Annotated in this window: 44 protein-coding genes; 28 read left to right on the plus strand and 16 right to left on the minus strand. The window is 65.8% G+C overall.

Features of this window, described 5'->3' with window-relative positions; genetic code table 11:
* Window positions 1-2475: glycerol-3-phosphate 1-O-acyltransferase PlsB (gene plsB / locus V7787_RS32245; protein WP_336091422.1), on the plus strand; the 2475-nt coding region annotated here is incomplete at its 5' end.
* 100 nt (window positions 2476-2575) lie between these two features.
* Here plsB and V7787_RS32250 read toward each other — a convergent pair.
* Window positions 2576-3691 carry a hypothetical protein gene (locus V7787_RS32250; protein WP_336091423.1) on the minus strand — a complete coding sequence of 372 codons (1116 nt, stop codon included), beginning with the start codon at window positions 3689-3691 and terminating at the stop codon, window positions 2576-2578.
* Window positions 3692-4109: 418 nt separating this feature from the next.
* Between V7787_RS32250 and V7787_RS32255 the strand changes: the two genes are divergently transcribed.
* Window positions 4110-5399 carry a hypothetical protein gene (locus V7787_RS32255; protein WP_336091424.1) on the plus strand — a complete coding sequence of 430 codons (1290 nt, stop codon included), beginning with the start codon at window positions 4110-4112 and terminating at the stop codon, window positions 5397-5399.
* 477 nt (window positions 5400-5876) lie between these two features.
* Here V7787_RS32255 and V7787_RS32260 read toward each other — a convergent pair whose 3' ends face one another.
* The 4 genes from V7787_RS32260 to V7787_RS32275 all read right to left on the minus strand — a co-directional run bounded on the left by V7787_RS32260 (window position 5877) and on the right by V7787_RS32275 (window position 8118).
* Window positions 5877-6524, minus strand: coding sequence for a hypothetical protein (locus V7787_RS32260; protein ID WP_336091425.1), 648 nt, complete (start codon window positions 6522-6524; stop codon window positions 5877-5879).
* The gene (locus tag V7787_RS32265; protein ID WP_336091426.1) at window positions 6521-7159 is read right to left on the minus strand and encodes a hypothetical protein; all 639 of its coding nucleotides are present in this window, start codon (window positions 7157-7159) and stop codon (window positions 6521-6523) included. The genes V7787_RS32260 and V7787_RS32265 overlap by 4 nt, the downstream gene beginning before the upstream one ends.
* Window positions 7156-7779 (minus strand): hypothetical protein, encoded by a 624-nt coding sequence (locus V7787_RS32270; protein WP_336091428.1) that lies wholly within the window; start codon window positions 7777-7779, stop codon window positions 7156-7158. The genes V7787_RS32265 and V7787_RS32270 overlap by 4 nt, the downstream gene beginning before the upstream one ends.
* Before the next feature lie 132 nt (window positions 7780-7911).
* Window positions 7912-8118 carry a YdcH family protein gene (locus V7787_RS32275; protein WP_336091429.1) on the minus strand — a complete coding sequence of 69 codons (207 nt, stop codon included), beginning with the start codon at window positions 8116-8118 and terminating at the stop codon, window positions 7912-7914.
* Window positions 8119-8361: 243 nt separating this feature from the next.
* On the opposite strand from V7787_RS32275, the gene V7787_RS32280 reads away from it, so the two are divergent.
* From V7787_RS32280 to V7787_RS32295, 4 genes are all read left to right on the plus strand, one after another.
* The gene (locus V7787_RS32280) at window positions 8362-8664 is read left to right on the plus strand and encodes a hypothetical protein (protein WP_336091430.1); all 303 of its coding nucleotides are present in this window, start codon (window positions 8362-8364) and stop codon (window positions 8662-8664) included.
* A gap of 175 nt (window positions 8665-8839) precedes the next feature.
* Window positions 8840-9754, plus strand: coding sequence for a tRNA 2-thiocytidine(32) synthetase TtcA (gene ttcA, locus V7787_RS32285; protein WP_336091431.1), 915 nt, complete (start codon window positions 8840-8842; stop codon window positions 9752-9754).
* A gap of 153 nt (window positions 9755-9907) precedes the next feature.
* Entirely contained in the window at window positions 9908-10819 is a 912-nt protein-coding gene (locus tag V7787_RS32290) for a recombination-associated protein RdgC (RefSeq protein ID WP_336091433.1), read from the plus strand.
* Between the two features lie 215 nt (window positions 10820-11034).
* Window positions 11035-11835, plus strand: a complete 801-nt coding sequence (locus tag V7787_RS32295) for a M48 family metallopeptidase (RefSeq protein ID WP_336091434.1) — start codon at window positions 11035-11037, stop codon at window positions 11833-11835.
* A 30-nt stretch (window positions 11836-11865) separates the two neighbouring features.
* On the opposite strand, the gene V7787_RS32300 is transcribed toward V7787_RS32295, so the two are convergent.
* Window positions 11866-12726, minus strand: coding sequence for an alpha/beta fold hydrolase (locus V7787_RS32300; RefSeq protein ID WP_336091436.1), 861 nt, complete (start codon window positions 12724-12726; stop codon window positions 11866-11868).
* A gap of 26 nt (window positions 12727-12752) precedes the next feature.
* Window positions 12753-13745 (minus strand): ferrochelatase, encoded by a 993-nt coding sequence (gene hemH, locus V7787_RS32305; RefSeq protein ID WP_336091437.1) that lies wholly within the window; start codon window positions 13743-13745, stop codon window positions 12753-12755.
* A 306-nt stretch (window positions 13746-14051) separates the two neighbouring features.
* Here hemH and V7787_RS32310 point away from each other — a divergent pair, with 306 nt between their 5' ends.
* The 5 genes from V7787_RS32310 to V7787_RS32330 all read left to right on the plus strand — a co-directional run bounded on the left by V7787_RS32310 (window position 14052) and on the right by V7787_RS32330 (window position 17503).
* A complete protein-coding gene (locus V7787_RS32310; protein WP_336091438.1) occupies window positions 14052-14981 on the plus strand; it encodes a lipid-binding SYLF domain-containing protein in 930 nt (309 codons plus the stop codon).
* A gap of 266 nt (window positions 14982-15247) precedes the next feature.
* Window positions 15248-15478, plus strand: coding sequence for a Sec-independent protein translocase subunit TatA (gene tatA, locus V7787_RS32315; protein WP_336091440.1), 231 nt, complete (start codon window positions 15248-15250; stop codon window positions 15476-15478).
* Window positions 15479-15517: 39 nt separating this feature from the next.
* On the plus strand, window positions 15518-15991 hold the full coding sequence (gene tatB, locus V7787_RS32320; RefSeq protein WP_336091441.1) for a Sec-independent protein translocase protein TatB: 474 nt from the start codon (window positions 15518-15520) through the stop codon (window positions 15989-15991).
* The gene (gene tatC / locus V7787_RS32325) at window positions 15978-16778 is read left to right on the plus strand and encodes a twin-arginine translocase subunit TatC (protein WP_336091442.1); all 801 of its coding nucleotides are present in this window, start codon (window positions 15978-15980) and stop codon (window positions 16776-16778) included. The genes tatB and tatC overlap by 14 nt, the downstream gene beginning before the upstream one ends.
* Window positions 16775-17503, plus strand: coding sequence for an RDD family protein (locus V7787_RS32330; RefSeq protein ID WP_336091443.1), 729 nt, complete (start codon window positions 16775-16777; stop codon window positions 17501-17503). The genes tatC and V7787_RS32330 overlap by 4 nt, the downstream gene beginning before the upstream one ends.
* A gap of 24 nt (window positions 17504-17527) precedes the next feature.
* Here the strand turns inward: V7787_RS32330 and V7787_RS32335 are convergent, their stop codons facing one another.
* Together V7787_RS32335 and V7787_RS32340 are read right to left on the minus strand one after the other, a co-directional pair.
* Window positions 17528-18448, minus strand: a complete 921-nt coding sequence (locus V7787_RS32335; RefSeq protein ID WP_336091444.1) for a hypothetical protein — start codon at window positions 18446-18448, stop codon at window positions 17528-17530.
* A gap of 105 nt (window positions 18449-18553) precedes the next feature.
* The gene (locus V7787_RS32340) at window positions 18554-19279 is read right to left on the minus strand and encodes a glutamine amidotransferase (RefSeq protein WP_336091445.1); all 726 of its coding nucleotides are present in this window, start codon (window positions 19277-19279) and stop codon (window positions 18554-18556) included.
* A gap of 104 nt (window positions 19280-19383) precedes the next feature.
* On the opposite strand from V7787_RS32340, the gene glyQ reads away from it, so the two are divergent.
* Together glyQ and glyS are read left to right on the plus strand one after the other, a co-directional pair.
* Window positions 19384-20316, plus strand: a complete 933-nt coding sequence (glyQ, locus tag V7787_RS32345) for a glycine--tRNA ligase subunit alpha (protein WP_336091446.1) — start codon at window positions 19384-19386, stop codon at window positions 20314-20316.
* 134 nt (window positions 20317-20450) lie between these two features.
* Window positions 20451-22619 carry a glycine--tRNA ligase subunit beta gene (glyS, locus tag V7787_RS32350; RefSeq protein ID WP_336091448.1) on the plus strand — a complete coding sequence of 723 codons (2169 nt, stop codon included), beginning with the start codon at window positions 20451-20453 and terminating at the stop codon, window positions 22617-22619.
* A 136-nt stretch (window positions 22620-22755) separates the two neighbouring features.
* Here the strand turns inward: glyS and V7787_RS32355 are convergent, their stop codons facing one another.
* Entirely contained in the window at window positions 22756-23496 is a 741-nt protein-coding gene (locus V7787_RS32355) for an ABC transporter ATP-binding protein (RefSeq protein WP_336091449.1), read from the minus strand.
* Window positions 23497-23547: 51 nt separating this feature from the next.
* A complete protein-coding gene (locus tag V7787_RS32360) occupies window positions 23548-24798 on the minus strand; it encodes an efflux RND transporter periplasmic adaptor subunit (RefSeq protein WP_336091451.1) in 1251 nt (416 codons plus the stop codon).
* Window positions 24799-25114: 316 nt separating this feature from the next.
* Between V7787_RS32360 and V7787_RS32365 the strand changes: the two genes are divergently transcribed.
* The 10 genes from V7787_RS32365 (at window position 25115) to V7787_RS32410 (ending at window position 37736) form a co-directional block, all read left to right on the plus strand.
* Window positions 25115-27562 carry an ABC transporter permease gene (locus V7787_RS32365; protein WP_336091453.1) on the plus strand — a complete coding sequence of 816 codons (2448 nt, stop codon included), beginning with the start codon at window positions 25115-25117 and terminating at the stop codon, window positions 27560-27562.
* A gap of 198 nt (window positions 27563-27760) precedes the next feature.
* Entirely contained in the window at window positions 27761-28618 is an 858-nt protein-coding gene (locus V7787_RS32370) for a prolyl hydroxylase family protein (protein WP_336091455.1), read from the plus strand.
* A gap of 1 nt (window position 28619) precedes the next feature.
* Window positions 28620-29759 (plus strand): aKG-HExxH-type peptide beta-hydroxylase, encoded by a 1140-nt coding sequence (locus V7787_RS32375; protein ID WP_336091457.1) that lies wholly within the window; start codon window positions 28620-28622, stop codon window positions 29757-29759.
* A 165-nt stretch (window positions 29760-29924) separates the two neighbouring features.
* Complete coding sequence (locus V7787_RS32380; protein ID WP_336091459.1) at window positions 29925-30089, plus strand: hypothetical protein; 165 nt, start codon at window positions 29925-29927, stop codon at window positions 30087-30089.
* Between the two features lie 95 nt (window positions 30090-30184).
* On the plus strand, window positions 30185-31354 hold the full coding sequence (locus tag V7787_RS32385) for a radical SAM protein (RefSeq protein WP_336091460.1): 1170 nt from the start codon (window positions 30185-30187) through the stop codon (window positions 31352-31354).
* Window positions 31351-31908, plus strand: a complete 558-nt coding sequence (locus tag V7787_RS32390) for a hypothetical protein (protein WP_336091461.1) — start codon at window positions 31351-31353, stop codon at window positions 31906-31908. Before V7787_RS32385 ends, V7787_RS32390 begins: the two co-directional genes overlap by 4 nt.
* Window positions 31905-34061, plus strand: coding sequence for a peptidase domain-containing ABC transporter (locus V7787_RS32395; protein WP_336091479.1), 2157 nt, complete (start codon window positions 31905-31907; stop codon window positions 34059-34061). Before V7787_RS32390 ends, V7787_RS32395 begins: the two co-directional genes overlap by 4 nt.
* A 116-nt stretch (window positions 34062-34177) precedes the next feature.
* Window positions 34178-34792 carry a 2OG-Fe(II) oxygenase gene (locus tag V7787_RS32400; RefSeq protein ID WP_336091463.1) on the plus strand — a complete coding sequence of 205 codons (615 nt, stop codon included), beginning with the start codon at window positions 34178-34180 and terminating at the stop codon, window positions 34790-34792.
* Between the two features lie 69 nt (window positions 34793-34861).
* Window positions 34862-36034 carry a DUF6817 domain-containing protein gene (locus tag V7787_RS32405; RefSeq protein ID WP_336091464.1) on the plus strand — a complete coding sequence of 391 codons (1173 nt, stop codon included), beginning with the start codon at window positions 34862-34864 and terminating at the stop codon, window positions 36032-36034.
* 88 nt (window positions 36035-36122) lie between these two features.
* On the plus strand, window positions 36123-37736 hold the full coding sequence (locus tag V7787_RS32410) for a M61 family metallopeptidase (protein ID WP_336091466.1): 1614 nt from the start codon (window positions 36123-36125) through the stop codon (window positions 37734-37736).
* A gap of 156 nt (window positions 37737-37892) precedes the next feature.
* Here V7787_RS32410 and V7787_RS32415 read toward each other — a convergent pair whose 3' ends face one another.
* Both V7787_RS32415 and V7787_RS32420 read right to left on the minus strand, forming a co-directional pair.
* Window positions 37893-40775 carry a TonB-dependent receptor domain-containing protein gene (locus V7787_RS32415; protein ID WP_336091467.1) on the minus strand — a complete coding sequence of 961 codons (2883 nt, stop codon included), beginning with the start codon at window positions 40773-40775 and terminating at the stop codon, window positions 37893-37895.
* Between the two features lie 459 nt (window positions 40776-41234).
* A complete protein-coding gene (locus V7787_RS32420; protein ID WP_336091469.1) occupies window positions 41235-44147 on the minus strand; it encodes a TonB-dependent receptor domain-containing protein in 2913 nt (970 codons plus the stop codon).
* A gap of 268 nt (window positions 44148-44415) precedes the next feature.
* Here V7787_RS32420 and V7787_RS32425 point away from each other — a divergent pair, with 268 nt between their 5' ends.
* The 4 genes from V7787_RS32425 (at window position 44416) to V7787_RS32440 (ending at window position 51464) form a co-directional block, all read left to right on the plus strand.
* A complete protein-coding gene (locus V7787_RS32425; protein ID WP_336091470.1) occupies window positions 44416-46374 on the plus strand; it encodes an autotransporter assembly complex protein TamA in 1959 nt (652 codons plus the stop codon).
* Window positions 46375-46401: 27 nt separating this feature from the next.
* Complete coding sequence (locus V7787_RS32430) at window positions 46402-50295, plus strand: translocation/assembly module TamB domain-containing protein (RefSeq protein WP_336091472.1); 3894 nt, start codon at window positions 46402-46404, stop codon at window positions 50293-50295.
* 133 nt (window positions 50296-50428) lie between these two features.
* Window positions 50429-50830: a hypothetical protein gene (locus tag V7787_RS32435; RefSeq protein WP_336091473.1), complete on the plus strand. Its 402-nt coding sequence runs from the start codon at window positions 50429-50431 to the stop codon at window positions 50828-50830.
* Window positions 50831-51020: 190 nt separating this feature from the next.
* Entirely contained in the window at window positions 51021-51464 is a 444-nt protein-coding gene (locus V7787_RS32440) for a hypothetical protein (protein WP_336091474.1), read from the plus strand.
* Between the two features lie 40 nt (window positions 51465-51504).
* Here the strand turns inward: V7787_RS32440 and V7787_RS32445 are convergent, their stop codons facing one another.
* From V7787_RS32445 to mutM, 3 genes are all read right to left on the minus strand, one after another.
* Window positions 51505-54336 (minus strand): serine/threonine-protein kinase, encoded by a 2832-nt coding sequence (locus tag V7787_RS32445; RefSeq protein WP_336091475.1) that lies wholly within the window; start codon window positions 54334-54336, stop codon window positions 51505-51507.
* 127 nt (window positions 54337-54463) lie between these two features.
* Window positions 54464-55036, minus strand: a complete 573-nt coding sequence (locus V7787_RS32450) for an ECF-type sigma factor (RefSeq protein WP_336091476.1) — start codon at window positions 55034-55036, stop codon at window positions 54464-54466.
* 233 nt (window positions 55037-55269) lie between these two features.
* Window positions 55270-56082: a bifunctional DNA-formamidopyrimidine glycosylase/DNA-(apurinic or apyrimidinic site) lyase gene (gene mutM, locus V7787_RS32455; protein WP_336091477.1), complete on the minus strand. Its 813-nt coding sequence runs from the start codon at window positions 56080-56082 to the stop codon at window positions 55270-55272.
* Between the two features lie 66 nt (window positions 56083-56148).
* On the opposite strand from mutM, the gene V7787_RS32460 reads away from it, so the two are divergent.
* The coding region (locus V7787_RS32460) for a CHAD domain-containing protein (RefSeq protein ID WP_336091478.1) at window positions 56149-56605 on the plus strand (457 nt) is incomplete at its 3' end.

Raw genomic sequence — 56605 nt, forward strand, 5'->3', positions numbered from 1 at the left:
GTGACCCTGAGCATCGAGCCCAAGAGCCCGAAAGAACACATCGCCGAGGAATGGCACGGCCGCCCGGTCTGCTACGTGCTCGAGGATTACGGCCTGTCCAACGCCCTGATCCTGGAGCGCGCCTGCCTGGAAAGCGGCCTGCCTTCGCCGCTGCAGCCGCTGCCCGGCGACCCGCTCGGGCGCAAGCGCGCCTACGTGGCGCTGTCGCGGCGCAACGCCGGTTCGCTGGCGCCGTCGGGCCCGCCTTCGGCCAAGACCCACTCCGGCTCGCTCGCTCGCCTGCTCGACGCGCACCGCGCCGATCCGGAGCTGGACGTGCAACTGGTGCCGGTGTCGATCTTCGTCGGCCGCGCGCCGGACCGCAGCAGCGGCTGGTTCTCGGTGCTGTTCTCGGAAAACTGGACCCTGGTCGGGCGGTTCCGCCGCTTGCTGGCGATCGCGCTCAACGGCCGCCACACCATGGTGCGGTTCTCCCCGCCCGTGTCGCTGCGCGGCATCGTCAGCGAAGGCCAGAGCGAAGGCCTGCCGCCCGAACGCACCGTGCGCAAACTCTCGCGGGTGCTGCGCACCCACTTCCGCCGCATCCGCGCGGCGGTGATCGGGCCCGACCTGTCGACCCGGCGCATGCTGATCGACCGCGTGCTCGCCGCCGAACCGGTCAAGGAAGCCATCGCCGACCAGGCCCGCCGCGACAACGGCAACGCCGCCGAAGCGTGGAAGAAGGCCCACGCGATGGCTTACGAAATCGCCGCCGACTATTCGCATCCGGTGGTGCGTTCGGCCAGCTTCCTGCTCACGCCGGTGTGGAACCGGATCTACCGCGGCGTGCTGGTCCATCACCTGGACAAGCTCAAGCAGGACGCGCCCGGTTACGAAGTGGTGTACGTGCCCTGCCACCGCAGCCATCTGGATTACCTGCTGCTGAGCTACCTGCTCTACACCAAGGGCATCGTGCCGCCGCACATCGCCGCCGGCGCCAACCTCAACCTGCCGGTGGTCGGCACCATCCTGCGCAAGGGCGGCGCGTTCTTCCTGCGCCGCAGCATCCGCGGCAGCGCGCTGTATTCGGCGGTGTTCTCCGAATACGTGGCGCAACTGGTCGCGGGCGGCTACTCGATCGAATACTTCATCGAAGGCGGGCGTTCGCGCACCGGCCGGCTGTTGCCGCCCAAGGGCGGCATGCTGGTGATGACCGTGCGCGGCTTCCTGCGCCAGCCGACCCGTCCGGTGCTGTTCCAGCCGGTCTACATCGGCTACGAAAAGCTGATGGAGGGCAACAGCTACCTCGACGAGCTGTCGGGCAAGCCGAAACAGAAAGAATCGATCTGGCAGTTGCTGTGGGGCATCCCCAAGGTGCTGCGTTCCAACTACGGCCAGGTGGTGGTGAATTTCGGCGAGCCGATCAAGCTGGGCGACATGCTCGCCGAGCACGCGCCGGAATGGGACGGCCGCCCGGTCGATGAAGACGACAAGCCGCAATGGCTGTCCAACACCGTCGACGCGCTGGCCGAACAGATCCAGATCAACGTCAACCGCGCCGCCGACGTCAACCCGATCAACCTGCTCGCGCTGGCGCTGCTGTCCACGCCCAAGCACGCGATGGGCGAGGCCGATCTGCTCGCCCAGATCGCCCTGAGCAAGACCTTGCTGGCCGAGCTGCCGTACTCCGACCGGGTCACCGTGACCCCGCACACGCCGCGCGAAATCGTCGCCCACGGCGAAGAAATCAACGTGCTCGAACGCGTCGCCCATCCGCTCGGCGACGTGCTCGGCGTGGACGGCGAAGACAAGGCGGTGTTGCTGAGCTACTTCCGCAACAACGTGCTGCATTTGTTCACCGCCGCCTCGTGGATCGCCTGCTGCTTCCAGCACAACCGGCGCATGAGCCTGGCCGGGGTGCTGCGCCTGGGCCGCAGCGTGTATCCGTTCCTGCAATCCGAATTGTTCCTGCCCTGGAGCGAAGACGAATTCGCCGAACGGCTGGCGCGCACGGTCGACGTGTTCGTGCGCGAAGGCCTGCTGGAACGGGTCAGCGACGACGACGGCGGCATCCTGGCGCGCAACGCCGGCCAGACCGACGAAGTGTTCCGCCTGCGCGCGATCGGCCACTCGCTGCAACAGGCCTTCGAGCGCTATTACATCGCCATCAGCGTGTTGGTGAAGAACGGCCCGGGCACGATGTCGGCCGGCGAACTGGAAAGCCTGTGCCAGCTCGCCGCCCAGCGCCTGTCGCTGCTGTACGCGCCGGCGGCGCCGGAGTTCTTCGACAAGACCCTGTTCCGCGGCTTCATCCAGAAGCTGCGCGAGCTCAAGCTGGTGTGGCCCGACAGCGAAGGCAAGCTGGCCTTCGACGCGCGCCTGGACGCCTGGGCCAAGGACGCCAAGGTCATTCTCGGCCGCGAACTGCGCCATACCATCGAGAAGATCAGCCCGGAGATGGCCAAGCCCGTGCGCGAAGACACCGGCGGCGGTTGAGCCTCGCCGCATCGCCCGTAGGCATGGTCAGACCGGCCGGCGATGCGAGCGGAAAAGGCCCACGCACGGTGGAGTGCGCGGGCCTTCGCCGATACGCAGGCTATTTCACGCCCTTGCACGCGTCTGCGAGTTTGGCCTGAACGTCCTGCGGCATCCGCCCTATCTCTTTCTGCAGAGCAAGCAACGCGTCTATCTTCGTCGTGTTGTTGCCCTGGCTTAAGGCCTTGGCATACTCGTAGCTCACCTGAAAACCTGGATAGGATGCCTCCGCAGATTTGAAGAGCGCCAGAGCCTCGTCGAATTTGCAATCACCCAATGCTTCGAAAGCGTCATCCTGGTCGGCCGCGGCTTGGAGCGCTTTACTGCCGGCCGGTCGCTCGTTGTTGATCTTTGCGGCCCCGGATTTATCCACCTCCACCAGCCCGACACCGGCGGCGACGGACTGATTCACCAACGTCTTGATGCCGTTGAAGCTGCAAGTGCCGGCGTACTGAATCAGTCGGTTTTCGACCTCGCTGTAGGTCGGCCGGGTCAGATTACGGTTCTTCTCCGCCTGTTCGGCCATCGCGCCGCGCACCAGCGCCTCCGCCGCCGCCAGATCCACGGCCGCTACGTAGTGTCTGTCGCGACTTTGATAATCCGCGTCGATGCCGCCGAACAGCGCGCTGACCGTTCCGGTGGCCAGATTGCTGGACTTGGTCAGGTTCAGCAGCGCGCTCAGCCCGGTATTGATATTGCTGGCGAAATCGCGATCGTAGTTGCGCTCTTGGCGTTGATGGGTGATTTCCGCGAGAAAATCGGCGCAAAGAAGATTGGTGAGCGCCATGCCGTGGTCCAGAAACTGCACCGCCAGAACATGGTCTTGCGGGACCGCGCGCGAGTTCTCCGCGCTGGTCTGAAAGCTGTCCAATACGTTGCGCAAATAAGGAGGCAACGCCTCTACTTTGCCGCGCCGCATCTTGGCGGTCTTGGTGGTCGCGGCGGATGAGCTGCTGCCGTTTTCTCGATCCTGCGCCAGTTGGTAGTAGGTATCGGGTTGTATTTTTTGCTTTGGAAACATTTGAGTAGCGCATCCGGTCAGCGCGAGCGCTGATGCCGCGGTCAAAGTCAAAAGCCTCACGTTGATTGGATATCGGCGCCGCTTATGGCCGTTATTGGGCGCCTTCGGGTTTGTCTGGCCAAGCCGGCATGCCGGTTCATTCGCATGGTGTTGCATGGTGTTGCTCCGTTCCCCTGGTGACTGGGAGAACGGCAAGACAATCCATGAACGGCCTTTGTTTTGTAGGGCGATGTGTACTGGGTGGAAAAAATGTTTCTGCATATCAGCTGCTCAATCGAATGGCTACGTTTTAAGTGCCTGCTGGCATGAGAATTAAATCTTCATGCGCTTGTTCGTCGATGCCGCTGCCTTGCCGGTTGTCGTCCGACCCGGTCGATGTTTATCCCCTGACGCACCGTGTTTGGTGGCAAGCCTCGGTGTTCGGCCAGTGAGTTGAAGCCGCCGGTCTCGCGCTTTCGGCGCCGCCGGCGAAGGCCGCCGATCGGTGACGGATATCGCCAGCCCTGATACTCGTCACTGCAAGCCCGGCGCGGGCGCGGGTTACCATCGCGCGACTCCGTCCCGCCTGCCGCCGATGTCCTCCAACACGACGACCGCTTCCCTGCCCACGCCCGATCCGTCCGCCGGCGCGTCCGCGCGCGAGGACGCCCCCGGCGCCTGGCACGAAATCCCGATGCTCACCGCGCGCCTGCTGTGGCGGCACTGGCCGGCGCTGACGTTCTGGTTCTTCGCCCAGCGCGTGGCCTACAACCTGCTGATGGACCTGGCGATCAAGCTCGGCGAGCGTTCGGTGCTGATGTCCTTCGCCGCGTTGTCGGTGCTGATCGTGACCCAGCTGGCCGGCACCATCTTGATGTTCCAGTCGCTGCGGCCGTCGCTGCCGATGCTGGCCGGCGGGGCGACCACGCCCGACACCGCCGCGGTGCGCAAGCAATGGATCACCGCGCTGGCGATCGCGATGCTGCCGTTCTTCGCCTATTACGCCGGTTGGGGATTGCTGGAAGACCTGCGCCGGCAGTTCCGCACCGAGTACGTGTTCAGCGTGTGGGAGAAGGAAAACCTCAACCGGGTGCTGCAGCTCAAGGGCTTGTGGATCGCGCTGGCGGTGGCCTGGGCGGTGCGCTGGTTCAGCAAGCGCCGCGCGGCCGCGACCGGGCATGCGGTGTGGAACGTGATCGCGACCAGCTGCGAAGCGTATTGGGTCTTCGTCGGCGTGGCGGCGATCGCGCAGGTGATGAAGACCGGCAAGGACTGGTGGCACGAACGCGTGGTCTACGTCGCCGCGACCGATTGGTGGGAAAGCCCGACCGCGTTGTTCAAGACCTTGGCGCCGACCAAGAAGGCGTTGGCGCCGCTGTGGGATTTCGTTTCCACCGCCGCCGGCGCGGTGGCGTTGCCGCTGATCTGGTTGGCGATCGCCGCGATCATCTACGGCATCGACCTGCGCCGCGCGCAGCGGATCGACGCGGCCGACGAGCGTCTGGGCAAGGCGGTGGAACGCTTCAAGGCCATGCACTTCACCTTGCGCATGCTCGCCGACAAGGCCAGCGCCGGTTGGAGCAGCAAGGGCGTGCCGGTGGTCAACAGCCTGCGCCTGGTGCTGCGCGCGGGATTGCCGGCGCTGCTGACCTTGTGCGTTTGCTGGCAGCTGCTGGCTTATATCGATTCGTGGTCGTGGCGGCTGATGCAGCAGTGGGTCGGCCCGCAGGATCCGGATTGGCAGCGGGTCAGCGGGCAGATTTACGCGGTGTTCCTCAACACGCCGCTGTCGTTCCGCACGTCGCTGCTGACCGATGTGCTGCGGGTGGTGTTGTTGGCGGCGACCTTCGATCGCGCGATCGCGCGGTTGCCGCGTAGCGCGTAAGCGGCGGGTTCGAGCGTAAGCGCGCGTCGCCACCCAACCGGCATCGTTCGCGCGAACGCGAGAATCCGGAAACTTCCACGCCGTCATTCCGGCGAAAGCCGGAACCCATTTTGACGTTGCTGTTGCTGCTGCTTGAAGGATCGAGCAACAGCAAGATCAACATGGATTCCGGCTTTCGCCGGAATGACGGTGGAATGAGGATTCCGGCGCAGTCTTGCGGCAATCCGATGCCGTGTAGCGCGTAATCGGAGAATTCGAGAGGGGCCGTCGTCCACTCTGGCCATCATTCTCTCGCCCGTCATTCTCTCACCCGTCATTCCGGCGAAAGCCGGAACCCATTTTGACGTTGCTGTTGCTGCTGCTTGAAGGATCGAGCAACAGCAAGATCAAAATGGATTCCGGCTTTCGCCGGAATGACGGTGGAATGGGAGTTCGTCGCAGCCTGGCGGTTATCGCCGCGCGCGCCGGAGATTTCGCCTACAACTCGAAATCCAGATACCGCCCCTTGGCGCTCTGCGAATGCGGGAACTCGATCCGCGCATGCAGGCCGTCCTGCTGCAGCTCGCGCGGCAGCACGAACGCGTGCTGGAACGCGAACGGCCGCCCGGGCACGGCCAGAATCTGCTTGTACTGCGCGTCGGTGCCGCTGCCGCAAGTGTTGGGGAGCTTGGCGGTCTTGCTCAAGCGCGGCAGGCCGACCGGATCGGCTTCCCAGCGCCGGCCGCGCGCATCGACGATCGCGCCGCGGCATGCGTCCAGGGCGCGGGTCTGCGTACCCGAATCGGCGATCACCTCATAGCGCACCAGCATCACGCCGGCATCCTTGCGCAGCGGGCCCTGCAAGCGCGGATCGCGCGGCGCCAAGACTTCGGCGCCGAGCAAGCGCCAGCGCGCGCCTTCGAACGCGGTCCATTCGCCCTTGCCGGCGCGTACCGGGGTGCTGGGACGGCGTTCCTGATAGCTGTTCAGCGCTTCGCGATACGGCGCGTAGATCGCCCAGCCGCCGAGCACCGCGGTGCCGAGCAGCCACCAGACATTGCTCCGCCACCAGCCGATGCGGCGCGGCGCGGCGGCGGTGGAGGCCGGTTCGGAAGACGGAGTGGCATTCATCGGTGCGGCGCTCACATGCGCAGGTCCAGGACCGGTTTGGCTTCGCTGGCGAGCTTGCGCGCGCCGGCCTTGTCGATGCCCAGATCGACATCGATCAGGCTGTCGCCGCCGACCGGCAGCAAGGTGCCCCAGTACAACTGCAGGTGCGCGCCTTCGAGTTTGTCGGCGGGCACTTCGAAGAACCACGCGCCTTCCTCGACCAGGCCCGGCGCCAGCGCGCGGTCGCTCAGGTTGATCCCGCGCAGCTTGGGCCGCTCGGTGTCGGCGGCGACATACACCAGGCCGTCGCGGGTTCGCACTTGCGCGCCGACATAACCGGGCCGCTCGCTGGCTTCGACCTTGGCCAGCACCGACAGCCACAGGCCGGGCGTGCGCAGCACGTAGTCGCCGCGGCGCGAATAGTCGCCCTTGAGCATGTACGCGTGGGCGGCCTTGACCCGGCCGACCTCGACCGCGAAGTTGCGCCCGACCACGCGCCCGGGCGCCTTGGCCGCCTGCACCAAGGGCGCATCGCGCTCTTCGTAGCTCGACTCGCCCTTGCGCAGCGCCACCACCGCGACCAACGCCAGCACGATCCACAGCGCGTCGCGCCAGCGCCAACGCGGCAGGCGCCAGCGGCCGGCGGCGGCCGGTGCGTCGGCCGCGCTCACGGCGCCACCATCCGGTTGCGCAAGTCTTGCACCGGGATCTTGAACTTGGCCGCCGGGTTGCCCTGCATCCACGCGCCCTCGTCGTTGAGATAAGCCTTGGCTTTGTAGTCGCGCGCGAACACGCCGAAGGTCGCCTGCGGCGAATGCGCGTAGTCCTTGGGCAAGGGCCAGACCAAGTCCACGCGTTGCTTCAGGCGCGGATGCAGATCGCTGGCGATGGTGTGATCGTCGGCGATCAGCACGGTGTCGGCCAGCACCGGCTCGCCGCCCTTGCTCACCAGGATCAGGTCTTTGATCGGATAGGTCAGCCCGCCGAAGCTGCGCGGGGTGAGGTTCTCGATGTCGGCCTGCAGCACCAGGTACTGCTTGTCCGGATTGAAGCTGTCGATCTGGCCGCCGGGCTTGTAGCGCGCGACCCAGGCGCGCAGCGGCGTCACCGCCATCGCGCCGCCTTGGAAACGGTGGCCGGCCGGGTATTGCGGCAGCGGTTTGGTGACGCTCTTGGCCTGCTTGAAACCGCCCAGGGCGAAGGTCAGCACCAGCGCGATCGCGGCCACGGCCGCGGCTGCCTGCCACCAGGGATTGCGTGCCGCTTTGACCAGTTCGTCCTTGTTCGCCATGCCGTTGCCACGCCGTCGAGTGGCGGCACCCTAGCACAGCGAATGTGCCCGGCAGCAGCTGGGTTTCGCACTAGATGACTATGACGGCGCGGTGTGCTCGCCGACGCGCGCGGCGAACTCCGGCGCCGGCGCTCAGGCCGGTTCGTCCGGGATCAGCGCGCTCTCCAGCCGCGCGATGCAGTCTTTCAGCCACAGCTTGCGCTTCTTCAGGCGTTTGACCGTGAGCTCGTCGGCGTCGGTGTCCAGCGACAGCCGATCGATGGCGAGGTCCAGATCGCGGTGTTCCAGCCGCAGATGGGCCAGTTGCTGGGTGATTGCGGCGGGGTCCGTCTCGGTCATCCGAAGAGCTTAACGTGCGGCGATGTCGATTCCATACCCCCACGCTGGCTGGCCCATGCGTGGGTCGACGGGCCGCATCGAGGCGGTCGCTCGGCTGCGCCGGCGGCCGGCGCTGAACGGTCGCGAAAGCCCCTCGGCCGACGTGTTTCGCGCGCGCAACAAGTAAAAAATTCATTCATATTTAGTTATTAATTCGTTTGCATAAGCTTTGCCCGCGGATACCCCGCACAAGGAGGACGTGCAATGAATCGGTTCGTACTGATCCTGGTGTCGTTCGTGTTGGCCGGCGCTTCGCCGCTGGCCCTGGCCAAGGAAGGCGTGATCGTGCAGGGCGAGAACGGCACCAAGTGGTGCTGCCCCAAGGGCGAGAAGGGCCCGGATTGCGAGAAGGGCGCGTCCACCATCCCGGTCGGCGCCCGCTGCAACTTCGCCTCGCTGCTGGTGCCGGTGGATCCGGCCACGCCGGTCAAGCCGGTCAGGCCGGTGGTGCGCGGCGAAGCCAAGGCGGCCGCGCCCAGGGCCGCGGCGGCGGTCGAGGGCAAGTAAGCGCGGCAAGGGTTCGGGCGGATGAAGCGCCCATCGGTGCGATCGGCGACGGCGCGGAGCTCCGCGCCGTCGCCGTGTTTCGGCGCTGCGATCGTGTCTCATCGCGCCTTGCGGCGCGTCCGGCGACCCGGGTTTCGCTCTGGCATGCGTGCGGCCCGGTAGAATCGACGGTCTTATGAGCACCGTCCTGCCCCTCGCCGAACCCATCCGTCGCGCCCGCGCCGATCTCGCCCCGGCCGCCGCCGTCGACAGCGAGCGCCTGGCGACCCGCCTGCGCCATCAAGTCGGCCGCGCCATCGCCGACTTCGGCATGATCGAAGACGGCGACAAGGTCATGGTCTGCCTGTCCGGCGGCAAGGACAGCTACACCATGCTCGACGTCCTGCTGCAGTTGCAGAAGAAGGCGCCGGTGAAGTTTGAGCTGGTCGCGGTGAACCTGGACCAGAAGCAGCCCGATTTCCCCGAGCACGTGTTACCGGCGTATCTGGAATCGATCGGGGTGGCGTACAAGATCCTGGAGCAGGACACCTACTCGGTGGTCACCCGGGTGGTGCCGGAAGGCAAGACCATGTGCTCGCTGTGTTCGCGGCTGCGGCGCGGCGCGCTGTACACCTACGCGGCCGAGCAGGGCTTCACCAAGATCGCGCTCGGCCACCATCGCGACGATCTGGTCGCCACGTTCTTCCTCAATCTGTTCTTCCACGCCAAGCTCAGCGGCATGCCGCCGAAGCTGTTGTCGGACGACGGCAAGCACGTGGTGATCCGGCCGCTGGCCTACGTGCGCGAGGACGACATCGTCGACTACGCCGCGATCAAGAATTTTCCGATCATTCCGTGCAACCTGTGCGGCTCGCAGGAGAATCTGCAGCGCAAGCAGGTCAAGCGGATGATGGACGCGTGGGAGCGCGAAACGCCCGGCCGCATCGAAACCATTTCGCGCGCGCTCGGCGATATCCGGCCCTCGCAGTTGAGCGATCCGAAGCTGTTCGATTTCCTCGGCCTGGGCCAGGCCGGCGCGGCGCCGCTGGCGGATGCGCCGGTGTGGCTGGACGAATCGGCGATTGACAGCAACGACGCGCGCGTTGGATAACCGCGTACCTCTCAGGCTGTCATTCCCGCGAAGGCGGGAATCCAGTGCCTTTCGTGCGAGAACGCTTGAAGTCTCTGGATTCCCGCCTTCGCGGGAATGACGAGCAACTGCGGCGCGGCCCGTTCCCTATTCCTCTTTTTCGGTCTCTATTAGATGTTCTTCCGCAACCTGACGTTCTTCCGCTTCCCCACCACCCACAAACTCGACGATCTCGACAAAGGCCTGGCCGAGTGCGCGCTCAAGCCGGTCGGCCCGCTGGAACTGTCCTCGCGCGGCTTCATCTCGCCGTTCGGCCGCGACGCCGAGGACGCGGTGATGAGCAACCGCATCGGCGATGCGATCTGGATCACCGTCGGCGGCGAAGACCGGCTGCTGCCGGGCGCGGTGGTCAACGACATGCTGGCCAAGAAGCTGGCCGAGATCGAACAGAAAGAAGGGCGCAAGCCCGGCGGGCGCACGCGCAAGCGCTTGAAGGATGAGTTGATCGTCGATCTGCTGCCGCGCGCGTTCATCAAGCCCAGCCGCACCGACGCGATGATCGATCTGGAGCACGGCCTGGTGATCGTCGACACCTCCAGCCGCAAGACCGGCGAAAACATCATCAGCGAAATCCGCCGCGCGACCGGCAGTTTCCCGGCCTTGCCGCTCAACGCCGAGATCGCGCCGCGTTCGATCCTCACCGGCTGGGTCGCCGGCGAGGAGCTGCCCGACGGCATCAGCCTGGGCGACGAATGCGAACTGCGCGACCCGGTCGATCAGGGCGCGGTGGTCAAGTGTCAGCGTCAGGAGCTGGAGAGCGATGAGATCGCCAAGCACCTGGAGACCGGCAAGCAAATCACGCGGTTGGCGCTGACTTTGGACGATCACGTGTCGTTCGTGATCGGCGAGGATTTGGTGGTGCGCAAGTTCAAGTTGCTGGACGGCGCGGTGGATCAGCTCGAACACAGCGACGGCGACGGCTTGCGCGCCGAGCTCGATGCGCGGTTTGCGTTGATGAGCGCGGAAGTGAAGCGGTTGTTCCGGGTGTTGGAGTCGGCGTTGAAGTTGTCGAAGGTCGAGGCCTGACGTCTTGGGTGGGGGCTGCGTGCCCTCATCCGCCCTGTCGGGCCCTTCTCCCGCGAGCGGGAGAAGGGCTAAGCAACGCCGCTGCTTTTTTAGCCCCTCTCCCGCTTGCGGGAGAGGGGTTGGGGTGAGGGCAACACAGGCGAGGCGAATCCTCCCGCCGTCATCAACACCAAGCCCCACAAGCGCTATGCTTCCCCCATGGCGGCCCCCCACCCATGACCAGCCTTCTGCGCCTGCTCACCGGCCAGCTCAAGGCCGCGCCGCGCGCCGTCTCGCGCGAAACCATCGCCGTCGTCCTGGCCAACGGCCAAACCGTCGAAGTGCTGCGCGTGCGCGACCCGCGCGCGCGCCGGATCAAGCTCAGCGTCGATGAGCGCGGCCCGCGCCTGACCCTGCCGATGCGCGCCAGCGAGATCGCCGGCCAGCGCTTCGTGATCCAGCACGGCGATTGGCTGCTGGCGCAGATCGCCAGCGCCGGCAGCGACGCGCCCGAGCTGCAGGCCCATGTCACCGCCCGCCTGCCCTTGCGCGGCCGCGAGGTGCCGCTGCGCTGGCAGAGCGCCCGCTATCTGCGGCTGCAGCTGGACGAACACGAGGACGCGCTGCTGATCGCCGCGCCCGAGGCCGTCAACCCCAAGGCGCTGCGCCGCGCGCTGCGCGATTTCTACGAGGGCCAGGCCCGCGCCGACGTCGGCCGCTGGCTGCCCAAGTACCTGCCCGGACTGCCGCGCGCGCCTTCGCGGCTGCGCTATCGGGTGATGTCCTCGCAATGGGGCTCGCTGGCGCCCGACGGCGCGCTGTCGCTGGATCTGTCGCTGGTGCTGGCGCCGCCGGCGGCGTTCGAGTACGTGCTGGTGCACGAGCTGTGCCATCTGATTCACGCCGACCATTCGCGAGCGTTCTGGCGCGAGGTCGAACTGCGTTGCCCGCATTGGCGCGATCAGCGCGAATACTTCCGCGCCTCCGGACGCGCGCTCAAGGCCGGCCTGCGCCGCTTGATCGCGGACGACCGATAACCCCACCGCGGCGACGTTCGCCCGCCGGCGTTACTGCGCCGCCAGAAAGCGCTGAAAAATCGGCCCGACCTGCTCGGGGTGTTCCATATGCAGGTGATGGGTGCCCGCCAGGATGTGCAGTTCGCCGTCGGCGAGCAAACCCGCGCGCTCGCGCCGCTGCGCATCGGGCATGTAGCTCTGCGCCGGATCGGCCCAGACCATGCAGGTCGGGCATTCGATCGCGCGGATCAGCGCGCGCATTTGCGCCTCGCTCTGGCGCAGCGCCGAAGTCAGGGTCAGGCGCGGGTCGCTGCGCCAGACGTAACCGCCCGCGCCTTCGCCGCCGCGCGCCGGAGCGACGCCGCGTTCGACCAGCAGCCGCGCCACCGGTTCGCTCAGGTCGTTGGCGACGATCCGCGCCTTGATCGCGGTGGCGATGTCGCCGAACACCCGCAATTGCTTGCCGCTCACCGCGGCCATGCCGGCGAAGGCCTCGCGCAGGCGCGCGCCGACCCGCTCCTCGGGTTCGGACAGCGAACCCAGCGCCTCGATCAACATCAGACGCGAGACCCGTTGCGGCACCGCCGCGGCAACGACGCTGGCGGTGGCGCCGCCGAGCGAATGGCCGAGCAGGTGGAAGCGATCCCAACCCAGCGCATCGGCCACCGCCAAGGCCGCGCGCGCGGCGGCGATCAGGGTGTATTCGGCGGCCGGCGGCAGATGCGCGCTGGCGCCGTGGCCGGGCAGGTCGGGCGCGACCAGATCGCAATCGTCGAACCACGGCGCCAGCGGCACGAAGCTGGCGGCGTTGTCCAACCAACCGTGCAGCGCCAACACCCTCGGCGCGCCGGCGCGGCCGTTGCGCAATCCGGCCAGCCGGCCGAACTCGGTATCGACGACGAATTCCTGCATGGGGTTCTCGATGCCTGTGTAGCGGGTCAGGTCCAGGCGGCCAATTCGCGCTGCACCACCCCGGCCAACGCCGCGGCATGCGCGGGCGATTCGTTGAGGCAGGGGATGTAACGCAATTGCCCGCCGCGCGCGGCGAAGTCCTCGGCCAGCATCATCGCCACTTCTTCCAGGGTTTCCAGGCAATCCACCGCGAACCCCGGCGCGACCACGTCGACCTGGCGCACGCCGCGCGCGGCCAGCGCGGTCAAGGTGTCGGCGGTGGCCGGTTCCAGCCAGCGCTCGCGGCCGAAGCGCGACTGATAAGTCAGCGTCCACGCCTCATCGGGCAGTTCCAGCGCGTGGGCGATCGCGCGCGCGCTGGCTTCGCATTGGCGCGGATACGGATCGCCGGCGGCGGCGAAGCGCTGCGGCAGGCCGTGAAAGGAAAACAGCAGATGCTCGCCGGCGCCCTGGCTCAGGCGATGGCGATGGACCGAGTCGGCGACCGCGGCGACCCAGTCCGGGTCGAGGTGGTAGTCGTGCACCATCCGCGTGTCCAGGCCTTCGGCGCGCGCCAACACATCGCCGACCGAGGCGGTGGTGGAGGTGGAATACTGCGGATACAGCGGCAGCGCGATCACCCGCTTGATCCCGTCTTCGCGCAACTGCTTGAGCAATTGCTTCCACGACGGTTTGCCGTAGCGCATCGCATGCAGCACCCGATGCTGGGGCAATTCGCGCTGCAGCGCCTCGGCCAGGCGGCGCGTGTGCACCGCCAGCGGCGAGCCTTCCGGCAGCCAGACGCTGGCGTACTTGTGCGCGACCTTGCTGCTGCGCAGCGGCAGAATGGCGAAATGCAGCAGCGGGCACCACAGCCAGCGGTTCATGTCGACCACGCGGCGGTCGTGCAGGAATTCGGACAGATAGCGCCGCACCGCCGCGGTATTGGGGGCATCGGGCGTGCCCAGATTGACCAGCACCACCGCGGTGTCGGCGGCGGCGCGGTGGGCGTTGGGGTCGATGCTGGCGGACGCGGGCATGCGCATAGGATGACATTCGCGCGCCGGCCTGGGCAGTCGCGCGGGCATCGTTGTTTCGGATCGGTGCCATCGATCGCGCCGATTGCGGCCGATACGACGGCGTCGCGGACGCGCTGGATGCGCGCCGCGCGGCGGATGCGGCCTACAATGCGCGGCCTGCGTCGGCCCCGCGCTTCAGCCTGCAGTTAGGCGGTGATTCATCGCCGCCGCACTAGCCTGAACCGACTGTCGTTCTCGCGGTCAGAGCATTACCGCCGTGGGCCGGGCCCGTGGTGCACACATCCCGCACAACCGTCGGAGTCCCTCATGTCCCGTCCGCTGCCCCGCGTCCTGAGTTTGAGCCTGGCCCTGAGCCTGGGGCTCGCCGCCACCGCCGCCGTGGCCGGTCCGACCGAAGACCAGCGCGCCCGCGACGCGGTGCGCGTGCTCGGCGATATCCAGCAAATTCCCGAATCCTCGATTCCCGACAAGCTGTTCGACGACGCGCGCGCGATCGTGGTGGTGCCCGATACGCTCAAGATCGGTCTGGTCGTCGGCGGCCGTCGCGGCCACGGTTTGGTCTCGGTGAAGAACCCCGACGGCACCTGGTCCAATCCCAGCTTCGTCAAACTCACCGGCGGCAGCTTCGGTTTCCAGGCCGGCGTGCAGTCTTCCGACATCGTGCTGGTGTTCCGCGGCAACCGCGGCCTGGATTCGATCGTCAACGGCAAGCTCACCCTCGGCGCCGACGCCAGCGTCGCCGCCGGCCCGGTCGGGCGCACCGCCGCGGCCGCCACCGACGGCCAGCTCAAGGCCGAGATCTGGTCGTGGTCGCGCGCGCGCGGCCTGTTCGCCGGCATCGCCCTGGACGGCGCGGCGCTGTCGATCGACGACGACGCCAATCAGGCGGTCTACGGCGAGGGCAACACCCCGCGAATGATTTTCGAAGGCCGCGCCACCGGTCAGCCGTCCACGGCGGTGGTGGATTTCCGCGATCGCCTGGAAGAAGCCAGCGCGTCGGCGCGCGCGCACCGCACCGCCGAAGAACAGCGCATTCCGCTGGGCGCGACCGTGTATCCGGCCGCCGGGGTGACCCCGACCGGTCCCGCGCAACCGGCCGCGACCGCCCCGGCGGACCGCGCGCCGGCCCACGAGCGCCTGGCGCCGGCGATTCCCGAACAGCCCACGCAGGGCCCCAAGCCGTTCGAAACCGTGCCGGCGCAGCCCAATCCGGCCAAGGTCGAACCCTTGCCCTGAGCGGGTTCGGCCGAGCTTGGCGCGACGCTGGCGGCTCTGCCGCCGCCGTCGCCCCGGGCCGCGCATGACCGATGGCCTATTGCACGTGTTTTCGTGTATTTGCGGGCCGCCGCCGCAACATCTGCTTACTAAGGTTGCGGTATCCTCGCTGTCCCAGCCGTCGCGGCGCATCGCGCGCCGGCCGTGGGCTCGCTGATCGGACCAGCCGGCGTTTCGCATCTCTCCTTCATCCTCGGGTTCACCAATCCGCTTTACGGGACACCGCCATGGGCAGCATGAGTTGGATTCACTGGGTCGTCGTCCTGCTGATCGTCGTTCTCGTGTTCGGCACCAAGCGCTTGGGCAACATCGGCAAAGACGTCGGCGAAGCGGTCAAGGGCTTCAAGAAAGGCATGGCCGACGAAGACAAGCCGGCCCAGCTCAACAGCGACGAAGCGCGGCGCGGCGACAGCAACGCCAACGCGTCCTCGCGCAACGACGAGCACACCCCGCGCTGATCCGGCGCGGTTAGCCTTACTCCGTCCGGTCGCGCCGCCATGTTCGACATAGGCTTCTCGGAAGTCTTCGTGATCGCGATCGTCGCCTTGATCGTGCTCGGCCCCGAGCGCTTGCCCAAGGCCGCGCGTTTCGCCGGCCTGTGGGTGCGGCGCGCGCGGGCGCAGTGGTATTCGGTCAAGTCCGAGCTGGAAAACGAGCTCGCCGACGAAGAACTCAAGCGCAGCCTGCGTCAGGCCCAGGCCGACCTGCGCGATGCGCAGGCGCAGTTGCGCGACAGCGGCCAGATCATGCGCGAGGGCGCCGACGATCTGAACCGGCGCATCGCCGCGCCGGTCGGCGCGGCGGCGACGGCCGAAACGCCCGCGGCCGCTTCCACCGAGACCGTCGAAACGTCCGCCGCCGATCCGGCCCAGGACGCGCCATCGTCGGTGTCGCACCCCGATTACGGCGGCGCCGCCTTGCCCGACTACCGCCCCTCCCAGCCGCAGACGCCGAACGATGAGCGACGCTGATTCCCGCTCCGGCGATGCCCACGGCGAACCCGCGGCCGAGCCGCGCCTGCTCGATCACCTGATCGAACTGCGCGCGCGTTTGCTGCGCGGGGTCACCGGCCTGATCGTGGTGTTTCTGGGCCTGTTGCCGTTCGCCAACAAGCTCTATCACTTCCTGGCCACGCCGCTGCTGGCCAAGCTGCCGGCCGGCAGCCAGTTGATCGCGGTGGAAGTGGCCTCGCCGTTCTCCGCGCCGATCAAGCTGGCGTTCTTCGCCGCGCTGATGGTGTCGATGCCGTGGCTGCTGTACCAGGCCTGGGCGTTCGTCGCGCCGGGCCTGTACAAGCGCGAAAAGAAACTGGCGCTGCCGCTGCTGGTGTCGGCGCTGGTGCTGTTCTACGCCGGCTGCGCGTTCGCGTTCTTCCTGGTGTTGCCGTCGGTGTTCGGGTTCCTGGTCAAGGTCACCCCGACGGGCGTGGCGATGATGACCGACATCAACGCCTATCTGGATTTCGTGCTGATCCTGTTCCTGGCCTTCGGCATCAGCTTCGAAGTGCCGGTGGCGTTGGTGATCCTGGCCCTGCTGGGCTGGGTCACCCCGACCCAGTTGAAAGAAGCGCGCGGTTACGCGGTGGTCGGCATCTTCATCATCGCCGCGGTGATCACCCCGCCCGATGTGGTGTCGCAGCTGATGTTGGCCATCCCGATGTGCCTGTTGTACGAGCTGGGCATCATCGCGGCCAAATGGGTGGCCTCCGAGCCGCGCGACGCGGACGACCGTCCGACCGGCGACGCGCGCGACCCATGAGTTCGCCGGCGCGGTCGGCGCCGGCCGCGGCCGCGTGGGTGCCGGCGGGGCTTTGGGTCCGTTATCTGGCGTGGTCGCTCGATGCGGCCTTGATCGCGGCCTCGACCACGCTGATCGGCGCCGCCCATTGGCGCCGGCTGGCCGCTGCCGCGGGCGAGGCCTATGCGGCGATGAATGCGCGGGTGGCCGAAGTGATGTCCGGCGCGGTTCTGGACGATCTGGATTTCGGCGGGTTCTCGCAGCAATTGCTGGCCGATCCGGGCGTGCACGCGGCCGCGGCGAGCACCGCCGGCGCGCTGACGTCGCTGATCCTGGGCTGGACGTTTCTGTACGCGTTGCTGGGCCTGGTCTACGAAGTCGGCTTCGTCGCGTTTTCGTCTTGGCGTGCCACCCCGGGCAAGCGCGCGCTGGGTGTATGGGTGAGCGATGAGGCCGGCCGCCGGCTCGGCGCGGGGCGCGCCGCCCTGCGTTATCTCGGCGGCGGTTTGTCCTGGCTCAGCTTGAACATCGGCCACTTGATGGCCGCGGCGAAACCCGAGCATCGCGCCCTGCACGACCGCATCGCCGGTGCGCGGGTGGTGCGCGCCGGCGACGCGCAGACGCCGCTGTGGGGCTGGGCCTGGTTGTTGCTGCAGGCCATCGCCAGCCTGGCCGCATGCGTGTGGTTGGCGCGGGCGATGCAGGCCGCGCTGGACGCGGTGCTGCTTCAGAACGGCGCGATTTGACCGACGCGCGCTAAGCCGCGCCGCTCAGGCTTCCAGATGCCCCGGCGGCGCATTCGACGCGGCCGTCGGCGCATCGTCGTTGTGCGCGAACACGTCGCGCCAGGCGAAGTAACAGGTGCCGCACATCACCACCAGCACCGCCATCCCGTACAGCGCGAACAGCGCCGTCACCAGCAACTGACCCAGCACCGGGTTCAGCGCCGATCCCAGCGACAGCAGCAACAGCGCGGCGGCGCTGACCAGCAAGCCGCACACCATCACCCCGAACATGAACAACATCGCCGCGAACAGATACGAACCCAGATTCCACAGCGACGCGCCGAAGCTGCGCTTGACCGCATCGGAAATGCTCAGCCCGGAGAACATGATCAGCGGCACCGACACCAGCACCACCGCGGTGCTGAGGTAGTAGTAGATCAACTGCACCAGCACCACCATCGCAGGCTGATCGGCCGCCGGCGCCGAGGTGACCCGGCCGACGATCGCGTTGCGCACCATGTCCTGGTACTGCGACCAGAAATCCAGCCCGGTCGCCCACAGCAGCAGCGAACCGCAGATCAGCGCCAGCGCGATCTGGACCAATCCCAGCAACGCCAGCGGCAGCGCCTTGTGCAACCGCAGCGGCGCGAACAGATCGCGCGCGCGCACCGGCCGGCCGCTCTCGGCCTCGCGGATCACGTGCATCAGCCCGCCCAGCAGCACCGGCAGCACCAGCACCGCGGCGAATACCGCCACCACCCAGGTGGTGATGAAGCTGTCCATGCTCATCGAATCCCCGCCCAGGCGCAGCGGCGTGGTGAACAAGTACAGCAGCAGATACAGCACCGCGATCAGCAGCAGCGCCGCGCCGAAGATCGCGCGCGGATTGCGCGTGCCCAGGTTGATCGCGCGGATCAGCCATTGCGCTCCGTGGGTCAGCGGCACCTTGCGTATCGGTTGGCTCATCGAATCGATCCCGGGGGCTGGGAGGACGGCGGCGGGCCGCCATTGAATCGGATCGCAATGCGCGTCGCGGCCGCGGCATTGCCCGGCCGTCGCGCGGACGGCGTCTCAGCGTCCGTGCAACGCACGCGCATGGCCGACGAAACGGCGCAGCACCCGCCGCGCATGCGGCGCGGCGCTGACGCCGCCGGCGATGGCCTTGGGGCAGTGGCCTTCGCTGCGCAGCGCGTCCTGGCGCGCGCGGACGTAGCCGCGCATGTGGCTGGCGCTGAATTCGGGATGGAACTGCACGCCCCAGGCGCGATCGCCCCAGCGGAACGCGTGGCAGGCATCGTGGGCCGAGCGCGCCAGCACGGTCGCGCCGTCGGGCGCGCGCAACACCGTTTGCAGATGGGTGGCCTGCGCCGGGAAGCGCTCGGGCAAACCGGCGAACAGCGGATCGGCGGCGGCGCTGGGATGCAGCTCCAGCCCGATCGTGCCCATCTCGCGGCCGGCCGGGTGATTGCCGACTTCGCCGCCGAGCGCATGCGCCAGCAGTTGGTGGCCGTAGCAGATGCCGAACAGCGGCAAGCCGGCATGGGCGGCTTCGCGCAGCCACTGCGCGCTGCGTTCGCTCCATTGCGCGCGGTCGGTGACCATCGCGCCCGAGCCGGTGACGATGGCGCCGGCGAAGCCCTCGCGGCCGGGCAGTTCCTCGCCGGCCTCGACGTTGACCACCACCGCCTCATCCCGGTCCAGCCCGGCGGCGACGCGGATCCAATGCGGAAAGCCGCGATGACGGCGCATGGAGGCGACCGGCTGACCGGTCTCGAGGATCAGGAAGGGCGGGTTCACGGCGGGGCGTCGAAGGGGGATGGCCACTGCTGAGTCGGGGCGAAGCCCTGTATTTCAAAGGCTCGCGGCTATACTAACCCGCTTTGCTGCACTGCGATGAGCCCATGAGCGCGAGCGACGCCCCCCCTTCGGTGATCACCTTCCAGAGCATGATCCAGCGCCTGAACGCCTATTGGGCTGAACAGGGCTGCGTGCTGATCCAGCCGCTGGACCTGGAAGTCGGCGCCGGCACCTTCCACCCGGCGACCTTCCTGCGCGCGCTGGGTCCGGAGCCGTGGAACGCGGCCTACGTCCAGCCCTGCCGCCGTCCCACCGACGGCCGTTACGGCGACAACCCCAACCGTCTGCAGCGCTACTACCAGTACCAGGTGGCGATGAAGCCCAGCCCCGACAACATCGTCGAACTGTACTTCGCCTCGCTCAAGGCGCTCGGCGTGGACCCGCTGGTGCACGACCTGCGCCTGGTCGAGGACAACTGGGAATCGCCGACCCTGGGCGCCTGGGGCCTGGGCTGGGAAGTCTGGCTCAACGGCATGGAAGTGACCCAGTTCACTTACTTCCAGCAAGCCGGCGGCCTGGAATGCCGGCCGGTGCTGGGCGAGATCACCTACGGCCTGGAACGTTTGTGCATGTACCTGCAGAACGTGGATAGCGTGTTCGACATCGTCTGGACCTACGGCCCCGACGGCCGCCCGGTGACCTACCGCGACGTCTACCACCAGAACGAAGTCGAGCAGAGCGCCTACAACTTCGAACACGCCGACGTGGCCGAGCTGTTCCACCGCTTCGACGCGTGCGAGAAAGAAGCGCAGAAACTGATCGAACTCGGCCTGCCGCTGCCGGCCTACGACCAAGTGTGCAAGGCCAGCCATTCGTTCAACCTGCTCGACGCGCGCCGCGCGATCAGCGTGACCGAACGTCAGCGCTACATCCTGCGGGTGCGCAAGATCGCCCAGGGCGTGGCCGAGGCTTACTACGCGCAGCGCGAAAAACTCGGGTTCCCCGGCCTCAAGCCCGCACCCGCACAAGCCGCATAACCAGAGCCCCTCTCCCGCTCGCGGGAGAGGGGTTGGGGTGAGGGCTGCAAGCGCCTCATCAACCAACACCAACCTCGCCGCAGCACGCGCGAGGCGTCTTCGAAACACGAAGGCAACACCGCAAAGGCCACCGCATGAGCACGACCCAACCTCTCCTGATCGAACTGGGCACCGAAGAACTGCCGGTCAAGGCGCTGCCCGGCCTGGCCCAGGCCTTCTTCGACGGCGTGCTGGACGGCCTGCACAAGCGCGGCATCGGCTTCGACCGCGACGGCGCCAAGCCGCTGTACACGCCGCGGCGTCTGGCCGTGTCGTTGAACGCGGTGGCGGTGCGTCAGCCCGAGCAGAACAGCGAAGTGCTCGGCCCGTATCTCAACATCGCCCTCGACGCCGACGGCCAGCCGACCAAGGCGCTGCAGGGTTTCGCCGCCAAGGCCGGGGTCGAATGGACCGCGCTGGAGAAGACCAGCGACGCCAAGGGCGAGCGCTTCGTCCACCGCGCCACCAAGCCCGGCGCCGACACCGCCAGCCTGCTGCCGGAAATCGTCCGCGACGCCATCGCCGCGATGCCGATCCCCAAGCCGATGCGCTGGGGCGATCACGACTACGGTTTCGCCCGGCCGATGCACTGGCTGGTGCTGCTGCTCGGCAAGGACGTGGTCGCCGCCGAAATCCTGGGCGTGCGCAGCGACCGCATGAGCCGCGGCCACCGCTTCATGCACGACAAGCCGGTGTGGTTCAGCGCGCCGAGCGATTACATCGAATCGCTGCGCGGCGCCAACGTACTGGTCGACCCGGACGAACGCCGCGAACGCATCGTGCGCGAAGTCACCGCCGCCGCCGCCAACGCCGGCGGGGTGGCGCGCATCGACGACGGCATTCTGGAAGAGGTCAACGGCCTGACCGAATGGCCGGTGGCGATCGCCTGCGGCTTCGAGCGCGAGTTCCTGGCGGTGCCGCAGGAAGCGCTGATCGCGACCATGGAAGCCAATCAGAAATTCTTCCCGGTGCTCGACGCGCAGGGTCAGTTGACCGAGCGTTTCATCGGCGTGGCCAATATCGAAAGCCGCGACGTAAGCGAAGTGCGCAAGGGCTACGAGCGGGTGATCCGCCCGCGGTTCGCCGACGCCAAGTTCTTTTTCGACGAAGACCTCAAGCAGGGGTTGCAGTCGATGGGCGAGGGGCTGAAGACGGTCAAGTACCAGGACAAGTTGGGCAGCGTGGCCGACAAGGCCTCGCGGGTGGAGCGATTGGCGCGTTCCATCGCCGCGCAAGTAGGCGTCGATCCGGACCAAGCCGCCGCTGCCGCTTCGCTGTCGAAGAACGATTTGCAGTCGCGCATGGTCAACGAATTTCCTGAGCTGCAGGGCATCGCCGGCCGTTACTATGCCGCGGCGGCCGAGCAGCCCGCCGCGATCGCCGATGCGATCGACGAAGCCTACATGCCGCGTTTCGCCGGCGATGCGACCGCGCCATCCAAGCTCGGGCAAGTGGTGGCGATCGCCGAGCGCGTGGACACGCTGACCGGCGGTTTCGCCGCCGGCCTGAAGCCAACGGGCAACAAAGATCCGTTCTCGCTGCGCCGCAATGCACTGGGCCTGGCGCGCACGATCATCGAATCGGGGCTGTCGATCGATCTGGACTCGTTGTTCAAGCAGGCCACCGGTCCGGTGGCCGTCGCGGTACACGACTATCTCGACGCCATCGAATCGCCGAAGAAGCGCAAGGAAGAACAAGCGCGCGTGCACGAATTCCTGCCCGACCGCGATGGCGGCAACGCGGTGGAGTTCTACATCGATCTCAACGACTTCACCCGCGAACGCCTGCGCAGCTACTACGCCGACATCGGCGTGACCTCGGCGCAGTTCGATTCGGTGCTCGAGCGGGTTTCGATGGACCTGTTCGACTTCGACCGCCGGGTCAAGGCGATCGTGGAATTCGCCAAGCTTCCCGAGGCCCAAGCCCTGGCCGCAGCCAACAAGCGCAGCCGCAACATCCTCAAGAAGGTCGAAGGCGAACTGCCCACCGCAATCGATCCGACGCTGTTCAACGAGCCGGCCGAACGCGAACTTGCCGAAGCCGTCGACGCCGCCATCGCCGACACCGACCCGCTGCTGGCCCAGCGCGACTACGTCGCCGTACTCGGCCGCCTCGCCCGCCTGCGCCCGCAGGTCGACGCGTTCTTCGACAAGGTGATGGTCAACGTCGACGACGCGGCGGTGCGCAACAACCGTCTGGCCTTGCTCAAGCGGTTGTCCGACCGATTGGGCAGCGTGGCGGCGATCGAGCATTTGTCGATCTGATCGGCGCTCGCGCCGCTGAGCGAAGGCCGGTCATCGCCGGCCCCGCTCACGCCCGCTTGCGCCGCTCGCTCCGATTGAGCGCGCATCTGCAGCGGCGCAAACATCGCGTCGCTAGCGTGCCGGTCTGATCCAAGCGCTACGCCGGGTCGGACGCCACCATCGCCGGGCTGTCGAGCGGAGTCGATGCATCGACCGACCCGCTGACGATCCTGCCGTCAAACATGAAGACTTGCCGATCCGCCCACTCGGTGTAGCGCGGATCGTGAGTCACCATGCACAGGGTCGAGCCCGCCAGGTGCAACTCTTTCAGCAACTGCATCACCGATTCGCCGTTCTTCGAGTCCAGGTTGCCGGTGGGCTCATCGGCCAGGAGGATGGAGGGACGCCCCACCAATGCGCGCGCCACGGCGACGCGCTGCTGCTGGCCGCCGGACAGTTGCGCCGGATAGTGCTTGGCGCGATGGGTCATGCCAACCCGATCCAGCGCTTCCATCGCCATCTTGCGGCGTTCGTTCTTGTCGACGTCCGCGCGATAAGTCAGCGGAACCTCGATGTTCTCGGCGATGCTGAGATCGCCGATCAGGTTGAACGCCTGAAAGACGAATCCGATCTGTTCGCTGCGCACTCGCGCCCGCTCCCGTTCGTCCAGGGCGCCGACTTCCTTGCCGTTGAGCACATAGCGGCCAGAGGTGGCGGTGTCCAAGGTTCCCAGAATCGACATCAATGTGGACTTGCCGCACCCGGAGGGCCCGGTGATGCTCACGAACTCGCCGCGATCGACATGGAAGTCGATGTCGCTCAGTGCGTGGGTTTCCATGTCCTCGGTCAGGAAAATCTTTTGAACTTTGGTGAGTTGTATCAACGCAGACGTACTCATGTGCGGTCAGCCTTTCCTTGTGCCATTGCCTATAGTCGCGTGTGACGGGATCTACTCGATCGAGACCCTGGTGGCTTGATCCAGGGCGCTGATGTCGGACACGATCACTTTGTCGCCTTCCTTGAGCCCGCTCAGGATCTGGATCTGATTGACCGAATCCTTGCCGAACCGGACCGCAACCCGCTCGGCGCTGGCGCTGTCGGTCATGCGGAACACGGTCGCGTCCGAGTCCGGTATCGCGTTTACCGGGCGAGCGACGAACAAGGTGTCGGTCAAACGGTCGGTGGCGATGATGCCTTCGACGGATTGCTCGCTGCGGGCGTTCGCGGGCAATGCGCCGGTCAGCTCGACCTCGACCAGGATCGTGCCTTTCTCCACCACGGGATTGACCCGGCGAACCTTGCCTTGAGTCCGCGCCCTGCCGATTTCGATCGTCGCCGGTTGGCCCGGGGCCAGTTCCGCGGCTTGCGATTCGGCGACTTTCAGTTCGGCCATCAGCGTACTCGGCCGCGCCACACGGGCCAGATTGACGCCCGCGGCGACGCGTTGCCCTTCCTCGACGCCGATCTGCTGCACCACTCCGTCCAGGCCGGCCTTGACCCGAAGTGCGTCGGCTTCCAGCTGACGCAGATCGCGCGTGCGCGCGAGTTGATCCAGGCGCACCTGACTGGCCGCAACTTGGGCCTGCATGTTGTGCTTGGATTGTGCAGCGCGTTGTCGTTCGATCCGTACGCGGTTGCCCAGTTGCCGCATTTCTATCGACGTCTGTTTGTACTGCACCAGCGACAGCACGCCCTTCTCGTGGCCGAGCCGACTGGCTTCTTCCTGGACGCGCGCCGATTCGAACTGGCCTTCGAACTGGGCCAGCGAAGACTCGACTTCAAGCAAGCTCGCCTGCATCCGAGCGCGCAGCGCGGCGTGCTCGGACGCTGCGGAAACGTAGGCGGACTGCGCCGCGAGCAGACGGTCTTGCACGTCCGGATTGCTTAGCTCCAACAGTGCGCTATCGGCTTTTACCGTCATGCCGGGCCGGATCAACACCCGCTCCACCGTCGCATCGGTGCGCGCAACCACCCACCGCGTCTGACTGGGAACGAGTTTTCCCGGGCCGCGAACCGCGCGCGTGAATTCGCCGCGGCGCACCACTTCGATCGCCGCATCGGCACGGTCGAGCGTCGGTGCGCGGGCGCCCAAGGCGGCGACCGATATCGCCGCGGTCAACAACGCCAAGCCGATGAGAATAAGCGCGACGCGCTGACGGCGCCGTTTGCGTTGTCCAAGATCCGGGCGCGCGACATCCATGTGTCTACGATCTTCCTTAAGGAACACAAAATTTTTTTCGATGTGCGTATTGACATTGGCGCTGGAGCGAGCCAATGATTTGAGCATAGCAGTAGAAAACCGCGACGGACAAGTAATCGCCTCGACGTCGGATATGCGGTTTTACGCAGCGGAAAACCCAAGAATCGGTTCCGCTACATGGATGTGTTGAGAGCTAGGACGATGGACATGGATGTCGCCGCCAGGGCCGAGCCGCCCAGCAGCTATTCAGCGAGATCACTGCGCAAACGGTCGCCGTCGGCGACCGTTGCCGCCCGCCGATACGCCGAGGTATGCAATGCGCGATGACATTCTCATCGCGCTGCGACGGATGCGCCGGAAGAAAGCATCGGCGCTGGCGATCGTGTTCCTGCTCGCGTTGGCTGTCGCCAGTGTCGGTTGTGTGTTCGCCGTTGCGTATGGCTTGCTGTGGAAGCCGCTGCCGTATCCTGCGCAGGAAAGGCTGGTTCAGCTGAATCTGCGCTCGGCCAAGATGGGTATCGATCTGGGATGGTCGGCGCCGTACCTGGACGCGGTCGCCAAGGGCAGTCGGCAACTGGAGGCGGTAGTCGCTTACCGGCAGCGGGAAACCTCGTTGTTCGACGATACCGGCAAGTACACCGGCACCAGCGAAGTCGTCAGCGCCGAACCGGGTTTGTTCGAGTTGATCGGCGCCCGTGCGGCGTTGGGGCGAACACTGTCGAGCGACGACGCCGCGCAGGGCGCCGATCCGGTCGCCGTGATCGGCTGGAATCTGTGGAAACGGCAGTACGGGCAATCGCCGGAGGTGTTGCAACAGCGCATTCAGATCGGCGGTCAGCGTCACCGCATCGTCGGCGTACTGCCGCAGGGCTCGGGATTTCCAGAGAGCGACGTGCAGGTCTGGCTGCCATTGGGATTCGCGCCGGAGGAGCTCGCCCCCGGCAACGCGGGCTCGTTCGGAAATCTACGCGCCGTTGGACGTTTGAAGCCGCAGTATCTCGCCGCGAGCCTCGGCGGCGAAATGATGGGTCTGGTTCGTTCCGATACGGCATTGAAGTCGATCGCCGACGAGATCGATCTGCAGGCCACCGCCCGATCCATGCGCTACCTGTGGATCGGCGAGCGCGAGGCGTCGTTGAAGTCCATTCTGCTGGCGGTGTTTCTGGTGTTCATTGTCACCACGGCCAATGCCTGCAGTCTGTTCATGTTGCGCATGCTCGGTCGCCGCCAAGAACTGGCCTTGCTCGAGGCGGTCGGCGCGACGGCCGCGCGACGGTCGGCGCAGACCGTTTATGAAGCGGCCCTGTTGAGCGCGTGTGCGGTGGCGGCCGCTGCGGCCATGATTCCAGTCGGTTTGGCGCTGCTGCGCTTTTTCGATGTGTTGCCGGCAGGCATCCCGCAAGCGATCGGTTTCGACGCGGCGACCGTGGCGGCGATGGCAGCGATGTGGGCGGTGGCGACGGCGGCCTTGGCGGCCAGCGGCCTGAGCTGGCGTAAGCAAAACGTCTATGAGGTGCTGCGACAGACCGGCAACGGGCAAACCGCGAGTCAGGCGACCCATCGCGCTCGCCAAGCACTGGTGGTCGCTCAGATCGCCGCGACCTTCGTGTTGCTGGTCGGAACCGCATTGTTGATGCGCAGTTCGCATCGGCTGCTGGAGCAGGATGTCGGATTCGACCGATCGGATCGTTTGGTCGGGACCATTCAATCCGCGCGCGGCGGCAGCGACGAACCGGTCGAGGTTCTGCGTGCGCAGATCGCCGCCTGGTTGGCGGCCGTCCGGACTGTGCCTGGCGTCGAATCGGTTGCGCTCTCCACCTCCGCGCCGTTCAGCCGTACCGTATCGGTGGAGGCGTTCCACTACGCCGGTCCCGGCAACGAAGGTAAGCGCACATTGCCGAACGCGTACGTATCCTATGTCAGCTCGGATTATGCCAAGGCGATGGGACTGCCGTTGATCCGCGGCAGGGGATTCAACAGCGCCGATGCCGACGGCAAGGCGCCGATCGCGTTGATCGATGAGGATCTGGCCAAACAATATTTTGGCGATGCCGATCCCATCGGCAAGACGATTCGCGTCAACGACAGCGCCATCGGCGAACTCGTTGGCGTCACCGTGGTCGGAGTGGTCGGCAGAGTTAGGCAACGTACGTTGCTAAGTCGCGACGAATACCCATCGATCTATCTGCCGGAGACGGTTCCTTTCAATGTGCATGGCATACCGACGGATTCGGTCGAGCTGATCGTCAAGGCCGACCGGCCTGCGGTGGTCGCCGAACTGATTCGAGCCCGGATGTCGGAGATTGCTCCCGCGGTGAAGTTCGGATCGTTAATCACGATGGAGCGCAGGATCTCCGACACCATCGTCCAACAGATTCGATTGAATCAACTCCTGCAGATACTGGCGGCAATCACCGTCCTGTTGACGGCGGTCGGGCTTTACGCGCTGCTGTCCAGCGCGGTGGTGACCCGGCACCGCGAGTTCGGCATCCGCATGGCGCTCGGTGCGAGTGCGGAGCATCTGATGCGGATGGTGTTTGGCCAAAGCGGGCGCATGCTCATGATAGCCCTCGGCTTGGGATTGCCGCTGGCGCTGTTGCTGGGCGCCGCGCTGAAACCCAGATTGTTCGGGATTTCGTTTTTCGACCCGGTGTCGTTGATCGCCGTCGCCGCGCTGTTGTTGCTCGTGCAGATTATCGCCAGCGCCGCGCCGGCCCGTCGTGCGTCGAAGATCAAGCCCATGGAGGCGTTGCGCAACGAGTAGGCGAATAGCGCCGGCATTGGCGTCGCCGATCGGCTAAACCGGATGGCCGAGAATCTCAACGATAGAGAAGCATAAGCGTTACAAGGAAGATGTAGGCAGGTCGCCACGGATGTAAGGACGATACGAAGCGACCGCCACGAATGGGTTTTATTTGGATCGAACAAGGACGCATCGGTCGGTCGACAGGGAGTATGTCGCGTGCGTAGTGCCGTGAGTGAGCGGAATTTCATAGCTTTTCTTCTGGAGCAAGGGTTCAGTACCGATAAGGTTCGCGAAGAACTCATATCGATGGGCTGGTATCCGCAGAATGCGTCCCTTGCGTTGCAGCGTTGGGCGGACGGAATCGTCGAGGACGAAGTTTCCGCGCCTTGTCCCGGCCCAGATCTGAGCCAGATGCCGTCCCGCCTTGAGGCGGGGGACCGGCAGGTCGTGGTTTTGCTGCGGATGCATCGGCCCAAGATGTGCCTGCTCGGCGATTTTATCGCTGCCGAGGAGTGCGCCGAGTTGATCGAACTGTCCAAACCGCGGATGCGGCGGTCGCAAGTCGTGGTCGGCGATGGCAGCGCGAATGAAGTCGGTACGATCGCTTACGCGCGCACCAGCGACCAGACGTTCATCGAGCGCGGTAGTTCCGAACTGGTCGATCGGCTGCGCGATCGCGCAGCCGAAGTCATGGGCTGGCCCGCGGCGCAGATGGAAGATCTGCAGATCGTGCGCTATCGCCCAGGCGCGGATTTTTCGGCCCACCGCGACTATTTCTGCGAAAAGGCGCATGCCGATCTCATTGAACGGCAAGGGCAACGCGTAGGCACGTTGCTGTTCTATCTCAATACGCCGCCGCGCGGAGGCGCTACCGCCCTGCTGGACGTGGAGTTGGAAATCTATCCCCAGCAAGGCAACGCCCTGTTCTTCGGCTATCCGCAGGCGAGCGAAGAATCGATGACCTTGCACATGGGAGTGCCGCTGGGCGAGGGCGAAAAATGGATCGCGACTTTCTTCCTGATCGACCGGGTGCCAAAAAAGCTCGGCCAATCCAGCGACGATGGGAGCGTTTGATATGTCGATCGTGAAGGCGTTCGCCTCGCCGCTGGGCGTGGAAACATCCAAGGTCTCGCACGCGGTGGCGCAAAAATATTTCGAGCAGGTCCGCAGAAGAATCGGTTGCGCGCTGATTAAAAACGGACAGGAACGGCTCGCGGCTCAAGCTGGAGACATTTGCGTCCCCAGGGGCCAGTCTTGGCGCCCGGAAGTGGGATTGGCGGCAAGCGCTTGCGTTGCCGGCATGGCTGAGTTGGGTCTGCTGCAATTGGCGGTCGCCTCCGCGGACACCGGCGCCTTCGCCCAGGCTTCGATCGAGCACGCACAGACCCTGTTGGCGGATGGATGGGCGGTGCCGATCAGGGGGCAGGTGACGGTATGGGCGGAGGAGGGCGCATTGCGCATTCAGTCCGAACTCGGCGTCGCCAACTTCCAGAACGAACACGGTCGACTGGTTGCCGACAGATCCGATGCCGGTCGCCTGTGGCATGTGCGCGCCTTCAGCGACGGTGGGCCGCGTTATGCCATCGAGTCTGCTCACAACTATGCAGCGGGAATCTTTCCCTGGCCTCGGCAATGGAGCGTAGAGACCGATTGCGACGTCGCGCCGGCCCCGGCCCCTGTGATCGAATCGCGGGATCTCCTATCGGCGGCGATGCGATTGGTCAGCCAGGCCTCGCCGCACTACCTGGAGTGGATCAGCTGCGTGGTAAGCGGATTCTTGCTGGCCTCCGGATCCGCCCACGGAGGCATCAGCAGTCCGGATTTCCCGGGCCTGGTTGCCGTGAGTCCGCTGGCCGATGAGCTCGACTACGCTGAAGCGATCCTTGCCGAAGCGTGCCATCAGTACCTGTTCCAGTTGCTGCTGGTCTTGCCGCTGACCAGCGAGCGCGTGGAGGAAATCCACTACGTATCGGCCAAGCGGGCGTACTTGACCACGCGCAGGGCTTTGGTGATCGCGCATGCGCACGCCAATACGATTCTGATGCTGCGCCAGTTGGCGCTGCGGCCGGAGTATGCCGAGTCCGCGCGCCGTCGTATCGCCCGCCGCATGCTGTTGTTGGAGGCCGAATCTCTTCCGGCGTTGCAAGTCAGCGCTGAATTGACCGACGCGGGAAAGGAACTTCTTGGCAGGGTGAAAGAGCTGGTTGCCGAGTAAGCCCACGAAGGTTCCAACGTCGATGACGCACGTTTCTCCAGGGCGTTCCGTCAATCGGGCGATGAGTTTCACGGTGCGCGGAACCCACCCCGCGTCCGTCAAAGAATCTGCGATCGCGCAGGTGCCTGTTGCCGGCTAGGCAACTCATAGAAGAAGGATGCTCAGATGAACAATGAAGTCAAAGGTCAGGACGATCTCGCCAAGGCTGCGGCCGAACTGGTTCTGCGGGAACTCAATGAAATCGAGACCCGCGACATCTTCGGCGGCGACGGCGGCGGCTGGGTCCGTGTCGGGCCGGTGCAGCCGATCCCGCGCCTGATGCAAGCCTGAGTCAAGGCGGAGGAGACGGCGTACGCCGTCTCCTCTTTTTACTTTGTGGCGGTAGTCTCCGCCGGTCGTCGAGTCCGCAGATCGAAGGAGGGCTCATGCGCATCAATACGTTGTATGTGATTATCAAGATAGTCGAGCGTTGCAACCTCAACTGCTCGTACTGCTACTACTATGCTCCCGAGAACGCGGATGTGTATTTGCGTCCGGCGAAGATGAGCGTGGAGCTGCTCGATCGGCTGATCGACTACATCGCCGAAGCCTTCGACAGCACCGAGATCGGTGGCGTGGTGTTCGCGTTTCATGGGGGCGAACCAACCCTGGCCAAGGCCGACGCGATTCGAGAATTCTGCGATACGGCCAGGCGAAAGCTCGTCGATCGGGCCAAATCGGTGGCCTTTGCCATCCAGACCAACGGTGTGTTCATCTCTGATGCCTGGCTGAAGTTGATTCATGACCATGAAATTCACGTGGGCGTCAGTCTCGATGGCGATCGGGAGTCGCACGATCAATATCGGGTCGATCACCGCGGCCGCGGCTCCTACGACCGCATTCGCGTAAACATAGAAAAGCTCAAGACCGTAGCGACGCAGTCGCGAGTCAATCTCGCAGCGCTGACGGTGATGGAGCCGGCATTCAAGGGGCTGGATTACTACCGTCATATGGTCGATGAAATCGGCCTGCGCGATCTAAAACCCTTGTTTCCGGATTGCACGTTCGACAATCCGCCGCCGGCCGAAGATGCCACGCGCCTGGGGCGGTCGCTCTGCGACATCTTCGACCATTGGCTGTTGCACGACAGAAACCGCGTGCGGGTGCTGCTGTTCGAAGACGCGGTGCGCAATGTCATGCTCGCCCCGCTGGAAAGAACGCCGCATACCGACGAAGTAACTTTGGGCTGTGCGGTTCTTAGCGATGGCAGAGTGTTGATTTCCGACGACTTCATGCCTCCGGCGGAGTGGTTCGCCGGGCAGCAGCGGCACACCGTATTCGATTCCAGTTTCGCCGATTGGTTTTCCCAGCCGCATGTGAAGCAGGCCTTGCGCGCCAAGTCCGAGGTGCCGACCGGCTGCCGCGCCTGTCCGCATGCCAACAGCTGTCGGGGCGGCGAGATTCCTCATCGCTATTCCAAGGCCAGGGGGTTCGACAATCCTTCGGCGCACTGCACGACGCTGAAGATGCTTTACGACCACATTGCCATGCGACTGGGCAGCGGCAAGGCCGAGGTCGAGCGCACCAAGGCGCTAAAGCGCGTCGAGACCGCGTGACCATGCACAACGCCCCCCAAACCAGTGGCCTGCCGTTTCCCGCGTTGCTGCGGAAGGAACTGTTCGACCCCCGGGGACTTCCGGAGTGGTATTGCCCGGTACAGGGAGGTCGTTCGTTGCCGGAATGGGTGTTGGTTATCGGCAGCTTCGCATTGTTCGGTGCGTTGTTTCTGGCCATTGCCTTGGTGCCGCATCAGCGGACGCAGCGGATTCGGGCCGTGTCCGAACGCCCCGCCCAGGCTTGCACGGCATCGCAAGTCGAATGCCGAATCGTGCTGCGGATCGCACCGGATTCTGTACCGCCGGCGACCGCGCCGGTGGGCAGCGAGATCGTCGTCGCCACGAGTGCGCCGAACGTCGCCGAGGTGACGGCCAAGGTCGCGCAGTGGCCCGCGGCCGCCCAGGCAGAGCCAGCGCTGGTGCACGTCGCTTGGCCCGCGCGCGCGCGCTTGCCTTCCGGAGAGGTGACGATCTCGTTCGTAGAGACCAGAACCTTGTTCGGCTGGTTGTTGCTGAGAACCGATGCAGCGCGCCGCGGGAGGCCGCAGCCATGATCTCGCTGTGGCATTCGTTGCGCTCAGCCTGGCGCGCGCGCCGTCGCCCGCCGGTGGTGCTGCAGTCCGAGATACTGGAATGTGCGCATGCCAGCCTGGCCATGATCGCTCAGTATCATGGCAAGGCATTGAGTCTGCAGAGCTTGCGCGAGCGATTCGTGCCGCCGACGCGCGGCACCAGCATCAACGAACTGGTTCAAATGGGGCAGGCCGTTGGCATGCGCGCTCGCGTATACCGAGCCGAGCCCGCTCATCTGGCTCAGTTGCGCATGCCCTGCGTCGTGCACTGGGACATCGTTCATTTCGTGGTGCTGGAATCCTGTGCGGCCGAGAGTTTCAGCATCGTCGACCCGGCGATTGGACGTCTGTCCATCGGCAAGGAAGAGTTCAACCGGCGCTTCACCGGAATCGCCGTGGAAATGGAGCCGGCGGAGGATTTCGGCGATGCGCCGCCAAAAAGCAAGCGCAACGCGCTGGAGTTGCTGGGGGTTGGCTTCAAGGATCGGATCGGCACGATTCTTCGCGCCGGCCTTCTGGCGCTGATGCTTGAGGCGTTGGCGTTGAGCGCTCCGTTGTTCATTCAGGTGGTGACCGATTCGATCATCGCCTCGGCCGACGCGGAGCTGTTGCTGATGCTGGCCGCGGCCTTCGTCGCGGCATCGTTGCTGCAGACCTTGATTTCGCTCGCGCGCTCGTCATTGCTGATCCGTCTGGGCGAGGCGCTCACCATCGGCTGGAACGTCACTGTATGCGGCCGCTTGCTGAAACTGCCTTACGAATTCTTCGTTCGCCGCTCGATAGGCGACATCCATTCCAGATTCGGCTCGATCGAAGAAATACAGCGCACGGTTACCCACCGTTTCGTCGAAGGGGCGTTGGACGGAATCACCGCATTGCTGTCCTTGACGATGATCATGTTGTACTCGCCATTGCTGGCGGCGCTGACGCTGTTCTTCTCGGTCTTGTACGGCCTGTTCCGGTTCTTGACCTTTCCGCGGCTGCGCCAGGCGCAGGAACGCGGGATTCGCGCGCAGGCGTCGCAGCAATCGCTGTTGCTGGAAATACTGCATGGGATCCACTCGATCAAGGCCAACGGGTATGAGGCCGGGAAGCTTGCAAGATACAACCGCAAGACCGCCGACACCGCGCGCGCGACCTCCAGCGTTCAGCGTTGGACCAAGACGGTAGAGGAAGTCGGGCAGTCGATCCTGCGTCTGCAGCGGGTTGTAGCGATCGCGGTGGGCGCGGCGTTGGCGATGCGCGGGAGCATCACCGCGGGCATGCTGGTGGCCTACATCACCTACACCAGCCAATTCTCCGAGCGTTCCACCCGGCTTCTGGATCTGATCTCGGATTGGCGAATGCTGATCGTTCATGGCAACCGTTTGTCGGACATCGTTTCAGGCGCGCCGGAACACAGCGGCGGAGACGAAGCCGCTCATCCGGAACGTTGCGACTTCTCGATCGACAATCTTCGGTTCCGCTACAACGACGACGGCCCTTGGGTGCTTGATCGCGTCAGCTTCCACGTGAGCGACGGCGAGTGTGTGGCGATCACCGGACCTTCGGGTACGGGGAAATCCACGCTGGCTAAGCTGATTATGGGCTTGCTGGAACCCGTCGAAGGCACGATCGCCATCGGCGGGGTAAGGATCGACCGAATGCGCCGGACCGAGCTGCGCGGCCAGATCGCCTGCGTGCTCCAGGACGACCAGCTGTTCAACGGGACCATCGCCGAGAACATCGCTTTCTTCGAGCCGGGTTTCAGTCGCGAACGGGTGGTTGAGGCGGCCAGGATGACCCGAATTCACGACGAGATCATGAGCATGCCGCTGCGCTACGAGACGCGGGTGATCGACCTGGGCGCTTCGCTCTCCGGAGGACAACGGCAACGTCTGATGCTGGCCCGGGCCTTGTATCGCAATCCCAGGATTCTGGTGCTCGATGAAGCCAGCAGTCATCTGGATCTGGAGAACGAACGCTTGATCAACGAATCCATTTCCGCGTTGAACATCACTCGGATCATCATCGCGCACAGGCCGGAGACGATCGCGATCGCCAGCCGCGTGTTGCAACTGCGATCGGGAGAACTGACCGAGCTGGAGAGTCGAATCGCCGAACGTTCCGCCGCGGAGTTGATGGTGAGCGCTTGAACGGCCACGGCCCGCCATCGGGCGATGGATGCGGCTGCGTTCCATCGCTGGAGCCGACTGCCGCAGAAACTCGCCGGTATCCATGTATCTCGTTACCTCATAAGGCCTGAACTGTCATGACTTTGATGAATTCGATGGTTTCAAGAATTCCCGATCTGGGCGATGTCGCGATCTACGACGACATCGTGCCTGTCGATCTTCAGCGAAGCATTCTCAAGCTGGTCAGACGGCCGATCTGGGCCTATGGCTGGAAGTCGGTCAAGGCCGCCAACCGCTTCTGCTTCTGGCACGCGCATTTCGCGGGCGGCGAAGAGGACAGCCGCGCCAGTTGCGAGGACGAGCTGGCCGGCAACGCTCTGGCCGCACCGGTCCACGAACTGTGGAAGCTGCTCTCGGCGAACATACTGAAAGGCCACGAGCCGATGCGCGTTTATGCGAACGGGCACACCTATGGCGTGGAAGGGTATGTCCACACCGACAGCACCGATGAACAGAATTACTTCACCACCATTTACTACGCACACGCGGCCTGGGAGCCGGATTGGGCCGGCGAGACGGTGTTTTTCCATTGGGGGTCGGACGACATTTCGAAGGCGGTCAATCCCAAGCCCGGACGGGTCGTGCAGTTCCGCGGCGCTACCGCGCATGCGGCCCGCTCGCCCAGCCGGGATTGCCCGGAACTGCGGATCTGCGTCGTCTTCAAAACCCAGCTGTCCAGCAAGACTGTCTGACCGATCGCGGCCGGGGTCGGGCCGTCATTGCCTTCATATCGAGGTAACGCATCATGGAAGCCCTGCGCGATGTCGGATGATGGGTTTGGCGAGAAGTTGCGGGAACTGGGGGCCGACCGGCTCGCGCATTCTCGCAGATCCCTGTCCGATCACTTGCTCGGCACCGGCCGGATACTGCGCGGCTGGGGTTGCGACGATGCGGTCTGCGCCGCAGGCGCCTTTCACAGCGTGTATGGGACCAACGCATTCGCGCTTTCCTGTCAGGATCGCCGCGATCGCGATCGGGTGCGCGACATGCTCGGCGCGCGCGCGGAACGGCTGGTGTATCTGTTCAGCGTCGGCGACCGGCCGCAGGCGTTGTTGAGCGCTTTGAGAGAAGCGCGCCTGATCGATCGTTTCACCGGCGCGTCCATCGACGTAACCCCGGCGGTGGTCCGCGATCTGCTGGAAGTGGAGTGCGCCAACCTGATCGAGCAGGGCGCCGGCCACGCCTTTCTGGCCGAGCTGATCCAACATGCCGATGCGGGCGGAGCCGCCGTCATCAAGCCGCGGATCGCCGAGGATATCCGACGGTTTCTCGACCATCTGACCCGTTTCGATTTCGCCCCCTGTTCCCACCAAGGAAATCACATGGACGTTTCCACCGCGGTTGTGTCAAACGATGCCGACGCCGCGCAGTTCGATGAGCGCGGGTACCTGGTGCTGCGCAATCTGCTGTCGCGCCGTTTTCTGGATGTGGCGCTGCGTTACTATCTTTCTTATCTGAAGTTGAACGATTATTACAAGGTCGACGACGGCACCCGGGCTTTGGACCGTTACGCCGATGCATTGGGCGAGGCGTTCTTTCCGGAGATCCAGCCCGTCATCGAGCATCGGATAGGGAAGAAGCTGTTGCCGACCTACTCTTTCGCGCGCATCTATACGCCGGAATCGCGCTTGACCAAGCACGTCGATCGCGGTTCTTGCGAGATCAGCGCGACGATGACCGTTGGGTTCAAGACTCGTCATGGCTTATGGCCTATTTTTCTGGAGCACGCCGGCGAAAGCGTCGCGGTCGAGCTGGACGTCGGCGACGCTCTGATCTATCGCGGAATGGATCTTCCGCATTGGCGCGAGCCGCTGGAGTCGGGCTTCTGGTGCCAGCTGTTCTTTCATTTCGTCGATGCCGATGGCACGCTTTGCGGACTGCGGTTCGACGAGCGCAGCAGCCTGGGGCCGTTTCTTCCGCCATTGCGCGAGTGATCGTGTTGCACGCGGGGCACACCCGAGCGCTGCGGTGCGGTGGGTTGTAGGCTAGGATTCAGCGAATCCTTTCGTCCGAGTAAAGCCAGTGCTCAGCCCGTCGCGAATCGCAGCAGTTCTGGTGTGCTTGTCATTGGCATCGTGCGCGGCCGATGACGCCGCAGCTCCCTCGCCGGTCGCTCGGCCGGCGAAGCCGGCGGTGTCGGCGCCGCTGGCGGATCCCAATCCCTCCGCTGTGCCTGCGCACGCGGCGGTCGACACGCTGAGCATCCGTTTCGATGCGCTTTCCGCGACCGACGGCTTGACGGTTTCCATCGACGCGAAGGGCGACGCCGACGGAACCACCGTTTTTTCAAACGAGACCTGCTGCGGGCTGGGCGACGTTCAGCGCTTGGTTCGCGATGTCCAGGTTCGATCCGGCGGCGAGGCGATCGCCGTCGAGCAGGGTCCGAAGGGGTGGAGCGTCCGCCACGCGCCGAGCGCGCCGTTGACGATCAGCTATCGGCTGCCTCCCAGTGGGATCACCACCATCGACTCGGGCATGTTGGACCAGGTCCGGCCTATCGTTCACGAGGGGATGTTTCACTTGATCGGGCGCTCGGCATTGTTGTTGCCGAAGGGGCGTCCACAATCCGACTGGGTCGGGTTGGAAGTGGATGCCAGTCGCGTTGCCGACCCGCGACATTTCGCGTCGTCGTTCGGACCGGGCAACGTTTTGCGAGGGTTGGTGGTCGCCAGAAGACAGATCGCTCCGGCGCTGTACCTGGGCGGCAACATCGCGCTGCAGGTGCGCGATACGGCCACTGGCCGCATCGGCGTGGCGTACTCGGGCATGGACGAGGCGGTGGATACTCGCGATCTGAGCGAGGACGCATACGCGATCGTCGAAGCCGAGCGTGGATTCTTCAAGGACGATCAGCCGTGGTATCTGGTCAGCGTACACGGCGGCAGGCGACTGAACCCGAAGATCGACATCGGCGGAGGCACCGGCTTGACCCAGGCCTTCGCCATGTTCGTGCGCTCGGACCTGGATGCCTCGGACATGCGACAACGCGAGCCGTTCCGCTGGGTGCTGGCGCACGAGTACTTTCATCAGTGGAATGGACTGACGCTGCGTGTGGCGCCGAAACCTGGCTCTGTCGATAAAGACGACGTCGGGGTGTACTGGTTTTCCGAAGGCGTGACGGAGTTCTATACGATGCGTCTGCTGACGCGAGCCGGCTTGCAATCGCCGCAGCGCTCGCTCGCGGTGTTGAACAACAAACTCGCGCGTTATGGCGCCAATGGCAAGCGTGGCCTCGGCGCCAAGCAAGCCGCCGCGGTATTCTGGTCGGATTCCGATGGCGAGCAGATTCCCTACCTGCGCGGCTACCTGGCCGCCTGGTATGTCGATTTGGCGCTCGAACGCGCCACGGCCGGGCGGCAGGGGCTGGACGAACGGCTCGGCGAGCTGGTCGCGCGAGCCAAGGCCGAGCCGGATTTTCGCGTCGATAACGCGTTTTTGCTCGGGTATTTGACGGCGGGCTTGCCCGCGGACGTTGGCGGCGCGCTGCGCAAGTTCGTAGTCCAGGGAGGCGAATCGGTAGTCGCGGCGGACAGCTTCGCGCCCTGCCTTGTCGGCCGCAGGGAACAGGTCTCCGGCCGCCAGACGTTGCAGTTTCAGTTTGCGTCCGGGCAAGACGAAGGCTGCTTCCGCCACTAGTCGGCGCCCACGCTTCTTTCGCCGTCGCCGCCAGGAGTCTGTGGCACGCGCCTGCCGCCAGCGGGCGGCCGTCGACCGTTGCCGCGCGCACGAAAAAAGGGAGCCGGCTTGCGCCGGCTCCCTTGCGTTGCGTGCAAATCCTTCCGATCGCCGGGATCAGAGGAACTTGTAGTTGAAGCCCAGGTAGTACGCGCGGCCGATGGTGTCGTAGACGCCCGAACCGAAGGTGTCGCCGTACATCGCCAGCGGCGGATCGGAATCGAACACGTTGGTGATGCCGCCGTACACGTCCCAGCCGGTCTTGCCGAAGGTGTAGCCCACGCGCACGTCGTGGACGACGCCGGCGCCGGCCTTGCCGGGCGTGACGAAATACGGATCGGCCTTGTAGGTGTCGTAGTCGTCGGTGCGGGCGACGCCGGAAACGAAGCGGGTGCTCCAACTGGCCTGCCAATCGTCGCGCGCATAACTGGCGCTGAAGCTCGCCTTCCACTTCGGATAGCCCAAAGCGTTGAGGAACTTCACCGCCGATTCCGGATCGTTCTGGAACGGGTAGTCGGTGTAGCCGAGCACGCGGCTGGCGTCCAGCTTCCAGCTCATCTTGCCGCCGTACAGGTCGTGCGCGTACTGCACCCCGATATCGACGCCATCGGTTTCCTTGGCGGCGATGTTCTGGTAGATCGCGGTGACGTGATCGATCTGGCCGTCGCCGCGGCGGACGACGTTGGAGCAGTAGATGTTCTGGATGCCGCCGGGGGTATCGACGCAGCGGCGCGCGGTGGTCTCGAAATCGAGGATCGAGATCGCGTTGCGCAGCTTGATTTCCCAGTAGTCGACGTTGATGCTCAGGCCTTCCACGAAGCTCGGCGTGAACACGAAGCCGGCGGTCCAGGTACGGCCGGTTTCCGGCTCGAGGTTGGGGTTGCTGCCCGACAGGCCCTCGTTGGTGCCGTTGATTTCGTCGCGGAACGTCGTCGGCAATCCCAGTGCGGCGCAGTTGGCGCGGCGAACGTCCGGATTGCTGGCGCGGCCGATTTCCTGCGCGTCGCAAGGATCGTCGATCAGGCCGTAGTTCTGGCTTTGCCCGCCGAACAGCTCGTCGATGTTGGGCGCGCGCACGGCCGAGGACGCGTTGCCGCGCAGACGCAGGCTGTCGTTGATCACCCAGTCCAGGTTGTAACGCCAGGCGCGGGTGTTGCCGATGGTGTTGTAGTCGGAGAAACGGATCGCGCCGCCGATGGTCAGGTTCTTGATCAGCGGCAGGTCGTGCAGCACCGGCACCGCGGTTTCCAGCCACAGCTCGCGGACGTTGTAGTTGCCGCCGGAGCTGGGAATCGCGTTGAGGAAGGTCGCGCCGGAGATGTCCAGCGGATCGTTGATCTGCTTGCTGGTTTCGCGGCGGTATTCCAGGCCGGCGGCCAGGCTGACCGGACCGGCGGGCAGTTCGAACAGGTTGTTGTTGACCAGCGAACCGCCGGCGACCATCTGGGTCAGACGGGTCTTGGTCAGGGTGGTGACGTTGAACCAGTCGCGCGCTTGCGGAGTGATCGCGCCTTCGCCGAACACGCTGAAAGGAATGCAGCTGGCCGCGACTTCGGGGGAAATCACCTCGCCGGTCGAAACATTGAGCGAACCGGGATCGCGCTGCGAACGGCAGACGATCTTGCCGGTGGAGTCGGTCACCGCATCCAGGCCGGCGTAGAAGCGCTCGCGGTGACGGTTGTTGAGGTTCTCGCGGCGTTCGTGGGTGCGGCCGTAGTTGACCGACAGGTCGTACTGCCAATCGGTGCCGAGCGCGCCCTCTGCGCCGATCACCAGGCGCTGGGTCTTGCGCTCGGTGTCTTCGCCGCGCAGACCCGAGTCGCGGTCGTCGCGCGAAACCACGAAGTCTTCGCCGCCCGTGGCCGCTTTCAGCGCGTCGCTGAGATAGGCGTTGTCGGAGGCGATGTAATGGCCGCCGTAGGTGCCCCAGGTGTTGAACGCGGCGGTGCCGCGCGACTTCACGTTCACCTTGTTGTACATGCCTTCGAAGTACAGGCGGTGATCGGTATTGATGTCGAAGCTGCCGGTCGCGTTGAGCGTGGTGCGGTCGTACTTGGGCTGCAGCTGGAACGAGCCGTTGCTGTCGTTGTGATCGCAGTCGGTGCACCTTCTGCGGCCTGCGTCGACCAAGCCGTCCTGGCGCAAACGCCGGAAGCTGCCGTCGGGATTGAACACGTACAAGGTGCTGGGATCGCGGAAGTTCGAACCGAACACGCCGTTGGTGGTGAACTCGTAAGAACCGCCGTTGCGGAAGAATGCGCGGCTGTATTCCGAGCCCGGGGTGCTGATCGTGGTCAGGTCTTCGTTGCCGAAGCGATCGCGGAACTCCAGGCTGTCCTGGCGCGAATGCTCGAGCGAAGCGGCGATGTTGCCGCGGTCGTCGGCGAAGTTGGTGCCGGCGGTGACCGCGACGAAAGCCTTGTCGAAGCTGCCGTGCTGGCTGGTGCCGTACTGGGCGTGGACGTTCGCGCCTTCGTACTTCTTCTTGAGGATGAAGTTGACCACGCCGGAGACGGCGTCGGCGCCGTATACGGCCGAAGCGCCGCCGGTGATGATTTCGACGCGTTCGATCCAGTCGGCGGGAATCAGGTTGGTGTCGACGGCAGTCGTGCCGGAGGAGGAACCGACCATGCGGCGGCCGTTGACCAGCACCAGGGTGCGGGCGGTGCCGAGGTTGCGCAGATCCTGCATCGCCACGCCGGCGGTGCCGATGTACTGGGTGGAGTTGCCCATGGTGAAGCTGGTCGCCAACTGCGGCATCGTGGTCAGCACGTCGCCGATGTTGACCGCGCCGGTGGCCTTGATGTCGGCGGCGGTCAGCACGCTGACCGGCTGCGCCGACACGACGTTCGGGTTGGAAATGCGCGAGCCGGTGACGGTGACGGTCTCGATCTTGGTGACGTCGTCGTCAGCGCCGGTGCTGGCCTGCTGGGCATAGGCCGGTGCGATGGAGCTGATCAGCGCGGTGCAGACCGCGGTGGTGAGCAGTTTTCTATTCACGAGTGGACTCCGGAAATGTGCAAAGACATTGCTTCCTTACCGTGCGACTTCCCTGGTGTTGGAAGACTGGTTTGGCATCGATGAATTAGGAGATCCCGAGTGTCCGTCGCGCAGCCCCCCGCGCCGACCGACAATCCCCTGCGGCCGAAACTACGATTTCTTAACGGAAGACGCAACGAATGTGCAAAGTGGGTCGAAAAAAATTGCAACAAATACAAGCTGTTACAAAATTCTGATCCTTTGCCGAATTTGGCCAATTGATTTTGAGTGTTTGGGCGCACGTTTTGCGTGGCTTGCTTGCTCGCGCAAAATTTCATCGAATCGCGCAATCGGCGGATGCCGCGCGCGCGATGGGTTAGACCTGTCGAAGCCGTTCGATCGGCCTGGGCCTGAAAGCGAAAGAGCCGGCTTGCGCCGGCTCTTTCGGGTTTACCGCCTGGAAGTACGCAGGCGTCGCGATCAGTAGAACTTGTAGTTCACGCCCAGGTAGTAAGCGCGGCCGATCTGGTCGTACAGGCCCGAACCGAAGCCGGTGCCGAACAGGTTGATCGGCGGGTCGGAGTCGAACAGGTTGGTGATGCCGCCGTAGATCTGCCAGCCGGTGTCCTTGATCTTGTAGCTGCCGCGCACGTCGTGGGCGACGCCGGAGCCGGCGTTGTAGACGTTGACCGACTTCGGATTGGAGCGGAAGGTCTCGTTGGTCACGCGCAGGCCGCCGTCGGCGTAGCGGGTGTTCCAGTTCACGTCCCAGTTGTCGCGGGCGTAGGCCACGCGCAGGGTCGCCTTCCATTCCGGGAAGCCCAGGGTCTTGTTCTGGTCGACCGTTTCGTCCTTGTCTTCCTGGAACGGGAAGTCGGTGTAGCCCAGCACCTTGGTCGCGTTGACGTCCCAACGCATGCGGCCGCCCCACAGGTCGTGGGAGTAGTACACGCCGATGTCCACGCCGTCGGTTTCGGTGGCGGCGATGTTCTGGTTGATCGAGACCAGGAAGTCGATCTGGCCGTCGGGACCGCGGCGGGTGTTGGTGCAGTAGATGTTGTTGATGCCGGCCGGGTTGTCGACGCAGCGGTCGGCGGTCTGCTGGAAGGTCGGCGCGCCGATCGCGTCGGTGATGCGGATCTTCCAGTAGTCCACGTTCATGCCGAAGCCTTCCAGGAAGGTCGGAGTGAACACGAAGCCGGCGGTCCAGCTGCGGCCGGTTTCCGGATCCAGGTCCGGGTTGCTGCCCTGCAGGCCTTCGTTGGTGGCCGAGAAGGTGTCTTCGAAGTCGGCCGGCAGGCCCAGCGCGGCGCAGTTGCGGGCGCGCACGGCCGGATCCTTGCCGTTGCGGATGTTGAGCACGTCGCACGGATCGGAAACGCCGCCGAAGTTCTGCGACTGGCCGCCGAACAGTTCGTCGATGTTCGGCGCGCGCACCGCCGCCGACATGTTGCCGCGGATGCGCAGGCTGTCATTGATCGCCCAGTCCAGGTTGTAACGCCAGGCCTTGGTGCTGCCGATGGTGTCGTACTTGGAGTAGCGCGCGGCGGCGCCGACGGTCAGGCTCTTGATCAGCGGGATGTCGTGCAGCAGCGGGATCGCCACTTCCGTCCACACTTCGCGGACGTTGTAGGAACCGCCGGCGTTGGGGATCGCGTTGAGGAAGGTCTGGCCGGAGATGTCCAGCGGATCGTTGATGGTCTGGCTGGTCTCGCGGCGGTACTCGACGCCGGCGCCGAAGCTGACCGGACCGGCCGGCAGTTCGAACAGGTTGTTGTTGGTCAGCGAACCGCCGGCGACGAACTGGGTCAGGCGCGCCTTGGAAATGGTGGTGACGTTGAACCAGTTGGCCGCGCCCGGGCTGATCGCGCCTTCGCCGAAGATCGAGAACGGAATGCAGCTGGCCGCGACTTCCGGCGAGATGATGCCGTCCGGGGTGCCGGTGTTGTTGTAGTACGCCAGGTTGACGTGGGTCGGATCGATCTTGGAGCGGCACACGATGTTGCCGTTGGCGTCCTTGACCGCGTCCAGGCCCGCGTAGAAGCGTTCCATGTGGCGGTTGTTGAGGTTGCGGCGACGCTCGTGAGTGCGGCCGTAGTTGACCGACACGTCGTACAGCCAGTTGCTCTCGCTGCCGAACGCCGCGCCTTCGGCGCCGAACACCACGCGCGCGGTCTGGCGGTCGGTGTCTTCGCCGCGGCCGCCGGCATCGACGTCGTTGCGGCCGACATTGATCGACGCGCGCGAGCCGATGAGGGCCAGCAATTCCGGGGTCATGTACGCGTTGTCGCGTTCGATGATGTGCGGATTGCCGGTGGCGCCGAACGCCGGCGAGGAGGTGGTCTTGCTGTGCACCTTGCTGTACATGCCTTCGAAGTACAGGCGGTGATCCTGGTTCAGATCGAAGCCGGCGACGGCGCTGACCGTGTCGCGCTTGTAGCGCGGCTGCAGCTGCAGCATCTGGTTGTTGTCCAGGCGGTCGCAGTTGGTGCAGGTGGCGTTGCTGTTGCGGTCGACCGCGCCGTCGAAGCGCTGCTTGCGCACCTGGCCGTTGCGATCGAAGGTGTAGCGCAGGTCCGGATTGAAGTTGCTGCCCAGCGAGAAGGTGCCGGCGTTGGTGATGGTGTAGTTGCCGGCGTCGCCGACCAGGGTGGTGTCGAAGGCGGTGCCCGGGGTGCGCAGGGCGCGGTAGGCCTGGTTGCCGAAGCGGTCGCCGAACATCAGGCTCTGCTGCTGGCTGTGCTCGTAGGACAGGGCGAAGTTGCCGCGGTCCTCGGCGAAGTTGCCGCCGCCGGTCACCGAGATGAACTGCTTGCCGAAGCTGCCGTGCTGGCTGTCGTTGATCTGCGCGTGCAGATTCACGCCTTCGTACTTCTTCTTGAGGATGAAGTTGACCACGCCGGAGACCGCGTCGGCGCCGTACACCGCGGACGCGCCGCCGGTGATGACTTCCACGCGCTCGACCCAGTCGGCCGGAATCAGGTTGGTATCGACCGCCGAGGTGCCGGCCGAGGCGCCGACCATGCGGCGGCCGTTGACCAGGACCAGGGTGCGGGCGGTGCCCAGGTTGCGCAGATCCTGCATGGCCACGCCGGCGGTGCCGATGAAGCGGCCGGAGTTGCCCATGGTGAAGGTGGTGGCCAACTGCGGCATGGTCGTCAGCAGGTCGCCGATGTTGATCGCGCCGGTGGCCTTGATGTCCTCGGCGGTCAGCACGCTGACCGGGGCCGGCGAGACGACGTTCGGGTTGGAGATGCGCGAGCCGGTGACGGTGACGGTTTCGATCTTGGTGACGTCTTCGTTGGATGTCGTCGCGGCCTGCTGGGCGTACGCCGGGGCGACCGCACTGGTCAGCGCGACGCAAACCGCGGAGGTAAGAAGCTTTCTGTTCACGAAGTGGACTCCTGAAAGATGCATTGAAATAGCGTCCCTACCGACTGACGTCCCTGTGGCGGGAGGGCGGCTTTTTTTGGCTTTTTTGTAGGAGAGCCCTAATGCGCGCGACGCAGCCCCCTGTGCCCGCGATCCATTCCCCTGGTACCGAAATTACGACTTCTTAACGTCAGATGCAACGAATCGGCAAAGTCCGAGACCTAATTCAGTAAACAGAATCGGGCTTTGCGGCTTATGGAACCGGGTTTTACGGGTTATTCTGGTAGCTATGCTATTGATCCCCCGCCTTTTTTTTGCCGCAGCCCTGTGCTTCGGGGCCGCCGGCGCGGCTTTCGGCGCCACAGTCGGCAAAGTCGAGATCCACGGCCTGGATGAGGCCATGACCCACAACGTGCGGGTCTCGCTGTCGTTGGTGGACAGCATCGGCAAGGACGTGTCGGGGCGCCGGCTGGGGTATTTGCTGCGCGAGGCGGAGAACGAAACGCGCGAGGCGCTGGAGCCGTTCGGCTATTACTCGCCGACGATCAAGATCGAGGACTCGCGCGGCACCCGGCGGATCGCGACGCCGGCCGGCAGCGATCCCAATGCGCCGGCCGATGCCGACCCGGGCGACACCGGCGCCGGCTCGTCCAATCCGGCCGATGCCGATGCCGGCGCGGCCAGCGATTCGGGATCGAGTCCAGCCGCCGCCGCGCCGCGCGCCGCCTCGCCGCCGGTGAATGTGGTCATCACCGTCGACAAGGGCGCGCCGGTCAAGGTGCGCCGTTCCGACATCGCCATCCTCGGCGCCGGCAGCGACGATCGTTACCTCAAGCAGGATCTGGCCGCATTCAAGCCCGGCCCGGATCAGGTGTTCGATCACGCCGCCTACGAGGCCAGCAAGACCAAGATCAGCCGGCGATTAGCGGAACGAGGTTACTTCGACGCTGATTTTTCTTCGCGGCGGGTGGAGATTACGCGCGCGGAACATGCCGCTGCGATTGACTTGGTCTGGACCAGCGGCTCACGCTACGACATGGGCCCGATCAGCTTCGAGCAAACGCCCAAGCGGATCATCCGCGACAGCTTGCTTGAGCGCCTGGTGTACTGGGAACAAGGCAGCTACTACCACCAGCGCAAGCTCGATACCTTCCGCGAATCGCTGGCGCGGCTGGACTATTTCGCCAGCATCGACATCGAACCGCAGCCGGAAAACGCGGTCGACGGGCAAGTGCCGGTCAAGGTCACCCTGACCCCGGCCAAGCGCAGCATCTACACCGCCGGCGTCAGCTACGGCACCGACAGCGGCGCCGGCGTGCGCCTGGGCGTGGAGCGGCGTTACCTCAACGATCGCGGGCACAAGGCGCTGGCGCAGATCGATTTCGCCGAACGCCGCAAGACCGCGACCTTGCAGTACCGCATCCCCGCCTTCGCCTGGCTCGACGGCTGGTACACCTTCAGCCTGCAAGGCGCCGACGAGCAGACCGATTACATCGATTCGCGCCGGATCGAACTGGTCGCCAGCCGCAGCGGCAAGATCAATCAGCACTGGACCGCGACCGCGTCGCTGCACGGGCTGCGCGAGCGTTGGGCCTATGCCGACGACGACGACGACGATCCGACCACGCCGCCGAAACCGATCGACTACCGCACCGCGACGTTCCTGTATCCCTCGCTGCGCGCCGAATACATCGACGCCGACGACCGCCTGTATCCGCGCAACGGCATCAGCGCCACCGCGTTGTTGCGCGGCGGGCTGGAAGCGGTGGGTTCGGACGCCAACTTCCTGCAGGCGCAGGTCACCGCGCGTTGGTACAAGGGTCTGGGACCGCGCAGCCGCCTGATCACCCGCGGCGAGCTCGGACACACCTTCACCAACTCGCTGGTCGACATGCCGCCGTCGCTGCGCTTCTACGCCGGCGGCGACCGCAGCATCCGCGGCTACGAATGGCGCGAAGTCGGCCCGCGCATTCCGCCGGCGCCCGACCGCAAGGCCTTCGCGCTCGGCGCCAAGAACGTGGTCACCGGCAGCGTCGAGTTCGAGCAGTACTTCAACGACAGTTGGGGCGCGGCGGTGTTCGTCGACAGCGGCAGCGCGTTCGACGACAGCCCGGACCTGCGTACCGGCGTCGGCGTCGGCGTGCGTTGGCGCTCGCCGGTCGGGCCGTTGCGCATCGACGTCGCCCGCGGCCTGGACCATCCCGATTCCGGTTTCCAGCTTTATCTCAACATCGGCGCCGATCTGTAAGGCGCGGCAAGGACGATCCTGCAAGCCATGAGCGATACGCCCCCGCCATCGCAAACCCCCAGCGCCGCAGAGCTATTGCTGGAGCGGCGCAAGCGCCGCCGCGCCGCCGCCAAACGTTGGGCCTGGCGCAGCAGCCTGGCCGCGGCCGCGTTGACCTTGTTGCTCGCCTTCGCGGTGTATTGGCTGATCGCCACCATCGCCGGACGCGATCTGCTGCTGGCGCAGATCGTCGCGCGCTTGCCGGCCGATTCCACCTTTACCTGGAGATCGGCCGAGGGCCCGCTGTCGGGTCCGCTGACCCTGCGCGGGGTGCGTTTCGCTTACAAGAAAACCGTGTTCACCGCCGAGCGCGTCTACATCGATCCGGCGCTGCGTCCGTTGCTGGGCCGCAAGCTGCGGCTGGACGCGTTGCAGGTGGAAACCGCCACGCTCGACATCGAAAAGAGCGATGAGCCGTTCGAACTGCCGCGTTGGCCGGAAGTGCTGCCGCAGATCGAGCCGCCGCTGGACATGCAGGCCGACGACGTGCGCATCGACGGGTTCAAGGTCAGTCAGGCCGGCGAGCATCTGATCGACGTGCGCCGTTTGCGCGCCGGTCTGGACGCGCAGTCGGGCAAGTTGCACGTTGAGAAACTCGACGCCGACACCGACCGCGGCCATTTCACCGTGCACGGCGGCTACGAGCCGCGCAAGGATTTCAAGACCGATCTGGTCGCAACCGCCCTGCTGCCCAGCGCCGCCGGCCGCACCCCGCCGCGATTGGGTTTGGTCGCGCGCGGCGATCTGGCGCGCATGGACGTGGCCGTGGCCGGCGCCGCGCCGGGCCCGCTGCGTTTGACCCTGACCTTGCGCGGCAAGGACGATCCGAACTGGCAACTGCATGCGCGCGCCGACGCGCTCGACATCGGCCTGCTGACCGCGCCCGACGCCAAGCCCGGCGACACGCCGATGGCGTTGCGTTTCGATGCTTCCGGCGTCGGCGGCAAGGCCGATCTGAACGGCGAATTCCGCCAGGGCGATCTGGCGGTGACGGTGTTGCCGTCCAAGGTATCGCTGAAGGATCAGGTGCTCGATGTGCAGCCGCTGGCGCTGCGCTTGTTCGACGGCACCGCGACCTTGCGCGGCCACGCCGATTTCACCGACGCCGACAACGGCCAGTTCAAGTTTTCGATCAACGCCCGCGGCCTGAGCTGGGGCGGCCAGGCCGCGCCGACCACGTTGAAGTCGATCGCCAAGCCTTCGCAAGCGCCGCAGACACCGGCTACCCCGGCAGTGACCCTGGAAAGCGCGGACCTGGGTTTCGCCGGCACGGTCAAGGCCTGGGCCGCGATCGGCAACGCCAAGCTGCTGCGCGACAAGCAGGCGGCCACGGTCGAGTTCGACGCGCGCGGCGACGACCAGCGCATGAACGTGAAAACGCTCAAGGCCAAGATGCCGACCGGCCTGCTCGACGGCAGCGGCGATGTGGCGTGGGCGCCGGCGCTGGGTTGGGATTTCAAGGCGACTTTGTCCGGCTTCGATCCGGGCTACTTCGCGCCGGAGTTCAAGGGCGCCATCGACGGCAAGATCGCCAGCACCGGCGCGACCCGCGCCGACGGCGGCCTGGAGATCAAGGCCAGCGCCGAACAACTGGGCGGACGCCTGCGCGATCGCCCGCTCGGCGGACGCGGCAATTTCGTCATGCACGGCGCCGCGCCCGGCAAGACCGGCGACGCCTACGAAGGCGAAGTGGCGCTGACCCTCGGCGGCAGCCGGGTCGACGCCAAGGGCAAGTACGCGCAAGCCATCGATGTCGATGCGAAGTTCGCGCCGCTGCAACTCAACGACCTGTTGCCGAGCGCGGCGGGCAGCCTCAACGGCACGCTCAAGCTCAGCGGCGCGGCGGATGCGCCCAACATCGATGCCGACCTGAGCGGCAGCGCGCTCAAGTACGGCGACTACAAAGCCGCCAGTTTCAGCGCCAAGGGCCGCTTGCCCTGGCGCGGCCGCGGCGGCGCGCTGGCATTGCGTGCGAGCGAGCTCGATGTCGGCCTGGCCTTGTCGTCGTTGAGCGTGGACGCCGCCGGCGCGGTCGAAGCGCTGCAGCTGCAGGCGCAGGCGCGCAGCGAGATCGCCAATCTGGATCTGTCGGGCAACGCGGAAAAACGCGGCGCGACCTGGCAGGGCGCGTTGGCGTCGTTGCAGTTGGCGCCGAGCAAGGGCGCGTCCTGGCGTTTGCAGCAGCCCGCGCAGTTCCGCTGGGACGGCCGCAACGGCGCCTGGAGCAACGCCTGTTTGGCGTCCAGCAGCGGCGGTTCGCTGTGCGCGAGCGCGGACTGGCCGCGTCGCGGCGTCGATCTGAAGGGGCAGGGCCTGCCCTTGTTGTTGGCCCAGGCGTATCTGCCCGAGCGCAGCGACAAGCGGCCGTGGGTGCTGCGCGGCGAGATCGCGCTCGACGCCGAGTTGCGTCCGGTCGGCAACGGCTGGCGCGGTCAATTCGATCTGACTTCCAGCGGCGGCGGCTTGAAGTTCAGCGAGCGCGCGCGGCGCGAATTGCTGCGTTACAACGCGCTGTCGCTCAAGGGCAGCTTCGATCCGAACAAACTCAACGCCGAATTGAAGGCGGGCTTCAACGACGACGGCCGCGTCGACGCCACCATCGCCACCGGTTGGGACGCCTACGCGCCGCTGTCGGGCAACATCGCGGTCAATACCGATGAGCTGACCTGGATCGAGCTGTTCTCGCCGGACATCGTCGAACCCAAGGGCAAACTGGAAGGGCGCATCAGCCTGGCCGGCACGCGCTCGCAGCCGCTGCTCGGCGGCCAGGCGCGCTTGTCGCAATTCACCACCGAAGTGCCGTCGCTGGGCATCGCCCTGCGCGACGGCGACGTGCGTCTGGACGCGCAACCCGACGGCAGCGCGCGCATCGCCGGCAGCCTGCGTTCGGGCGAGGGCACCCTCAACATCGACGGCACCCTGGGCTGGCAAGGCGAGGACACGCCGCTGGTGCTGAACCTGCGCGGCAGCAACGTGCTCGCCTCCGACACCCGCGACCTGCGCGCGGTGGTCGACCCGGATCTGACCGTGCGTTATGCCGCCCGGCAGCCGCTGAACGTCACCGGCAAAGTCGTGATCCCGTCGGCGCGGATCGACCTGGAACGCCTCGATCAGGGCGTGTCCGCATCCGAAGACGTGGTGGTGCTCGACCCGGTCAACCCGGAAGACACCGGCGCCTCGCCGCTGGAGCTCGATCTGACCCTGGCCATCGGCGAGGACGTCAAACTCAACGGCTTCGGCCTGGAAGGCAAGCTCGGCGGACAGATGCGCGTGCGCTCCAAGCCCGGCCGCGAAATGACCGCCAGCGGCGCGCTCAACGTCGAAGGCCGCTACACCGCCTACGGCCAGAAACTGCAGATCAGCCGTGGCAACCTCAACTGGAACAACGGCCCGGTGTCCGACCCGATCCTGGACGTGCGCGCCGAACGCGAAGTCGGCGCGGTCAAGGCCGGCGTCGACATCAGCGGCCGAGTCAGCGCGCCGCAGGTCAACGTCTGGTCCGACCCGGCGAGTTCGCAATCCGAAGCGCTGGCGTACCTGGCCCTGGGCCGGCCGCTGTCGTCGGTCAGCGGCGACGAGAGCAAGCAGCTCAACGCCGCCAGCGCCGCGTTGTCGGCCGGCAGCGGCCTGTTGGCCTCGCAGCTCGGCGCCAAGATCGGCCTCGACGATGCCGGGGTGATGGAGAGCCGTGCGCTCGGTGGGTCGGTGCTGGGTGTCGGCAAGTATCTGTCGCCGCGTTTGTACGTCGGCTATGGCGTGTCGTTGTTGGGCGTGGGCCAGGTGCTGACGTTGAAGTACCTGTTGCGCAAGGGGTTCGATATCGAGATCGAGTCGAGTACGTTGGAGAATCGGGCTTCGGTGAATTGGCGGAAGGAAAAGTAAGGTGGTCGCGCGCCCTGGGGCGAACTTGTTTATGTGTGCTATCCAGTGCGGATGGCGCGACGGTCGAGATTGCGAGCCCGACAGGAATGACGTGCCGGTTTGGATGCTGACTCAGACAGCGCGGACGTAAGAAATGAGCTTGTCGATCCTGCTGCGCTGGGCGGTGGTGCTCGGTATGCTTGCCGCCGCAGTGCGCTTGGCGCTTCTCTCGCTGGGCGATGCAGTCAGCGGAGGTGAGGTTGCCGCGTATTACGTGGCTTTCTTTATTCTTGTTTCTGGTTGGCGTGCGGCAAAGTTTTGGCGCGCGCCATTGCTGATCTTTGGGCCAGGAGCAGGTCTGGCTTGCCTCGGTCTGTATTGCGTTGGCTTAGCGCTTCTCATCGGCTTGAAATACGAAGCCATGAAGCAAAGTGCGCTTCTGCCGACGGCATTGTTCTTAGGGGCGACCAGCGCTGGTTATTTTGGTTTTGCGGTATTGCTCGCGCATGGAAGATCGTCGTTGCAGGTCATGGACGATAGCGATGGGCGAAGCTGAGGCGCACAGCCGCAGCCAAATCACGACCATCTTGACTCAGGCCGGCGAGGATGTGGGCCTGATGGATTTGCTGGAGCTAACTCCAGAGTAGCATGTCGTCGTAGAGACTCTTTAACCGTCGCGCGATGCCGCAGGACGATAAAGAGGTGTATGTTCAAGTGGCGCTTTGCGCCAATGCTATGAGATAGCGATGTCTAGCAAATTGGGGACTTGGATATGGGCGCTGCTTTCACTGTCTTTATTTTTGAGGTGCGTGTTTTTCACCGGGCTCGAGCTGTATGCCGGAGTGCCGATAAGCGCTGAGCAATGGGCAGTGATGGTGATCGCCGGTCTCGGATCTCTGTATTTTGGCTATATATCTTTCGCAGGTATGCTCGCGGGGAAAGACGGTTCGTGCCAGCGTGGTCAAACGGCCAGGCCCAGCAAGTTCTTGACCTGGATCGGCGCGCTATTTTTTCTGTCGATCTTTCTGCGCTGCACCTTCGTTCTCGGAAGCAAGCTGTATGCCGGAGAGTCGATCAGCGGAGCCCCGTTGGTCGTGGTACCCATCGGTCTTGTCGCGCTGTACATCTGTTACATGTACTTCAAAAGAATTTTCTCGCGAGGTCACACTCGCAGGTCTGAACCATTTTGAGCGGGCGTGCGGGCGAAGCTGCTGAGCTTGCGCCGCTGCCTCACTGACAAGCATCCCGAATCGCCTGCACCTCCCGCGCCACCTCGCTGCCATCCGGCCGCGCCTCATCGATAGTGCGCAGCAACCCATCCAACGTCGCCCGCGCCTGCCCACGCTGCGTCGCCACACAGCGCGCCTGCGCGGCGTAGGCCTGGGCGCGCCAGCCGATTTCGCGCAGGGCTTCGTCGGTGGTCGGCAGTTGCGCCAGCGTGTCGAGTTGAACCAGCGCGGAGCTGTCGCCGCTGCTGGCTTCGGCGCGGGCCAGGTCGAGCTCGGCGTGGCGGGTGTTGGGGTGGCGCGGGCCGTAAGCCTTGCGTGCGATCTGTAGCGCGCGCTGCAGCCGCGGCAGCGCCAGTTCGGGTTCGCCCAGCGACATTTCCACGTCGCCAAGCAGACGTTCGGTGTCGCCGACGCTGCCGTGGTCGGGGCCGAGGCGTTTCAGGCGCAGGTTGCGGGCGTGTTCCAGCAGTCCGCGCGCTTCGGTGTCGCGGCCGGCGGCGTGCAGCATCTGGGCCTGGTCGAACAGCAGGTCGGCCAGATGCTCGCCGCGCGCGGCGAGGTCGGGATTTTTTCGGGCGATGTCGACCGCGCGTTTGATCTCGCCCATCGCGCGGTCCTGGTCGCCGCGTTCCCAGGCGATCAGGGCGAGCGCGCTGCGCACGCCGGCCAGTTCCGGATGCTCGGGGCCCAGGCGTTGGGTCAGCAGGCCGCGGATGAGTTCGTATTCGTTCTGCGCTTGCACGAACTGGCCTTGGTCGACATGCAGCGCGGCCAGTTGCCGGCGCACGGCCAAGGTCGCGGGATGTTGCGCGCCGTTGACTTCCAGGGCGATCGCCAAGGCTTCGCTGGCGTCGCGTTCGGCGTCGCCGAGTTGGCCCAGTTCGCGGCGCAGCGCGGCCAGGTTGTAGCCGATCTCCACTTGCAGCGGGTGGCGGTCGCCGACGCTTTGTTGCAGGCGCCGGCGTGCTTGTTCCAGGCCCTGCAGCGCTTCGCGGCTTTGTCCGGCGTCGGCTTGCAGGCCGGCCAGGTCCATCAGGTTTTCGACTTCGCCGACGTCGGTGTTTTCCAGCATTTCGCGGCGCACCACCAGCGAGCGTTCGAACAACTGCCGCGCGCCCTGGCGCTCGCCGTTGGCGCGGCGGCAGCGGCCGAGTTCGGAATAGAACTCGCTCGATTGCAGCGGCAGTTGCGATTGTTCGCGCCGGGCCAGGTCCAGCGCGGGTTGCATCAGCACGGCGCAGTCGCGCGGCAGGTTCAGCAGCCGCAACACTTTGCCGCGCTGGCTCAGCGATTCCAGGCGCAGGCTGTTGGGGATGTCGTCGGCCGAGGCCAGGATCGAGGTCTGGCGGTCGAGCAGCGCGCGCGCTTCGTTGTAGTCGCCAAGGCTAGTGCGCAGGCGCGCGATCACCCCGAACAGTTCGGCGCGGGTGCGCGGCTGGCGCGCGAGTTCGCGGTTGCCGCGCGCGACCGCCGCGTCGAGCAAGCCGCGCAGGTCCAGCGCGTCGCCTTCGGGCGTGCCGCGCGCGCTTTCGAACAGGCCGACCATGAAGTCCTGCATCGCCTGCGCGCGCGCGGCTTCGCCGACCGCTTCGCGCGCTTGCCAGGCGACGATGCCGAGCGCGACGCTGAGCACCACCGCCACCAGCGCCGCGGTCGCCAACGCCCAGCGATGACGGGCGACGTATTTGTTGAAGCGATAGCGCAGGCTTTGCGCGCGCGCCATCACCGGCCGTCCGGCTTCGAAGCGCTGCAGGTCCAGCGACAGCGCTTCCACCGAGGGATAGCGTTGTTCCGGCCGCTTGGCCAGGGTCTTGAGGACGATGTTGTCCAGATCGCCGGCCAGCTGCCGGCCCAATCGGCGCAGCGAGACCGGGTCGAGATCGTCGTCGCTGGCGTCGGCGTAGCGCAGCACCGCTTGCGAAGGTCGCAGCGGATCGGCGGCGAGAATCGCCTCTTCCCATTCCGCGTCGGTCTGGCGCTTGAGTTTGTAGGGCTTGGCGTCGGTGAGCAGTTCGTACAGCACCACGCCGAGCGAGTACACGTCGGTCATGGTGGTGACCGGTTCGCCGCGCACTTGTTCGGGCGCGGCGTAGTGCAGGGTGAACGCGCGCGCGCCGGTGCGGGTCTGTTCGGGCAGCGGCACGTCGCTGCTGTCGAGCAGTTTGGCGATGCCGAAATCGAGCAGGCGCACGTCGCCGCCCGGGGTGACCATGATGTTGGACGGCTTGAGGTCGCGGTGGACGATCAGATTGGCGTGGGCGTGGCTGACCGCGTCGCAGATCTGCTGGAACATGCGCAGGCGCTTGTCCAGCGAGGTGCGCTGATTGCGGCAGTAGTCGGTGATCGGCTCGCCTTCGACGTATTCCAGCGCCAGATACGGCAGGCCGTCGCGGGTCACCCCGGCGTCGAGCAGGCGGGCGATGTGGGGGTGGGCCAGGCGCGCGAGGATCTGCCGTTCGCGGGTGAAGCGGGTGCGCAGATTGGTGTCGGCCAGGCCCGGCCGCAGCAGCTTCAGCGCGACCCGGCGCTGGTACAGGCCGTCGGCGCGCGAGGCCAGCCACACCTGGCCCATGCCGCCTTCGCCGAGCAGGCTTTCCAGCCGGTAGGAGCCGACTTCCACGCCCGGGCGCATGCCCGTTTGCTGCGGCGCGACCAGCGGTTCGGACAGGAAATCTTCATGGCCTTCTTCCAGCGCGATCAGTCCGGCCAGATCGTCGGCCAGTTGCGGATCGTCGGCGCGCAGTTCGCGCAGGCGTTCGGCGCGGGCGTCGGGTTCCAGCTCGAGCAGCGCGTCGAGCAGCGGCGACAGGCGTTGCCAGCGTTCGGCATCCATGCGCGATCAGGCCGGCGGCGGCGCCGTGGTGCGGGCCGGATCGGTGAACGCGGATGCGGTGACGGTCATGACGTTGCGCATTCCTTGCAGGCGCGCCGCGCGTGCGCGGCCGGCGACGTGGGCGCCGTCAGCGGTTGGGCTCGTCCTGCAGCGAGGCCAACAGGAACAGCCGCGCCTTCTGCCAGTCGCGGCGGATGCTGCGTTCGGAACGCTGCAGCAGCGCTGCGATTTCCAGCTCGGACAGGCCGGCGAAATAGCGCAGCTCCACCACTTGCGCCAGGCGTTGATCGACCGCGGCCAGCTTGGTCAGCGCGGTGTCCAGGCCGAGCGTGTCTTCGTCCAGGCGCAGGCCGCCTTCGACGTCTTCGGGCAATTCGGTGACCCGGTGCAAGTCGCCGCCGCGCTTTTGCGCCAGACGCTGACGCGCGTAATCGACCACCACGCTGCGCATCGCCGAGGCGGCGTAGGCGAAGAAATGCGCGCGATCGTCGAACTGCGCCTCGCGCCGCCCGACCAGTTTCAGATACGCCTCGTGCACCAGCGCGGTCGCATCCAGGGTCTGCCCGTGTTGGCCGGCGAGCTGACGCCGGGCCATGGTGTGCAGTTCCTGGTACAGCGTCGCCAGCACGCGATCGAGCGCGCCGCGGTCGCCCTCGCGGGCGGCATCCAGCAGGATGGTGATGTCTGCGCTATCGGCCATATACCCCTCGACTGGACGCGACTATAGCGCGTTCATCTTCCCTTGGCAGGGACGTTGGTGGCATCAATCCTGCACGCCGCGGCCGAAATGCGCCACGCGCCGGGCAAGCGGAATGCACAAAAATTACCCCGGCGGGTGAACGCGCGAGTCGCGCGATGGATGACAAGCGTGCTCACGGACCGATGGGCGGCGCTGCATCGACCGTCCATCGGGCGGCGTTCGCCGCGCTCGGCTCAGCGCTGGCAATGCCCGCACCACACCGTGGTGCGCTGGCCGATGCTGGCTTGTTTGAGCGGGCGGCCGCAGCGCGGGCAGGGCTCGCCGCCGCGCCCGTAGGCCGACAGTTCCTGCTCGAAATAGCCCGGCGCGCCGTCGGGGCTGATGAAGTCGCGCAAGGTGGTGCCGCCGCGCTGGATCGCGTAACCCAGGATGGTTTTGATCGATCCAGCCAACTCCGCGTAACGCTCGCGCGAGACCTTGCCGGCCGCGCGCAGCGGCGACACGCCCGCGGCGAACAAGGCTTCGGCGGCGTAGATGTTGCCGACGCCGACCACGATTTTCTGATCCATCAAAAACGTCTTCACCGGCGCCTTGCGGCCGCGGCTGAGTTCGAACAGGTAGTCGCCGTGGAACTCGTCCGACAGCGGTTCCGGGCCGAGCTCGCGCAACAACTCGTGGGTTTCGCCGGGCGCCTGCCACAGCAGGCAGCCGAAGCGGCGCGGGTCGTTGAAGCGCAGCACGCGGTCGCTGTCGAGCAGCAAGTCGACGTGGTCGTGATCGCGCACCGGCGTGTCGGCCGGCAGCACCCGCAGACTGCCGGACATGCCCAGGTGCAGCAGGGCGCTGCCGGCGAGGGTGTCGAGCAACAGGTACTTGGCGCGGCGGCGCACCGCGTCGATGCGCTGGCCGGGCAGGGTGTCTTCGATCTGCAGCGGGATCGGCCAGCGCAGGTTGGGCCGACGCAGGATCGCGGTCACCACGTGACGGCCTTCCAGGTGCGGCGCCAGGCCGCGCCGGGTGGTTTCGACTTCAGGTAATTCAGGCATGGCACCAGCGTACTATCCCGGTCAAGCCGGCGCCGACACGCGCCGGCGACGAAGTCGGGAGTTGCCATGACCCAGACCAGCGCATCCGAGGACGCGGCCGCCGGACATCGGTCCGGGGCGATGCGCGGCGTCGGCCTTACGGCCCGGTCGGAACCCGATTCGTCCCCTATTGCCGAGCCCACCGGCGCCGACCCGGAGCGCCCGCCCGGCCTGCGCCTGCGCGCCTTCGCCACCCGCGAGCTCGACCAGGCCCTGGACGCGCTGGGCTGGCGCGGCAACCGCATCCACGCCGGCGTGCATCTGGCGCGCAAATGCCTGCGCCGGACCCGCGCCGCGTTGGCCTTGGGCGGCGACGCGCTCGGTCCCGGCGCTGCCTTGGTCGATCGCGAGCTGCGCGGGCTCAATCTCAATCTCTCGAATCTGCGCGACGCGCATGCTCTGGTCGAAACCCTGGACCGGCTGCTGCGCAGCCACGCCGAGGCCGAGGTGCGCGCCCTGCTGCTGCGTGCGCGCCGCCGGGCCG

The organism is Pseudomonas sp. CGJS7, from assembly GCF_036961695.1.

Coding starts and splice junctions, on each gene's coding strand:
- V7787_RS32380 (WP_336091459.1), top strand. CDS start 29,925: ATGAACAATGAAGTCAAAGGTCAGGACGATCTCGCCAAGGCTGCGGCC.
- V7787_RS32290 (WP_336091433.1), top strand. CDS start 9,908: ATGTTCTTCCGCAACCTGACGTTCTTCCGCTTCCCCACCACCCACAAA.
- mutM (WP_336091477.1), bottom strand. CDS start 56,082: ATGCCTGAATTACCTGAAGTCGAAACCACCCGGCGCGGCCTGGCGCCG.
- glyS (WP_336091448.1), top strand. CDS start 20,451: ATGAGCACGACCCAACCTCTCCTGATCGAACTGGGCACCGAAGAACTG.
- V7787_RS32400 (WP_336091463.1), top strand. CDS start 34,178: ATGACTTTGATGAATTCGATGGTTTCAAGAATTCCCGATCTGGGCGAT.
- V7787_RS32335 (WP_336091444.1), bottom strand. CDS start 18,448: ATGAGCCAACCGATACGCAAGGTGCCGCTGACCCACGGAGCGCAATGG.
- V7787_RS32445 (WP_336091475.1), bottom strand. CDS start 54,336: ATGGATGCCGAACGCTGGCAACGCCTGTCGCCGCTGCTCGACGCGCTG.
- tatB (WP_336091441.1), top strand. CDS start 15,518: ATGTTCGACATAGGCTTCTCGGAAGTCTTCGTGATCGCGATCGTCGCC.
- V7787_RS32330 (WP_336091443.1), top strand. CDS start 16,775: ATGAGTTCGCCGGCGCGGTCGGCGCCGGCCGCGGCCGCGTGGGTGCCG.
- hemH (WP_336091437.1), bottom strand. CDS start 13,745: ATGCCCGCGTCCGCCAGCATCGACCCCAACGCCCACCGCGCCGCCGCC.
- V7787_RS32310 (WP_336091438.1), top strand. CDS start 14,052: ATGTCCCGTCCGCTGCCCCGCGTCCTGAGTTTGAGCCTGGCCCTGAGC.
- V7787_RS32405 (WP_336091464.1), top strand. CDS start 34,862: ATGTCGGATGATGGGTTTGGCGAGAAGTTGCGGGAACTGGGGGCCGAC.
- V7787_RS32275 (WP_336091429.1), bottom strand. CDS start 8,118: ATGACCGAGACGGACCCCGCCGCAATCACCCAGCAACTGGCCCATCTG.
- ttcA (WP_336091431.1), top strand. CDS start 8,840: ATGAGCACCGTCCTGCCCCTCGCCGAACCCATCCGTCGCGCCCGCGCC.
- V7787_RS32440 (WP_336091474.1), top strand. CDS start 51,021: ATGTCTAGCAAATTGGGGACTTGGATATGGGCGCTGCTTTCACTGTCT.
- V7787_RS32360 (WP_336091451.1), bottom strand. CDS start 24,798: ATGGATGTCGCGCGCCCGGATCTTGGACAACGCAAACGGCGCCGTCAG.
- V7787_RS32395 (WP_336091479.1), top strand. CDS start 31,905: ATGATCTCGCTGTGGCATTCGTTGCGCTCAGCCTGGCGCGCGCGCCGT.
- V7787_RS32255 (WP_336091424.1), top strand. CDS start 4,110: ATGTCCTCCAACACGACGACCGCTTCCCTGCCCACGCCCGATCCGTCC.
- V7787_RS32270 (WP_336091428.1), bottom strand. CDS start 7,779: ATGGCGAACAAGGACGAACTGGTCAAAGCGGCACGCAATCCCTGGTGG.
- V7787_RS32355 (WP_336091449.1), bottom strand. CDS start 23,496: ATGAGTACGTCTGCGTTGATACAACTCACCAAAGTTCAAAAGATTTTC.
- V7787_RS32365 (WP_336091453.1), top strand. CDS start 25,115: ATGCGCGATGACATTCTCATCGCGCTGCGACGGATGCGCCGGAAGAAA.
- V7787_RS32300 (WP_336091436.1), bottom strand. CDS start 12,726: ATGCAGGAATTCGTCGTCGATACCGAGTTCGGCCGGCTGGCCGGATTG.
- V7787_RS32250 (WP_336091423.1), bottom strand. CDS start 3,691: ATGCAACACCATGCGAATGAACCGGCATGCCGGCTTGGCCAGACAAAC.
- tatA (WP_336091440.1), top strand. CDS start 15,248: ATGGGCAGCATGAGTTGGATTCACTGGGTCGTCGTCCTGCTGATCGTC.
- V7787_RS32375 (WP_336091457.1), top strand. CDS start 28,620: ATGTCGATCGTGAAGGCGTTCGCCTCGCCGCTGGGCGTGGAAACATCC.
- tatC (WP_336091442.1), top strand. CDS start 15,978: ATGAGCGACGCTGATTCCCGCTCCGGCGATGCCCACGGCGAACCCGCG.
- V7787_RS32425 (WP_336091470.1), top strand. CDS start 44,416: ATGCTATTGATCCCCCGCCTTTTTTTTGCCGCAGCCCTGTGCTTCGGG.
- V7787_RS32450 (WP_336091476.1), bottom strand. CDS start 55,036: ATGGCCGATAGCGCAGACATCACCATCCTGCTGGATGCCGCCCGCGAG.
- V7787_RS32295 (WP_336091434.1), top strand. CDS start 11,035: ATGACCAGCCTTCTGCGCCTGCTCACCGGCCAGCTCAAGGCCGCGCCG.
- V7787_RS32280 (WP_336091430.1), top strand. CDS start 8,362: ATGAATCGGTTCGTACTGATCCTGGTGTCGTTCGTGTTGGCCGGCGCT.
- V7787_RS32435 (WP_336091473.1), top strand. CDS start 50,429: ATGAGCTTGTCGATCCTGCTGCGCTGGGCGGTGGTGCTCGGTATGCTT.
- V7787_RS32430 (WP_336091472.1), top strand. CDS start 46,402: ATGAGCGATACGCCCCCGCCATCGCAAACCCCCAGCGCCGCAGAGCTA.
- V7787_RS32385 (WP_336091460.1), top strand. CDS start 30,185: ATGCGCATCAATACGTTGTATGTGATTATCAAGATAGTCGAGCGTTGC.
- glyQ (WP_336091446.1), top strand. CDS start 19,384: ATGAGCGCGAGCGACGCCCCCCCTTCGGTGATCACCTTCCAGAGCATG.